The sequence below is a fragment of the Gordonia rhizosphera NBRC 16068 genome (assembly GCF_000298195.1).
GTDB classification, from domain to species: Bacteria; Actinomycetota; Actinomycetes; order Mycobacteriales; family Mycobacteriaceae; genus Gordonia; species Gordonia rhizosphera.
On sequence record NZ_BAHC01000233.1, the window covers coordinates 1 to 57,051 of the forward strand.

The window sequence follows — 57,051 nt, forward strand, 5'->3', positions numbered from 1 at the left end:
CCGTTGCGTTCGGTCAGGCTCCACACCGGCGAGTCCCACTCGTCCTCTCCCAGTGGGGGCTGCACGTCGTGGTGGAAGTACAGCAGCACCGTCGGCGCGTCGTCGGGGCCGTCGAGGTGTCCGGTCACGGCCTTGCTGCCGTCGGAGGTCTCGTTCGCCGCGACCTCGTCGAATCCGAGCGACGTGAACGCCTCGAGTAGCCAGTCGACCATCTTGTCGCACTCCTCGGGTGGCGACACCTCAGGATTGTGCACCGACTGGAAGGAGACCATCTCGGCCAGCTCCGACTGCGCCTGCGGCATCAGTCCGTGTACTCGTTCGCGTAGCACATCGTCGGTCATCGGCGACTCCTATCGGGTTGACTCCTCCCAAGCCTGTCACGACTTGGCCGGATCGTGTCGGGTCTGCGCGCAACCCGGTCGCCGACACCGGGGTTCATCCGGCGCGGATGATGTGCGCGACGACGATATCCGGCACCCTCGCATACATCGGCACCCATTGCGACGAGACGGCGTGAACCCAATGGATCGCTTCGAATACGAGTTCGTCATCGACGGAGAGCTCTCCGAGCGGGTGCTGTCCTGTTTCCCGGAGCTCGCCGTCAGCATCGACCGGCAGCACACCTCGACGCGGCTGTCCGGCGAGCTACCCGACGCCGCGGCCGCACGGGGGATCATCGCCCGTCTCGACGATCTCGGCCTGACGCTGCGCGAATTCCGTCGCCTGCCCTGACCGCCCAGACATCCTCAGGCTCAGATCAATCCGGCACTCCGAGCGGCCACGACGGCGTCCCGGCGGGTACCCACGCCGAGTTTGCGATAGATGGCACGCAGGTGGGTCTTGACCGTGTTGACCGAGACCGACAGGATCTCGGCCATCTCTTCCGCGGTGCGACCCGACGGCAGACAATGCAGCACACGCATCTCCGACGGCGTGAGATGCACCTCGTCGGGACCGCTTCGATCGTGGGACAACCGGCGGACATGGTCGGCGAAACCGTCGAGGTACCCTAAGGATCCGCTGTGCCGGGCCAGAGCGTCGGCGATTGCCCGGCCGCCCTCGAGAAACGGTGCGACCAGCCGCATCGGCTCGGCGATCGACAGCGCGGTCTCCAGACCCCGGTGGCAGGCGTGCTCGTCGTCGCGCGCCACCCCGATGTAGGCATCGAGCACACCGACGGACACCCCAGTCACCGGATGCATACGGCCTGTGTTGCCCAGCATGGGACCGAGAATCGTTCGGGCACTCTCGAACCGACCCTGCGCGCACCGCGCGATCACGGTCGCCAGCGTCGTTTCCCACTGCGGACCCGACGCGTGCTCGGCAGTCTCGACCAGTTCGAATATCCGGTCCGGATGTCCGACCGCCGCACACATGTGGGCAACACGCGGCAGCAGAACCGACGACCGTGCCGGCCCCAGATCCGGTCCCGCTTTCGCCAGCATTGTGGCCAGGACACGCCGGGCGCGATCGGCGACCATCGCGCGATGATCGGTCTCGCGGAACCGCGCGACCAGCATGAGGAGTTCCGTGCGCGCATCAGCGACATCGACCAGTCCACCCGGGCTCGGACCCGATGCGAGATCGCCGTCGTCGAGGGATGGATCGTATGGTTCGCCCGTCAGATACTGCGCGTAGGCGATTTTCGCCCGGCATCGGGCGACGATGTGGCGCGTGCTCGGCCCCGTCGTGCTCGGCTCCGTCGTGCCGGCCAGCGCGATCGCCGACCGCGAATACCTGAGCATCACCAGGTTGTCACCGCGCTGACCGGATGCGGCCGCCCTGCGCTCCAGGATCCGCGCCCGCAACAGGTCCTGCGCGGATGTCTCCGCGATCGCGATCGCCGAGGTCAGCACGGTCTCCGCCCGATCCAACTCGCCGAGACCGATGAATGTCGATCCGATGGTCATGAGGGCGAGCGCGCGCATGGCCGGTGTCGTGCCCGACGGCGGCGGCGACACCACCGAACGGATCAGCGCGTCGAGATCCCCGATCGGCCGGTACGCCGCCAGTTGAAGCAGCAGAATCCGATACAGCAAGCCGACATCGTCGGGTTGCGAAACGAGATCGGTCAGCTGCGGGGAAGCGATCCCGGCGTTTTCCAGATGAATTGCCGCACAATTGGTATCACCGATTTCTAGCGCGACAAGGGCACGCAGCAGCATCACGATGGCGGTGTCGGCCAGGACATGACAACAGTCGTCGAGCATCGGCTCGAAGGCGTCGATCTCACCGGCGAGCACCATGCCGGCGCCACTGGTCATCAGTGTCGCGGCGAGTACCTCCGGATCGCCGAACATCAACGCCTGTCGGAGTGCGTCTCCGTGACGCTGATGCCGCGATGACCATGCGATCGCTCGCAGATACGCGTCGTCGACCGCACCGGGGCCGGTGCGTCGCAACTCTGCGACGAGGTGGACACGGATCAGACCTGGATACGTGTACCCACCCCCGTCCTGCGCCGGGCTGCCCATGGATCCGGCAGGCACCACCGGGAATCCGGCACCGACGAGTTCGGTCACCGCGGCCGCGGCGTCCTGGCCACTCACGTGTGTGGCGAGGTCGACATCGAAGTCGGGTAGCACGGCGGTCGTGGCCGCGAACTCGCGAAGGTGAACCGGCAGTCTCGCGATCATCGCCCCGACCAGTAGGTCGGAAACGGGTTGTGTCGATGCCTCGAGTTCGGCGAGGGCCTGGGCGACATCGCGTCGACCCGCCAGATGATCGGCCGCGATGAGTACCAACGTGATCCACCCGCGGGTCAGCTCCCTGACGCGTGTCACCTGCCCGGACGTCACCTCCGTCCCGGTCGCCCGCAACACCGCCGTCGTCTCGTCGTCGGTCAACGACATCTCGGCCGTCCCGATCCGGGTGAAGCGACGCTCCGACGCGTAGCGGTGCCACGCGAGCGGGGGATCGTGACGCGCGATCAATACGACCGACACATGTTGGGGTATCGCGTCGAGGAACGTCTGCACGCTGTGCATGCTCAGAGGGTCCGAGAGTCCGTGCGCATCATCGATCACGATGACCACTTGTCGATCGATCGCGGCCAATTCGCGCTCGACCCAATCGGCGTCCTCGGGGAAGGACAGCTCGTCGCGACGCCGGGAGAGCGAGGGCCGAGCGATCGCCGCGCGTGTGCCCGCAGGATATGTCTGTGCCGCGATCTGTGTTCGCAGGCTGCGCCACATTCCCACGACACGCTCCGGTCGCGCCACCTGTGTGGTCGCCACGATCGTGTCGTCGAGGGTGGCGAGCCACCGTGCGATCTGAGTGGTCTTGCCGGTCCCGGCCGGCGCACTGACCAGGACCACGCTGCCGTTCGCGTGCCCCGTTCGGCCGCTGGCCACGTCGAGCAGTCCATTGACCCGGCTCTGGCTCGGGAGCGGTGCAGCAGCGCCCGAGCCGACGGCAGTCCCGGCGACCGCAGCGGGTTTCACCTCCCCCCGACCCCGACCTTCCACACTCTCCCCTCCCGACGATTCCCTGACAGCACGATTGTGCGCATACGTCGATGGCGGATGGACGAATTCGCATCCAACCGGGATGAAAGCATCATCGAATCGTTGTCAACCGAGGTCGTGGACCTCGATTCGGCCGGCGTCGATAGCCGCGAGCATGTTCGTGTGATCGGTATCGTTCAGGTCCGCATAGGCCATCGAGAAGTCGGCGATCGCGTTCTCGAATTCCTTTCCGGTGCCCAGGAAGTCGGCAATCTCGAACCGGCTCGCGGTCCGGGCGTGCGCCTGCGCGAGGGTTTGGCCGCACAGACGCGCATAGAGTCTCATCTCCTTGGGGTTGAGGATCTCGATGACGACCGACCCCTTGCCGTCCTTGAGCTGCCGGACATAGAGGTCGCGCCTCTCACCGTTCTCGTCATATCCCGTTGTCCACCCGAGGAAAACATCGCTCGCCGCCTGCAGCAGCCGCTGACCCTCGACAACGCGCTGCCCCTCGTTGGGGTACTCCGTGGCGGGTATGTGATCGGCAAGGACGGATCGTTGCGCCTCCTTGAGTTGCAGGAACAGCCGATCGTCGGCGCCCTTACCCTGCAGCAGCACAATCCAACAGCGTGTTCCGACGCTGCCCACCCCGACCACCTTGCGTGCGACATCGACGAGGGTGAACTGGTCGAACAACGCCTTGATGTAGTCCGGCAGCATCGCACGGTACTTGCTGATCCGCTCGGCGACCATCCCCTGGATCTCGTCGGCGAGGTCGTCGGAAGCCAACTCGGAGATGGGCACCAGCAGTGGCGGCTCGCTGCGAATGTGCGGATTGCCCTGCTCATCGAAGACGCACAGCTTGCTCACTTCCCGAATACTGTTGCGGTGGCTCGCCTTCTGCAGGCCTTTCACCGCGCGCTGCTCGGTGGAGCTGTCCAGCTTCGATCCGATTATCCCCAGCATCTCCTCGACAGCGACGCCTTCATACCAGCAGTCCATGGTCGACTGAGTCACGCTCTTCTGCATCCACTTCTGGTATGACCTCGCGGCCTCGCGGGCATTCTTGCGCGACGACTCGGCATCGAAGCCGTTGCCCCGACTCGCCACCACCAAGCTGGCAGCCAATCGCTTGACGTCCCATTCGAACGGGCCTGCGCTCGTCTCGTCGAAGTCGTTGACGTCGAAGACCATCCGACGCTCCGGCGTGTAGAAGACCCCGAAGTTGCTCAGGTGGGCGTCCCCGCAGATCTGGGTCTGCACCCCCGAGTTCGGAGTCGCGGCGAGGTCTGCGGCCATCACCGCCGCCGCGCCGCGGTAGAACGTGAAGGGCGTGGCAGCCATCCGAGCATGACGGACCGGGACCAGCTCCGGCACCCTGGACTTTGCCTGGTCGGCCAAGATGTCCAGCGGGTCGCGCCGCTTCCCCGGGTCCACACACTGTGCCAGATCGGTCATGGTTGCCGCGGCCATCGTCGCCTCCTGTGGGTACTGGGACGCACCCACAGCCTCGGTCCACCAACATGGCCTCGGCCGCAGGAAACGTCGGACGGTCCTTGATGGGAAATTCTCCCACCTCATCCGGCCATCCGGTAGCGAATCGGCCCGCAGGTATGTCGGATCGGCGAGCACGCCGGTTGCGCTCAGGCGCAGTCGCGCCGGCGCAGGTTCAGGACAACGAGTTCGTCATGGATCCGCTCACTGTCGGGCCCGAAGCCGAAGGGCACACGGTTGAGGTCGGTGGTACGTCGGTCTGCGCGGCACACCATCACCACGGCGGGCGCGACGATGGCGATCAACAGGGTTAGCAAGATGATGGTGTTCATGACTGAAACTATTCGCTCAATAAGATCCCGCCACCAGTGGCTTGAATGACATCCTTCGAAAATTTTCTGCCATACTGGGATGGTGCTTCGCACCGTGGCCGTGATTCTGTACCGAGAGGTGGCCCTGTTCGAGTTCGGCGTGGTCAACGAGGTCTTCGGCATCGACCGCACCGACGACGGGGTGCCGCCATTCGAATTCCTGATCTGCTCTCCTGAACCCGGAGTGCCGCTCAGCATCGGCAACGGGGCGTTCGTCATCCCGCCGCATTCGCTCGACGACGCGGTGCGCGCCGATCTCGTCGCCGTGCCGGGCGGGGACACCGACCCCGACGTCTTCCCGCCGGAGGTGCTCGACACGCTCCGGGCCGTCGTCGAGCGCGGCGGACGGGTGCTGACCGTGTGCACCGGGGCGTTCGCGGCGGGTGCCGCGGGGCTACTCGACGGCCGACGTTGTACGACGCATTGGCGCTACGGCGCCAAGATCGCCCGTCTGTTCCCGAAGGCGATCGTCAACACCGACGTGTTGTTCGTCGACGACGGCCCGATCACGACCAGCGCCGGCACCGCCGCGGGCATCGACGCGTCGCTTCATCTGGTCCGGCAGGAATACGGGCCCGACGTGGCCAATAGGATCGCCCGGCGCATGGTGGTGGCGCCCCACCGCGACGGCGGCCAGCGCCAGTTCGTCGAAGCGCCCGTGCCGGCCTGTGATTCCGACGGTTTCGCGACGATGCTCGGCTGGATGATCGAACACCTCGATCAGGACATTGCCGTCGACGACCTCGCCGCACGCATGCACATGTCGACGCGGACTTTCGCTCGGCGTTTCGTCGAGGAGGTCGGGGTCTCGCCGCACAAGTGGCTCACCGAACAGCGCGTGCTGCATGCCCGGCGCCTCCTGGAGTCGACCGCGTTGCCGGTGGACGAGGTCGCCGGCAAGGTCGGCTTCGCGTCCTCCACGCTGCTGCGCCATCACTTCAATGCCGCGGTGGGTGTCACCCCGACCGTCTATCGGCGACGCTTCGCCCGCTGACCCGGCGCCTCGCCGGGGTACGGCTCGTCAGGACGAGGCGTAGGACTCGGCGAACGATACCCGCGGGGTCGTCGCGGTGTGATAGATCGCCAACACCGCGTAGGTGAGCGTCGCGATTGCGAAGACGACGGCGACGATGATCGCGGCGATGGTCACGACGTCATAGAGCACGCCGTCGCCCGAGTCCGCCGCCAGGGCGGCGGTCACCGCGAGTGCGGTCCCCAGCAACGCCCACGCAGCACTGCGAATCCGCGGTGCGACCACCGACGCGTAGAACAGGCGTTGATAGATCGCCAACTCGAACTCGTCGACGGCGGCGAGCCGCACCTCGTCGTCGCCGGCCAGCTCCCGGAGCTCCCGCGCCAGGGCGACGTCGCCGCGCAACATGGCTGTCTCCCGCCCCCGATACCGCACGAAGGCGATGACCCCGATGGCCGCCGCGACCAACCCCAGCCCGACAACCGCTCCCCAACTGTCCACGCCCACACGGTACATGCGGCGAACAGACGACAGTGCGCCCGGTGTGACCGGGCGCACTGTCGTCTCGGGGGTCGGTCAGGCGACCTGCGCCTGCCACATCCAGTGCAGCTGTTCGAGCTTCGAGGTGATCTCGATCAGCAGATCCTGCGTCACCGGGTCGGCCGACTCGGTCGTGGCGATACGCTCCCGGAGGCCGGCGATGACCGCCTTGAGGTTGTCCACGACGGAGGCGACGACGGTCGTATCGTCGGTCCATCCGTCACCGAAGCCGGTGGTGCGGGCCGTCTTCGCCACGGTCTCGGCGCGCCCGTCGGGGCTCACACCGATGGCGGTGGCACGCTCGGCAGCGGCGTCGGTGAACTCGCGGGTCACCGTGACGAGTTCGTCGAGTTCGAGGTGGACCGAACGGAACTGCCGGCCGACGACGTTCCAGTGCGCCTGCTTGGCGATCAGGGACAGATCGATGAGATCGACCAGCGTCTCCTGCAGGGCGGCACCGGTGACCGACTTCTGGTCATCGGTCAGCGTGCTGGTGATGGGTGTTTTGGTCGTCATGTGAGACAACTCCTTTCATTGGGGCTGATGCTTCTGATGGTTCGCCGAGCCGGTGGGCTCGGTCACCGGGAACCAGGCAGTCCGGTGAAATTCAGTTGTTCGCAGTGGCATTCGCCGCTGCGCGGCAGGCCGGGCACAATCCCCAGAAGGTGACCTCGGCCTCGTCGATGACATACCGGTGGTCACGATCGGGGGCCAGACACGGCGCCGCACCGACCAGGCAGTCGATGTCGTGGATCTCGCCGCAGGACCGGCAGATCAGGTGGTGATGGTTGTCGGCCGTACGTGTTTCGTATCGCACCGGCGATCCGGCCGGCTCAATCCGCCGCAGCAGCCCGCGATCCGCGCAGGCCCGCAGCACGTCGTACACCGTCTGTGTCGATACTGCACCGAGCTGCTCGCGCACACCGGCGGCGACGAAATCCGCCGTCGAGTGCGGATGCGCGTCCAGGATCTCCAATACCGCGAGCCGCGGAGCGGTGACCCGCATCCCCGCCTCCCGGAGTCGGCGACTGAACTGCTGGCGATCTGACACGACTCCACTGTAGCGACTTTTCTGGAACTAGTCCAGAAACTGGATGTGCTCCAGTAATGGCACCCGGGCCGCTCAACGAGTAGGCACCTCAACCACCGCCGATCGCGTAGGCACCTCAACCACCGCCGATCGAGTAGGCACCGAGCTTGCGAGGGGCCGTATCGAGATCACCCGTCGCACTGAGCGTGTCGAGATCGAGATCACACACCCCGCCACATCCGCGTCGGCCGCATCCGGGTCGACGGCGGTAGCCACTGCTCGACGGTGCGTCGCAGAGTCAGCACCGCTGCGATGATCAGCAGCGCGAACTGCACCCACCCGATCACCGTCATCGCCGACCAGATCTCCGGGTAGGCGAACAACAGGTCGATACCGATCGGGATGCACAGCAGGTTCACCACGACCGTTGCGAGAAAGAAGTTGCGGGCGTTGCGACTGTGGCGGCTGGCCGCCGCGACCAGAAACGCGTACTCGACCGCCAGGAACACCACGATCATGATCAGCATGAACGGCGGGAAGAAACCGGCCATCTGATCGATGCCGCCCTCCGGACCCGCGTTGGCCGGGTCGGTGGCGACACCCTCGTGCAGCCGCGCCCGGAGCAGGTCGGCGATCAGGCCGAGGTGGGTGAATCCGTAGACCACACTGACCGATCCCGCGATCGCCGCACCCCACCAGGCGACGCGGGCATGGGAAGCCAACGAGGCCGGTGCGGGACCCGGGTCATCGGGCCGGGACGGGTAGAGGACCGCGTCGTCCCGATCTCGCGACGTCCGCGCGATCGCCGCCAGGTCCTCGGCGTCGAGTTCGGCCTGCGTCGGGATGCGATCCGGGTCGTCGGGGTCGGTCATGGACCCGATTGTCCCACCTGCCTATCGTCCGATCTTGAGCATCCGCCCCACGGTGGCCTGCCACATCGTCCCGTCACGGCCGATGGTTCCCGTCAGTTCCAGCGGTTCGTCGAGCGGGCCCTGACCCACCCCGAGTGTTCGCACCCGCTTTCCGGTGGCGAAATCGGTTGCCAGGTAATAGATCGGGCCCACCTGCTGGATCGAGCCGGGAATATACGGACCGTAACCCAGGGCGTGGATCAGACCGTCGGCTCGGGACAGATGCGGTAGCGAGGCGATCCGATCACCGTTCTCCCAGACCCGGCGGCATGCGTTGTCGGACACGTCGATGCGTGTCGAACCACCGAGGAACGGCGCATCCACCGGCACGCTGGGCCCGGTGACCGCCATCGGCGGGTACTGATAGCCGTAGGTGCTCGGGATGACGAGGGACCGTCCCCAGGCCATGATCGAGTTCTCGGTACCCTGCCCGGAGGTTCCGAAGGCCGGCATCCGGCAGACCGTCGAGCCGGTGTCACTGTCGTAGACGATCAGCTGCGGACGGGCCCCGTTGTCCACGATCGCCACCCAGCCGTCCCCGCCGGGTCCGAAATAGGTTGGGGTGGTTCCCGATCCCCAGGTCAGCTGGCCCGGCTTGCGGGCCGGTCCACGGTCGTAGGCCCGTCGCCACACCACCCGCGGCACGCCGTCGCCGCCGGCGTGCATCTCATACAGCGCATGCGTGGTGAGGATCGACGCCCCCGACGCCCGGATCGTCAGCCCGTTCCCGAGATCCTCGCCACGCGGAAGGTGCATCGACCGTATCCGCGAACCGTCGACCGTGCCGACAACCCCGTGGGTCGTCGCGAACCAGATCCGGCCGGAGAAGTCGGGGGCAAGTCCGGTGATCGCATCACCGGACGGGATGTGGCCGGAAACGTCGGTCCGCTCATCGATGTACAACCTCCACCCGGTGGGTGACTTACGATGCGCGACACGCAGAATTGCGCCCGATCCATCCGCGACGACGACCCGGTCACGGTCATCGAGATAGCCGTACACACCGCCGAGCAGTCCGCCCTTGGTCAGCTGCAGCCGGGAGACAGGTGCCGCGCTTGTCGGGTCGAACAGCGTCACCGTCGACACCGCGAAGGCAGGTGGCGAGATCCCAATGTACTGGGTGCACAACGACACCGGCATCGCATCGCCGCCCACGAAAGTCGCGGCGCAGGCACCTCCCGGAACCGACGAGGCCAGGAGTCGCGCGCTACGTCCGGGACCGGGGAACGGTGTCGAGTCGGTGGACCACAGGTCGGCGTGCATCAGCGACGTACCGGCCGGGCCGAGACCCGGGGTCGCCGGCACACCTGCCGGCACCGCCGCGCCGTTGCCCGCCGGCAACCCGACGGCGAACACCATCGCGACGATCACCGCCCAGATGCGCATCATCCCGACAGGATGGCAGGTGTGCGGCCGCGACGTCCCGGCGATGGCCGGTGCGGCGCTCATCGGTCGAAATGCGTGAGGATGAACTGCGTGCCGGGCAGCATCGTCGCCAGCATCGGCAGCGCGTGGTTGACCACCAGGCCCGGGAGAATCGGCGGGGTCGGATTGGTCACCATCGTCACGTCGGCCCCCTGGGCGCGCCAGTCACGGTAAAGCTCGGCGACACCGTCGTAGGGGATCACGTCGTCGTTGATCCCGCCCTCGAGCAGCACCGGCGCGTTCGGCCTGAGCGTCCCGATGCGCTGTTCCTCGACGATCTTGCGCACGTCGGGATGGCGGAGGATCACATCGGTCAGCGAGTCGCGTGTCCGCGTCCAGCTGCTGGTGCGCTGGAAGCCGAAGGACAGGATGGTGTCACCGATACACTGCTGCGACAGGCGCCCCAGCGCTGCGCGACCACTCCGGTTGGTCTCGGCTCCGACGACCCTCTCCAGCCGCGCATACCGGGCGCGCAGACCGTTGATGGCGTAGCCGATCGCGCCGGAGATCGCGCTGCCGTCGATCTGGCCGATGACCTTGAACAGGTCGGCCGGCGGGGCGCCGGCATAGGTGGCCTTCACGTTGAGCTCCGGGGCATAGGTTGCGGCCAGCTCGGCCGCCGACGCGGCGGCACCGCCACCCTGGGAGTAGCCCGAGAACCCGACCGGCGAATCGGCGGGCGCCTTGGCGAGACGCAGCGCCGCGCGAGCCGCGTCGAGCATCGCATGTCCCGATTCAAGCCGGTTCACGTACGTGTGGACACCCGGCGTCCCCATGCCGATGTAATCGGTCAACGCCACCCGCACGCCGTTGAGTAGTAGCAGATTCATCTCCAGAGCGGAGTAGTTGACCGCGATGCTCGGCTTCGTCGGATCGATCGCCAACGGCAAGCTCATCATCTTCGAGCCGGCGCACTGATCGCCCTGACCGACGGTTCCCGGCCCAAGCACCACCGTCGGCCGCGGCCCCTTTCCGCGCCACGGTGCGGTCGGTTCGACGACGGTCCCGGTGACCGCGGCCGGTGTCCCGTCCTGATAGCGCGACGTGTACATGATCCGTGTCGCGGTGCCGGGCCACTGGTTCGGCAGCCCCGGGATCTGCAACAGCAGCGGACTCGGCTCGGTGCGGATCACCGAACCCGGCTGGGTCGCGAACTGCGTGGGAGGTGTGTAGAAGTCCCGTGCCGCGGCAGCGGTCGACGTGCCCATCGTCAGCCCGGTCACGACGACGACACTCGCGGTGACGAGAGCGGCCAGCCGACGCGCACCGCGCGGGCGACAGGCCGAAGCCAATGAGATGTTCCCCCCGGTTTGTGTCATGACTACGTAAGCTACCGCACAGTAAGGTAGCGAGGTGACCGGAGCCATAGAAGTCTCGGCCACCGATGACCCCCGATCATGACGTCAGCGCGGCGGTATCACCCTGTGGAGGAACTGCACGGTGTAGTCGAGTCCACCCTTTGCGCCGACGTCGCGGTGGTCCGAGTCAATGGCATAAAACTCTGCCGGGTTTCCACCCGCCGCCAGTTGCCCCAGCAACGCGACGGTCAGCGGGATCGGAACCGTCGTGTCACGGGTACCGTGCACGATCATGATCGGGTCCCGGTAACCCGACGTGGGGACGGCCATGTAATCGTGAATCGCCGCGGTGAACGGTGGCTGTGAGAGCGGCTTGGCGAGCAGCGCACCCGGGGTCTGGCCGGCGACCACCGACGCCCACGACGACGAGCAGGATCTCGCCATCCGGTCGATGGTCATCCGGCCCGTGGGCGACAGATACGACGTGACGTCGACTCCGGTCCGCGTCGCGTCCATGCCGGTGAGCACGGCTGCGAAGTTGGTGACCGGAAACAGCGGCACGCTCGGCATACCCGGGAACGCGAGGGCGAGGAGGGTTTCGGCGTTGGAGGCGGGTGCGAGCGCCGCGGTGCCCCGGAAGTCGAGGCCCGGTGCGCGACGCGGCGCCAGGTGTCCGGTGGCGAGGGCCGCATGCCCACCCTGCGATACACCGGCCACCGCCCAGGTGGACGAGAGGCCGCCGACCCCCGACCGGGCCGCACGCACCGCGTCGATCGTCGCGGTCGCCTCCGTTCGGGTGTTCAGGTACGGATGCGGCCCGGGCGACTGCGCGCTCAGTCCGAGGTAGTCGGGGGCTACGACCGCGTATCCGGCGTCGTTGAGCCGGGCGACCGTCGGGCCGGTGCCGGCCTCGAGGTTCGCCGACCCGGTGAGGCCGCAGTTCTGCGCCAGGCCGGAGGTGCCGTGGTCCCATGCGACGATGCGCCAACCACCCGCCGGCGGGGTTCCCCGCGGCACCCGCACCAGCGCCGTCGCGGTGGTGGGCTCGCCCATCGCCCCGGTGGTGCGGTAGGTGATCTGCTCGACCCGATCGAGTCCGGCCCATCCGGGCACGGGTACCGCGGACACGACGTCTCCCGGAGCTGCCGAACCCGGCGCGGCCACACCCGCGGAAACGATCGCGCACACCATGATCGACGCTGCCAACCAGCCGCCGATCCGACACCATCGGGACTTCGCAGAACGCACCGGACAACCCCTTTCGGGCCGTCATCCAGGGTGACTCAGTCGCGGGTGCCCCGCAAGGTGCAGGCCTCAGACCAGCAGTTCGGCGATCTGAATGGTGTTGAGCGCGGCACCCTTGCGGAGGTTGTCGCCGGAGACGAACAGCGCCAGGCCGCGCCCGTCGGGCACCCCGGGGTCCTGCCGGATACGGCCGACGAGCGAGTTGTCCTTCCCGGCCGCGGCCAGCGGCGTCGGGACGTCGGTCAGCTCGACACCCGCTGCGCCGGCGAGGATCTCCTGCGCACGCGCCACCGAGATCGGATCGGCGAACTCGGCGTTGATCGACAGCGAGTGCCCGGTGAAGACCGGCACCCGCACACAGGTGCCGCTGACCAGCAGGTCGGGCAGACCCAGGATCTTGCGGGATTCGTTGCGCAGCTTCTGGTCCTCGTCGGTCTCGCCCGAGCCGTCGTCGACGAGCGCCCCGGCCAGGGCGACGACATTGAAGGCGATCGGCGCGACGTACTTGTTCGGTGCCGGGAAGTCGACCGAACTACCGTCGTAGACAAGCTTCTCGGCGTCGGCGACCACGGCACGCGCCTGCGACACGAGTTCCTCGACACCGGCCAGGCCACTACCCGAGACGGCCTGGTAGCTCGACACGATCAGGCGCTGCAGCCCGGCCTCGTCGTGCAGCGGCTTGAGCACCGGCATCGCGGCCATCGTCGTGCAGTTCGGATTGGCGATGATGCCCTTCGGCGGTTTCTGCGCGAGTTCGCCGTTGACCTCGGACACGATCAGCGGGACGTCGGGGTCCTTGCGCCAGGCCGACGAATTGTCGATGACGGTCACGCCGGCGGCGGCGAAGCGCGGCGCCTGCTCCCGCGACATCGTGGCACCGGCCGAGAACAGCGCGATGTCGAGGCCGGTGGGATCGGCCGTGGCCGCATCCTCGACGACGATCTCGCCGTCACCCCACGGCAGCTTCTTGCCGGCCGAGCGCGACGACGCGAAGAACCGGATCTCGTCGGCGGGAAACTTACGCTCCGCCAACAGGGCCCGCATCACACCGCCGACCTGGCCGGTCGCTCCGACAACTCCGAGAGATACGCCCATGTCAGCGCCCCGTTCCCGCGTAGACGACGGCCTCTTCGTCGCCGCCGAGATCGAAGGCCGCGTGCAGTGCGCGCACCGCATCGTCGAGTTCGGAGTCACGGCACAGCACCGAGATCCGGATCTCCGAGGTGGAGATCAACTCGATGTTGATGCCGGCCTCACTGAGCGCCTCACAGAAGGTGGCGGTCACCCCGGGATGGGATTTCATGCCGGCACCGACGAGCGACACCTTGCCGATGTGGTCGTCGTAGAGCAGATCGGTGAAGCCGATGTCGGCCTGCAGCTTCGAGAGCTTCTCCATGCCCAGCGGCCCGAGTTCGCGCGGCAGGGTGAAGGTGATGTCGGTCTTACCGGTCTCGACCTTCGAGATGTTCTGCAGCACCATGTCGATGTTGATTTCGGCGTCGGCGACGGCACGGAAGACCTTGGCCGCGTAGCCCGGCTGGTCGGAGAGCCCGACCACGGTGATCTTGGCCTCGCTGCGGTCGTGTGCGACGCCGGTGAGAATGGCTTCTTCCACGGGGATGTCCTCCATCGATCCGGTCACGAGTGTGCCGGGTTTGGTCGAGTACGACGAGCGCACGTGAACGGGAACGTTGTACCGACGCGCGTATTCCACGCAGCGCAGCATCAGGACCTTGGCGCCACACGCCGCCATCTCCAGCATCTCCTCGAAGGAGACGGTCTCGAGCCGGCGCGCGTTGGGCACGATGCGGGGGTCGGCGGTGTAGACGCCGTCGACGTCGGTGTAGATCTCGCAGACGTCGGCCTTCAGTGCGGCGGCCAGCGCCACAGCGGTGGTATCGGAACCACCGCGACCCAGGGTGGTGATGTCCTTGGTGTCCTGCGACACGCCCTGGAAGCCGGCGACCAGGACGATCTTGCCCTCGTCGAGTGCGCTGCGGACACGACCAGGCGTCACGTCGATGATCTTCGCCTTGCCGTGGCTGCTGGTCGTGATGACACCGGCCTGCGAGCCGGTGAATGACTGTGCTTGCGCACCCATCGAGCTGATGGCCATCGCGACGAGAGCGTTGGAGATCCGCTCACCCGAGGTGAGCAGCATGTCCATCTCGCGCGGCGGCGGCGTCGGATTGACCTGCTGGGCGAGGTCGAGGAGCTCGTCGGTGGTGTCACCCATCGCCGACACCACGACGACCACGTCATGGCCCTGCTTCTTCGTCTCGACGATGCGCTCGGCGACACGACGGATGCGCTCGGCCGTCGCGACCGAGGATCCGCCGTACTTCTGCACCACGAGTGCCACGTCGAACCACCTTCCGGCGTTGAGATGGACGCATTGTGCCTGTTCGGGCACCGTTCCGATGCGTCCGACGTCCAATTCCTGGGGCCCCACCTTACCGGCGGCCCATCCGCGGCCCGAATCGGCCGTCGCGCGTCGCGGAGAACTCGCCGATGCCGCGCCCCGGATCGGCCGACGGCGCCCGACGTAGGATCGCTGGGGTGGCCACCGGAACAGACCTCGGCGCGACCGCACATGGACCCCGCACCCCACGGCGCGGTGAGCACCCAGTGCCGAGGGGCGGCGGCCCGGCCCGCGACGGCGGCCCGTCGTGGTCGCCCACAGCCGGGTTCCGCGTTCGCGCATGGCTCGAGCCGATCCTGGTCTTCTTGGCCATCCGCGGTGTCGGCATTCTGGTTCTCGCACGGTTCACGCAACTGCGTGACACCACCCTGGGCGACTCGCTGTGGCTCTGGGACGGCAAGTGGATGCTCGCGATCGCCGAGTACGGATACGGCGACGTCCCGTTCTCCCAGACCGATGCCCGGGGCCTGCACACCCCCGATACCGCCTACGCCTTTTTTCCCGGCTATCCGCTGCTGGTCGGAGCGGTCGCGAAACTCCCGCTCGTCACTCCGTTCGGGGCGGCGCTGGCGGTGAACGTGGTCCTGGGCTGCCTGGCCGCTGTCGGCGCGGCGCGACTCGGTGCCATCTGCGCACGATTGATGGCCAACACGTCGCCGATCGGGGTGGCCAACCCACATCGGACCGGGCTGTTGTTGGTGGCGTTGTTCGCGGCGACGCCCATGTCGGTGGTCCTGAACATGGCCTACACCGAGGCTCTGTTCTGCGCGCTCGCCGTGTGGGCGCTCGTCGGTGTCCTCGAGCATCGGTGGCTGCTGGCCGGGATCTGTGCCCTTCTCGCGGGTCTGAGCCGACCGACCGCCGTCGTGCTGATCGGGGTGGTGGTGCTCGCGGCGCTGTTGGCGCGGCGCGACGGCCCGCGGGCCTGGATCGCCGTCGCGATCAGCCCGCTGGGCTACCTCGGGTATCTCGCCGTGGTCTGGGCCCACACCGGATCACCGACCGGCTGGTTCCGCATCCAGACGGAGGGATGGGGGACGGAGTTCGACTGGGGCCGCGCCACCTTCTCCTTCGTCAACGAGACGCTGGTGCACTCCGGGGAGGTCGCCCCGGTCGCGACCGCGTGGATCATCCTGGCGACGCTGGCCTTGCTGGTGGTGGCCGCGTGGTCGCGGCTGCCGTGGCCGGTACTGCTCTACGGAACGCTCGTGGTGGCCACCATCGTGTTGTCGAGCGGACTGATGATGAGTCGTGCGCGGCTGCTGTTGCCAGCGTTCGTGCTGCTGATCCCGGTCGCGATGATGCTGGCGCGCATTCGCCTGTCCGTGGCCGTGGCGGCGATGGTCCCGATCGTGATCGGCAGCGCGTGGTTCGGCGCGCACATGCTCACCGTGTATCCGCACGCGATGTGACGCTGCGATCCCGGCGCGCCTCGAATCCCCCACACAGATAGCCGATCCCGTCGTCGAGACGAGCGCGCGGATCGAGTAGCCGCGGCGCCGCGTCCAGGCCGGCGAGCCCGGACAGACGTGGTGCGACGACGTTGGGGTGACCGGCGATCAGCTCGGCGAGGCCGTCTGGGTGATCGGTAGGTTTCTCCGCCCGCAGCAGGTCGTCGCTCACCGCGATCAGCGCGACGCCGTGCACGTAGCTCCAGACCGTCAGGGCCATCTCGGTGGCCTCCACCAGGTCGACCCCGAGGTCGAGGAAGCCGCTCGCGAACCAGTCCAGGCACCGCAGCGACTGGTCACCGAAGCTGTGTCGCGGTGACGAGTACGCCAGCACGACCCAGGGATGGCGTCGGTAGAGCGCCCAGTCGATCTCGACGATGGCGTCCACGCGTTCGCGCCAGGTCCACGGACCCGAGTCGTCGACGGGGTACGGGAAGCGACGGCCGATCTCCTCGGACATCTCCTGCAGCAAGGTGTCCTTGTCCTCGACGTGCCGGTACAGCGACATGGCCCCCACCCCGAGCTCGTCGGCGATCCGGCGCATCGACAGCCCACCGATACCGTCCCGGTCGGCGACATCGATCGCGGCGTCGACGATGGTCGGCAGTGTCAGTTTGGTGTTGTCCGTGGACGCCACGGGCGCAATCCCCTCGTCGGTCTCGTCGGTCGCCGGTGATCTGCACAGCCAGCGGGAATAACTCGGTTGCGTACAGCGTACCCAATCTCGTACCGTCGAGCGTACGCCGTACGCGTCCTTTCGGAACTGCGACGATTACGAGAAACAGGAGAGTCTGTCATGTCCACCCTCACCCCAGCATCGGATCGGCGCCACGGAGAAGTCTCCGGCGCCGACCGTCGTATGTGGTGGGGCTTGGCGGTCCTGACCCTGCCGGTCCTGCTTGTCTCGATGGATTTCTCCGTCCTCTATCTCGCCATCCCGGCGATCACCGACTCGCTCGCCCCCTCGGCGACCGAGCAGTTGTGGATCCTCGACATCTACGGCTTCGGAATCGCCGGACTGCTCATCACGATGGGCAACGTCGGGGACCGCGTCGGGCGGCGGCGCATCCTGCTCGCGGGTGCCGCGCTGTTCGGTGCGGCGTCGGTCCTGGCGGCCTTCGCCCCGAGTGCGGCGGTGCTCATCGCCGCCCGCGCGCTGATGGGTGTCGGTGGCGCCACCCTGATGCCGTCGAGCCTGTCGTTGATCGCGAACATGTTCCCGAACGCGCGGGACCGGGCACGCGCCATCGGGGTGTGGACCGCGGCGTTTGCCGGCGGCAGCGCCCTCGGTCCGGTGATCGGCGGCATCCTGCTACATCACTACTGGTGGGGCGTGGTGTTCCTGATCAACGTGCCGGTGCTCGCGGTGCTCTTCCTCACCGCACCACGCCTGGTGCCGGAGTATCGGGCCGCGAGTTCCGAACCCTTCGACTTCGTCGGCGTCGGGTTGTCGATGCTCGGCATCCTGCCGCTGGTCTACGCGGTCAAGACGATGGCCGCCGAGGGCGTCGACGCGACAGTGCTGGCGATCGGCCTGTTCGGTGTACTCATGCTCGCGCTGTTCCTGGCGCAGCAGCGCCGCGCCCCGGCCCCCCTGCTCGACCTGAAACTGTTCGGCAACCCGATGTTCAGCGGGGCGGTGGCGGTCGCGCTGGTCGGCATGATGGCGCTGGGCGGCATGTCCTATCTGACCGGCGTGTACCTGCAGTCGGTCCGCGGCTTTGACGTCCTGACGGCCGCGCTGGCCGGACTGCCGATGGCGGTCGCGGTGGCGGTCTTCTCGATCGGCGCCTCCCGCGTCGTCGCCGTCGTCGGGCTGCGGACGGCGTTCGTCGGTTCGATCCTGCTCGCCGCCGCCGGCAACCTGGGCCTTCTGGCCCTGAGCATGTCGAGTCCGATGTGGGTCTACCTGGTGTTCACCTCGGTCGCCGGCATCGGCTACGGCGTGCAGTTCAGCCTGGTCTCCGATGTCGTCGTCGGGTCGGTGCCGGTCGAGCGGTCCGGGGCGGCGTCGGGTATCTCCGAGACCAGCTTCGAACTCGGTACCGCGCTGGGCCTGGCCCTACTCGGCTCACTGGCGACCCTGGTGTTCCGGGAGCACTCGCAAGGGTGGGGGTTCGGTGACACCCTCGGTGAGACACTGCACGTCGCCCACGGGAACGAGGATGCCGGGAGTGCGGTGGCGGCCGCGGCCCGGTCCGCCTTCGTCGACGGCATGCACACCGCATCGTTGGCGAGCGTGATCGCGCTCGGTGTGCTGGCGGTGGTGTTGAGCTTCGCGATGCGGACTCGCCGTGCTGTGATGCCTCGTTAGAGCGTGCCCTAGTGTCGGCGGCATGCACGAACTGATCGAAGGACGATGGAGCGCACGCGGCTACGACCCGGACGCGACGATCTCCACCGACGAGCTCGTCTCGATCCTCGATGCCGGACGGTGGGCGCCGACCTGGGGACGTATGCAGCCGGTTCGGTTCATCGTCGGAATGCGCGGCGACGCCACGTTCGCCAAACTCACCGCGGTCATGAAACGCGGCAACGTCACGTGGGCACCCGCGTCGGCGGCGCTGGTGCTGGTGTGTACGACCACCGAACCCGACGACGAGAAGGCCCGCACGTACGCCGCCGTGGACACCGGACTGGCCGTGTCGCAGATGATCCTGCAGGCCGGGTCGCTGGGCTTCAACGGCCACCCGATGGCGGGCTTCCACCCCGAGGACGCGCGCACCGAGTTCGGTATCCCCGACACCCATCGGGCGCTCGTGCTGCTCGCCGTCGGCAAGCTCGCGGATCCGCAGACCGTCACGCCCGAGATCAGGGAGCGCGACGAGCGTCCCCGCACCCGGCTCCCGCTGACCGAGGTCGCGTTCGCCGGGTCGTGGGGACACCCGTTCTGACGTGGATCAGAACCTGGCGCAGGTCATCTCGGCCCGCTTGACCGCGTCGTGGTCCTTGTTCGACCGCGTCCACCTCAGGTGATGGTCGCGGGCGAACTTCGCAATCGCCGCCATATTCGGATGCGTGTGCCGGAACTGGGCACGACGGGCCTGGCGCTGTTGCGGCGTGAGCATGATCGTCGTCTCGAAGTGATGCTTGGCCCGCGGATGGGTGTCGATGCGCATCCAGAGGGCCGGGTCCTGTTTCGCGAGCGCCCGCTCGACCTGGGCGAGCGAGCAGTGGGTGCCCGGAACATAGGTCGAATGCGGTGCGGGATGCTCCGGCGGCGCGGACGGTGCAGCGGTCGCGACACCGCCGACGGCGATCGCCGATGCGATGCCGGCACCGGCGACGGTATAGGCGGCCCCGCGCAAGAGTTTCTTTCCGGGAAGTCTGGTGTGGTTCATGAACACATCCTTTGTTGTCCGGCCGACGGCGACCCCGTCGCGACGATGCCCGCGGAAGGTCGGGCACGCGAGGAAAACTATGGCCGGCAGATGTGACCCGCCTGAGAAACGACCAACAGATTCGCCACTATTTTCGCAGCTCACGGGCTATTTTGCCGGAATTGTGTCACCATGTCTGGTTTGGCTATCGTGGACGGTGGTGCCAAACCCCTGAGCCGATAGAGCCGCAAAGACATGAGCGTTCCGCCCGATCCGGGTCCGCCCCCGCGGCCCGCCTTCGTCCGGCTGTTCTTCGCGGTCCCCGACATCCGTGGACGAACCGCACCCGCGATCCGCGCCGGTCTCGCCTTCGCACTGCCGGCTCTCGCCCTGTACCTGGCCGGTTTCGAGCGGGATGCGCTGCTCGCCGCACTCGGTGGTTTCGCTGTTCTCTACGGCGAGAAGCGCCCCTACCGGGTGCGCTGGCGCGTGATCACGATCACCGCGGTGGTGCTCGTGACCGTCGCCGCGCTCTACGGATACCTGGGCGCCTGGGTGGGCGCCGACGCCACCTTCGCTGAGGACCTCCTCGTGGTCGGCGTGCTCACCGTCGGCGCCGGCGTGGTGGTGTTCATCGTCAACGCGATGCGGCACGGACCGCCCGGCCCGTTCTTCTTCGTGCTCACCGCATGTGTCGCGTCGGTGGTCACCCGGCACGGTGTCGCACCGGACTCGTTGATCCTCGCCGCGGCCGCGGGCGCTATCGGCTCGTTGGTGGTCGGAATGGCGCCGGCGCTGTGGCACCCCCAGGGCCCGGAGATCGCCGCCACCGATGCCGCGATGGCGGCCGTCGAGGAGTACCTCGACGACAACCGGGCCGCCGATCCCGCCCGACGACACGGAGTCGCGCTCTCGACGCTGCACGCCTGGACGGTGCTGCACGATGCCGCGCAGACCGACACCGCACTCGCGCAGGAATTGTGGGTGTCCCAGCACCGGTTCCACGATGCGCGGCCGGGCCCGCTGGCGCCGCCGCTGCCTCGACCGTCCGTCGGCCACCGGCTGCGCAACGCCTGTCACCACGACTCGCACGCGACGGTGACGACGATCCGGGTCGTGATCACCGCGGCGCTCGCCGGAGCGCTGTCGGTGTGGTGGGGTCTGGGACGCCCGGACTGGGCGATCCTCGGCACGGTTCTGGTGTTGCAGCTGGGCCCGGATCGCATCCGCGGCAGCCTGCGCGGCGCGCACCGGCTGGCCGGAACCGTGCTCGGGCTCGCCGTGTTCGCGCTGCTGTTCCTTCTCGATCTGCCGGTACTGCCGCTGATCGTGGTGATCGCGGTCCTCAACGTGGCGATCGAGCTGACCATCGTCGGCAACTATGCCGTCGCCGTCACCTTCATCACGCCGCTGGCCATGCTGATGGGCACCCCGGAGGCAGGTATCGAAGGACCGATCCGCGATCGGTTCCTCGAGACCCTGCTCGGCGTCGCGCTGGCCGTCGCGGCGATGTGGGTGCTGGTACCGCGGGCCCATCGGCGCACGTTGCGGCACTCCGACGCAGAGGTGCTCGCCGCGTGCGACACGATCCTCGACGGTGAGAACACACGACCCGTCTCGGCACCGAAGGTGCTGTCACACCGGCGCGATCTGCAGTGGTCGCTGCTCGCCGCCGAGATGGCCGCGACCGACAGCGCCAGCGACGAACCCCATTGGGCGGCAAGGGAATGGCCGAAACACCTCGCGGTATGCCAGATCGGCTACGACACCCTGACCGCCTGCTGGCGCACCGACCCCACCGGCCCGCTCAAGGCGGGCACACGACACGAGTTGTCGGCGCGGGTGTCGGTCGCACAGACGAACCGGACGACACACATTTGATCCGCGATATCCCCGAGGAGTACAGTCCAGTGCATGCAGCGCGCGCTCCTTCTCGGTTGCCGCGGCGGGGTCTGATTCGACCGGCCCTCCGTCGCGGGGCCCAACATGCGCCGGTCAACTTCCTTCGATCACGGAGATTGACCACCAATGGCACCAGCAGACACCTTCACCTCGGGCGCGAGTCGTATCGTCGAGCCCGCCGGCCCCATCCCCGCCGACCAGCCCGTCTGGAATCCCCAGCGCAGCTCGGCGATGCCCGTTCACCGCTATCGCCAGTTCGCCGACGAGGTCGAGACGGTATCGGTACCCGACCGCTCCTGGCCCGACAAGACCATCACCACCGCGCCCCTGTGGTGCGCCGTCGATCTGCGTGACGGCAACCAGGCCCTGATCGACCCGATGAGCCCGGCACGCAAGCGCCGCATGTTCGACCTGCTGGTCCGCATGGGCTACAAGGAGATCGAGGTCGGTTTCCCGTCGGCGAGTCAGACCGACTTCGATTTCGTCCGCGAGATCATCGAGGACGAGGCGATCCCCGACGATGTCACCATCCAGGTGCTGACCCAGTGCCGTGACGAACTGATCGAGCGCACCTTCGAGGCCTGCCGCGGCGCCAACAAGGTCATCGTGCACTTCTACAACTCGACGTCGGTGCTGCAGCGGCGCGTCGTGTTCCGCGCCGACAAGGACGCCATCACCGACATCGCGGTTCACGCCGCACACAAGGTACTCGAGGAGCAGGCGAAGTACCCCGACACCCAGTGGCGCTACGAGTACTCACCGGAGTCCTACACCGGGACCGAGCTGAGCTACGCCAAACACGTCTGTGACGCGGTCACCGAGATCATCGCTCCGACTCCGGAGAACCCGATGATCATCAACCTGCCGGCGACCGTGGAGATGGCCACACCGAACGTGTACGCCGACTCGATCGAGTGGATGCACCGCAACCTGGCGCGTCGCGACTCGATCATCCTGAGCCTGCACCCGCACAACGATCGTGGCACCGCGGTCGCCGCCGCCGAACTCGGCTATCAGGCCGGCGCGGACCGCATCGAGGGCTGCCTGTTCGGCAACGGTGAGCGCACCGGCAACGTCTGCCTGGTGACCCTGGGCATGAACATGTTCAGCCGGGGCGTCGACCCGCAGATCTCCTTCTCCGACATCGACGAGATCCGTCGCACCGTCGAATACTGCAACCAGCTCAACGTTCCCGAGCGCCATCCCTACGGCGGCGATCTGGTCTACACCGCGTTCTCCGGCAGCCACCAGGACGCCATCAACAAGGGCCTCGACCAGATGAAGTTCGATGCCGACGACGCCGATTCCGACGTCGACGACATGGTCTGGCAGGTGCCCTACCTGCCGATCGACCCGAAGGACGTCGGCCGCAACTACGAGGCCGTCATCCGCGTGAACAGCCAGTCCGGCAAGGGCGGCGTCGCCTACATCATGAAGGCCGACCACGGGATGAACCTGCCGCGGCGCCTGCAGATCGAGTTCAGCCGCGAGATCCAGAAGCTCACCGACGGTGAGGGTGGCGAGGTGTCGCCCAAGGAGATGTGGGACGTCTTCGCCGACGAGTACCTCACGCCTGTCCGACCGCTGGAACGGATGCGCCAGCGCGTCGATGCCGCCGAGGTCGACGGCGGCGAGGACCACATCACCGCCGTGGTGAAGGTCGACGGCGTCGAGAGGGAGATCTCGGGCACCGGCAACGGACCGCTCGCCGCGTTCGTCGACGCCCTGTCGACGGTCGGCTTCGACGTCCGGGTACTCGACTACAGCGAGCACGCGCTGACCTCCGGCGGAGACGCCAGTGCGGCCGCCTACGTCGAGACCGAGGTCAACGGCGAAACCGTCTGGGGTGTCGGCGTCGCGTCGTCGATCACCACCGCCAGCCTGCGCGCGGTGGTTTCCGCGGTGAACCGCGCCCACCGGGTCGCCGGCGATGCCCCCGACGCGGACGCGGTCGCCGCACCGCGCACCTGGGCGCCGTAGACCAACCGCGCTGATCCCCGCCGCTCCGTGAGGAGTGCGCTCGCGAACCCTCCGCTCCGGTGAGGAGCGAGTTCGCGGGCGTCACGAAGGGCGGGAGCATCCGCGCATCCCCACAGACCCACGGTGGGCCGGGTGATCCTCGGCCGACACCGTGAACGGGCATGGGCCGGGACCGATCTCGACGGGTGACCCTCGTCGACGGTCCCGGCCCATCCTGCTGTTCGGAGTCGGTTCGGGTGGTGTGTCCCAGTCAGTGATCGGTCGCCACGTCCGACGACGATGATCCGCTGTCTGCGTCCGTCGGGATCGGCTCGGTCTTGGTCTCCCCCGAGATCGGCTCCGTATCGGCCTCCGACTCGCCCTGCGACGGCTCCCCCTCCGGCGGCCCGTCCACCGCGGGACGCGGTGAGCGCCGGGCCGGCGCGATCAGGAACTCGAAACCGACGAGCACCGCGCCCGCGATCACGACGGTCCAGATGACCACCATCGCGGTGGGATAGTCCCAGAACACCAGCATCAGGGCGGCGATCACGACGATCGCGATCCGCACCGGGATTCGCAGCTGCCAGGCCAACCGCTCGACCTCGTTGGGCGCGCGGTTCGAGCGGCGGGCGTCCACCGCTGCGAAACCACGCCCGATCCCGGATCGAACGGCGCTCGCCGACCGCGATCCGCCGGCGAAGAAGGCGATCGCGGCGATCACCAGTCCGAGCACCGCGACGGCACGGAGTGCGGTCCGCAACGGCGCGACCATGGTGTCGAAGATGGCGCGCGCCGCGGGCACCGACAGGACGTCGGTCGGTATCGCGTTGAGGTAGAAGAAACGTCCGATCAGCAGTCCCAATGCCAGCAGCAGCATCGCGATGACCATGGCGATGCCGACCGACACGGTGGTGCGCAACCGGCGCCCATGGCCCGCCGCCAGCACCGCCCCGAGGGCGGCCAGGATCGCCAGCCACGGCAGGATCGTCGCCACCTTGTCCAGCGCGCTCACCAGACCCTGCGCCCGGGCCAGCTCCGGTGACTCGAAGATGACGAATTTCTTGTTGATAGACGGGATCGCCGAGGCGAATCCGAAGCCGCGATCCTCGAGTTGCTGTTTGACCTGGTCGATGATCGGACCGAGTTCGATGGCGATCGTTCCGGTGTCGGAGACGTCCACGGCGGCATGCTTGGTGTCCCCGGTCACGACCGCGACGACGCTCTGATGCGCCGCGCGGTTGACGGTCACCCACAGGTCCTTGAACTGTTGGGATTTGACGAAGCTGGCGACGGTGCTGTGGACGAAGTTTGTGGCCTGACTCGCCAGCAACGGCGCGAGACCATCGACGGCCTGATCGATGCGCGGTCGATCAGGGGCAGCGGCCTCGGTGAGGCCCTGCAGGGAATCGGTGACGAGCTTGTTGATGTCGATGTGCTGATCGATCGCGTCGTTGATGGAGGTGGTGACCTGATCCTGCACCGCCGGATTCGAGGCCAGCGGGGTGACGGTGGCGACGTAGTGGTTGGTGTCGAGGATCTCGCTGCGGACGTAGTTGGTGGTCACCGACAACAGCGCCAGCAGGGCCGTGAGGAACACCAGGAACCAGACGCCGATCCGCCGGCCGAGGTGGCGTTCGCGTCGCGGTTCCGGGCGCAGCGTGGCGACTTCGGCGCGGAGCCGCTCGAGTTCGGCGCGTTCGTCCGAACTCAACGGACTGCTGTTGTCCTCAGCGGCGGACGACGATTCCATGGCCGGGGGGACCTCCTGCTTCGGTACGGTGGGACTCGAAAATCGTCGCACGGCGCGCCCGTATTCGCCGGGGGTTCGCGCCTGTCTGCCCTGAGGGCTCCACAAGATCCGGGATACCCAGCACAGGAGACACGACCGACGGATATTTCAGCGCTCTGACGTGACCTCATCGAGAAACTCGATCGCCTTCTTCACTCCGCCGCGTTCGCGGAGATCGCTGTGACCGGCGTTGATCGTAGCGAAATCGTAGTCCGTACCCGCCGATCGGAAGCCGGCCAACAGTGCCCAGGTCAACGGCAGCGGCACCGTCGTATCCCGCAAGCCCTGCACGATCATGATCGGTTGGGCGTAATCGCTGGTCGGGATGGTCATGTAATCGCGGATTGCCGAGCGGAACACATTGTCGCCGAGCGGTTTCGACAGCAGGTCGCCGGGTCGGGCGCCATCCAGGATGCCCTCCCACTCGGGTCCGCAGGCGGTGCTCACCTCTGCGATGACACGCTTGCCCAGCGGCGACAGGTAGGACTCGATGTCGACGTCGTGCTGATGCGACGACATTCCCGCGAGGATCGCGGCCAACGACCCGGCGGTCACCTTCGGCAGACGCATGCCGGGACGCAGCAACGGGACGACGTCCTCGAAGTTCGAGGCGGGCGCGAGCGCGACGGTGCCGCGGAAATCCAGGTCGGGTGCGTAGCGCTCGACGAGGTGACCGGCGCCGAGCGCCGCCTGCCCGCCCTGCGACGAGCCGCCCACCGCCCAGGTCTGCGAGAGGCCGACGAACAACGACCGTGCCGCGCGCACGATGTCGATGACGGCGGTCGCCTCCGACCGCGTCTGCAGATACGGGTGCGGTCCGGGTGATTTCGGGCTCAGGCCGATGTAGTCGGTGGCGACGACGGCATAGCCGGCGCGGTTGAGATCGTCGATGGTCGGTGCGGTGCCGCGGATCAGATCGGCCGAATCGGCGAGCCCGCAGTTCTGTCCGAGCCCGGAGGTGCCGTGCGCCCAGGAGACGACCGGCCATCCGCCGTCGGGACGGGGACCGGACGGCAACCGCACGATGCCCGATGCACGCACGACCGCGCCCTGTGCGTCGGTCGTCGTGTAGGCGATGCGGTAGACACCGTCGAGGCCACCCCACTTACCGAGCTGAGAGACCGCCGTCATCAGGCCGGGCCTGGTGGTCACGGCGGAGGCGGGAGCGCCGACCCACGACGACACCGCGAGCACGACGGCGGCGATCAGTCCGGCGGCGCCCGCTCGTAGCGCGGGGGCAAGCGTGATCCTCATCGGCTCACACTCGAGCGCCCGATGTGAGGCGCCCGACGAATACGCGCTGCTGACGTGCCACGGGACCCCTCCGTGCGGACAATGGAATGACATGGACACCTTACAGCTGACCACCATCATCGCCATGGTCCTCACCCTGACCATGGCCGCCGCCGGCATCGGCGTGCTGATCGGGCTCCTGGCACGGGCCGAGCCGCGTCCTCTGCGGGTCCGCACCGACGACGATCCTTCCGACGGCACACCGCTCGGCTGACGTCGGCCTTCACCGGCGCGCCCATAGACCTCGGTGGTCGGTGTTCATGGCGTGCCGGTCATCGGGGCTCCTGCCGCCTATCGCGCGCGGTGCCGACGAGGTGATCGACCACGGTGGCGACGGTACGCCGTGGCGATGGCCGCGTCAGCGCCTCGTAGACCCGTGCCGCACGCACCCCCTTGAGTTCCAGGCGTTTCACCCCCCGATGCCGGACCGCGAAGCGCGGGATCAGCGCGATCCCGTGATCGGCGGCGACGATGGCCTCGATGGTGGTGAAATCCAGCATGCGCTGGGTCACCCGCGGTGCCACCCCGGTCAGCGCCGAAATCGACAGCAGCACGTCGTCGACCGGGAATCCGCCCTCCACGCTGATCCAGTCGCAGTCGGCGAGCTCACGCACCTCGACCTCGTCACGCCTCGCGAGCGACGACTTCCGCGCCACCACGACGTCGACCGGCTCGCGCATCAGCTCGGTGACCTCGACCCGTGGCAGCCGCACCGATGCGGTGCGCTCGTCCCGGTGGGTCACCACGACGTCGAAATCCGCCAGGGCCGGCGGTGCATCCGGATACCCGACGTCGAGTCCCGCCGCGCGCACGTCGATACCCGAATCGGCGACCCGATCGAGCACACCCGGCAACAGCAGACTCGCACCCGACGGGAACATCGCCAAGCGCACCGACGTCTTCCCCGACCGGTAACCCGCCATCTCCTCCTGGGGCCGCTCCACCGCGGCGATGACGTCGTCGGCGCGCAACACCAGCGCGTGCCCGGCATCGGTCAGCCGGATCCGGCGTCCGTCCTGTTCGAGCAGGGCCACGCCGACCTCTTTCGCCAGCACTTTGAGCTGCTGGGACACCGCCGACGGCGTCATGTGCATCGCGTCGGCGACGGCGCCGACCGAGCCACGGTCGGCAAACTCCCGCAGCAATCGCAGGCGCTTCACCTCCATGTGAAGTAACGCTACCGGTGTTGGCCGCTACGGTTAAGGCCTGCTTCATCGCAGGCGCTGGGGAATCAACCGGACCGGAGTACCATTTAACCCACCATGAAGAAGATCGGATTCCTGTCCTTCGGCCATTGGTCGGACTCGTACGGCTCGCAGGTGCGCTCCGGCTCGGACGCCTTGCTGCAATCCATCGACCTGGCCGTGGCGGCCGAGGAGCTCGGCGCCGACGGTGCGTACTTCCGGGTGCACCACTTCGCCCGCCAGCTGGCCTCACCGTTCCCGTTGCTGTCGGCGATCGGCGCCAAGACCGACCGCATCGAGATCGGGACCGGGGTCATCGACATGCGGTACGAGAATCCCCTCTATATGGCCGAGGACGCCGGGGCGGCCGACCTGATCGCCGGCGGGCGTCTGCAGCTGGGCATCAGCCGGGGCTCGCCCGAGCAGGTGATCGAGGGCTACAAGTACTTCGGCTATGTGCCGCAAGGAGGTTCGACCGACGCCGAGATGGCCCGCCAGCACACCGACGTCTTCCTCCAGGTGATCTCCGGCGGCGGCTTCGCCCAACCGAATCCGCGGCCGATGTTCCCGAATCCCCCGGGCCTGCTGCCGATCGAGCCGCAGTCCCCCGGCCTTCGCGACCGCATCTGGTGGGGCGCCGGCACCCGGGCGACCGCGGAATGGACGGCACAGCAAGGGATGAACCTGATGAGCTCCACTCTGCTCACCGAGGACACCGGCGTGCCCTTCCACCAGCTGCAGGCCGAGCAGATCCAGCGGTTCCGCGATTCCTGGGACGCGGCCGGTCACGCTCGTGAACCGCGGGTCTCGGTGAGCCGCAGCATCTTCGCGATCGTCGACGACCGTGACCGCGCCTACTTCGGACGCCGCGGCGCCGAGGAGGATCAGGTCGGCGTCATCGACAACGCTGTCGCCCGGTTCGGACGCAGCTATGCCGACGAGCCGGACAAGCTCGTCGAACAACTCCGCGAGGACGAGGCGATCGCCGCCGCGGACACGCTGCTACTGACCGTCCCCAACCAGCTCGGCGTCGAGTACAACGCCCATGTCATCTCCTCGATCCTGACCCACGTGGCGCCCGAACTCGGTTGGCGCTGAAGGCCGTTGATCCGAGGGTGAGCGGTCAGATGCCGAGCGCGCCGGCCGAGGTGTTGCTCGCCCAGGTCGCCACGTCGTTGAACTGGTTGCGCGGCGCATACAGCCAGATCGTCGGACTCGTCACCCGCCCCAGACACCGGCGCCCGCGATCAGCACGGCCGCAAGTAATACCCCCGATTTACTCACCGTGTCATGGTGTCATGTCGCACGCAAAACCGTCCGTTATTGAACCACGCGGCGCCGGAGTTGGGCCGGCGCTGACGGCGCCGGCCCAACTCCGAACGGTCGGTCAGACCGAGGCGGCCACGACGGATTCGGTCTTCGCCGCGACGGCCGGCGTGTCCGTCCGACGCATGGCGAGCAGCGCTACCGCGGCGAGGACCACCACGCCGGCGACCCCGAAGTAGAGCTGACGCGGCGTCCACCCCGAGTCCAGGAGCGCGCCGGTCACGGACGGAGCGAGAATCGCTCCGGCGCGACCCACGCCGATCGCCCAGCCCACTCCGGTCGTCCTGATGTGCGAGCCGTACTGGGACGGTGCGAGCGTGTACAGCCCCGCGATACAGCCGTTGATCAGTCCGCCGATCAGCACGCCGAACACGAAGGCGACGGCCAGCATCGGGATCGAGACGATGAACGCGACCATGAACGCGGCCGAGAGCAGGGTGAATCCGATCAGCACGGTGCGTGGCGCCCAGCGGCTCGCGATCACGCCGAACATCACCGACCCCACGGTGCCGCCCAGGGTCAGCATCATTCCTGCGGTCGCGCTCTGGTCCCTGGTCAATCCGGCGCTCTCGAGCAGGGACGGCGTCCAGGAGTTGACGAAGTAGAAGCCGTACATGGTGGCGAAGAATGCCGCCCACAGCAGCACGGTCCCGCGTGCCCGGCCGGCGGTGAACAGATCTCCGATCCGCCCGGTCCGTGCAGCGGTGCGTCCCGTCACCGGCGTGAGCGTGTCCACCGGGTCCTGTCCGAGACGACGCGCGATCTGGTTGACACGGCCGAGGTCGCCGGGGCGGGCGCGCATCGCGAGGTAGTCGATCGATTCGGGCAACAACACGATCAGCGTCGCGAGGATGAGTCCGGTGAGCACCGCGCCCACGACGAACACCGAACGCCAACCGTATTCGGCCTGCAGACCGACGGCGGCCAGACCGCCCAGGGTGGCGCCCACGCCGTATCCCGCGGTGTAGACACTGATCGCCAACCCACGCCAGCGCGACGACGAGTACTCGCTGGCGATCACCGTCGTCGACGCCAGGATTCCACCGATGCCGAGTCCGGTCAGGATACGCCAGACACCCAGCTGCCAGGGCGATCCGGCGGTGGCCGACAGTGCCGTGCCCGCCGCCGCCAGAGCGACGGATGCGAGGATCAACGGCCGACGACCGATCCGGTCGGCGAGAGGGCCGAGTACCATCGCGCCGATGGCCATACCGACCAGGCCCGCGCTCAGCAGGACACCGATCGCGGCGCCGCTGAGCGCGAACTCCGACGAGATACTCTTGGCGGTGAATGCCATCGCCATCACATCGAATCCGTCGAGGATGTTGAGCACCACGCACAATGCGACGATCAACCACTGGTAGGGACGCATCGGCGACATGTCGATGCGAGAACGTAGATCCATTTCTTGTCCTTCGGGGGTGGGGAATCAGGCGAGGTTGAGGGTGAGGCCGGCCGGCTTCCGGGTTCTCGGGCAGTTCGGCGTTGCGGCAACGCGGGAGACGCAGGCACACAGTCTGTTCGAGGTCTTCTTCTGTTCCTCGCTGAAGAAGACGTCGCGGTGGTCGATGCTGCCGTCCACGGATTCGACGTCGACCTGACACAGGCCGCACTCACCCTTTCGGCAGTCGAACATCATGTCGACGCCCGCGCGTTCGAGTGCGTCGAGCAACGACTCCCCGGTTCCGACGGTCGTCTCGACGCCCATGCTCGGCACCCTCACGACGAACTCCTCGGGATCGAACCAGCCGCTGCTGCCGAAGGTCTCGTAACGCAGGTTGGCGGGCGGAAGCGACCGATCCAGCCACGCCCGGCGCACCGCGTCCATGAGCCGGATCGGGCCGCACATGTAAAGCTCTGTCTCCGAGTCGATTCCGCCGGTCAGCTCGGTCACATCGAGCACGCCGCCCTCGTCGTTGGCGTAGACCTCGAGACGCTCACCGTGCAGCTCGGTGAGCTCGTCGAGGAAGGCCATCGCCGATCGGGTGCGCCCGACATACACGAAGCGGTAGTCGGCGCCGAGCCTGCGGAGGACCTCGCCCATCGCGACCATCGCGGTGACCCCGACGCCTCCGGCCACCAACAGATAGCTTGCCGCACCTACGCGTAGCGGGAAGTTCTGCATCGGGACCGTCACGTCGACGGTGTCACCGGGTTGCAGCGAATGCATGTACTCCGAGCCACCCCGCGATGTCGGCGACCGGCGCACTCCGAGTGTCACCCCGCGACCGTCCGGCGCTCCGGCCACCACGGAGTAGGAGCGGATGTCTCCGCCGGGCAGACGCACATCGACGTGACATCCCGGCTCGGTGCGCGTCGGCACGTCGGTGGCGATCGCGATCCGGGCGATGGAGTCGGCCGCCATCTCGATCGAGACGACCTGTCCACGCAGCCATTCGGGCTGATTCATCGCTGCCATGTCAACGTCCCGCCCCGACGATGTGGCCGCGGGTGGCGATCGCACGCTCCGCCTCGACCATCCGCTGGATGATGCGACGTACCCACATGCCGCCGGCATCGATGTTGAGGTTGTAGAACTCGTGATCGGGGTTTGCCTCGATCGCTTTCTGCTGTGCGGTCAGCATGGCCTCGTCCTCCCCGAAGACGCCGTGCACGCCCTCGCGGAGCTGGGTGGTGATGAGCTGACTGTCGAGGCGGTAGTCGCGCATGAACGCCCAGAAGTAGAGTGCCGTGCGCTCGTCGATCGGCGTGATGGTGTTCATCACGAACCCGTTCACACCCTGACTTCGGTCGCCGTCGGGCGCACCGGTTCCGGCCCGGGCGACGCCCACGTCGATCCGGATGGTCGACGGCGCCTGGAACTCGATGATCTGCCAGCGGTCGACCCTGCCGGAGAACCCGGGGAATTTGTCATTCATGTTCTTGCGCCAGAACGGGGGTGCCTCGATGTCGAGCATCCAGCGGGACACCGTCACCGTGCGTTCGTCGTGCGTCACGACGAAGTCGGATTCGCTCAGCTCGTCCTGCCCGATCGACGACGAATGCACGAACTCCTCGTGCGTCAGATCCATCAAATTGTCCAGCACGAGTTGATAATTCGCCTGCACATCGATGGTGCGGCCATCGCCCGCCCAGTCCGGCGAGTCCATCTGGAACATGTCCGGGATCGTCGACGGATCGGCCTGCGTCGGATCGCCCGGCCACACCCAGATGAACCTGTGCCGCTCCACGACGGGATAGGACGCGACCATCGCCGATGGATTGATCGTCTCCTGCGCCGGCATCTTCGTGCATCGGCCGGCCGAGTTGAACTGCAGACCGTGATACGGGCACTGGACTCCATCCGAACCGACCAAGGTTCCCATCGACAACGGCGCGAGACGGTGCCAGCACGCGTCGGCGAGTGCAACCGGCCGCCCGTCCGTCGTCCGATAGAGCGCCATCGGCTTGCCGGCGATGGTTCGCGCCACGATCTCCGAGCGGCCCACCTCGTGATCCCAGGCCGCCACGTACCAGGCGTTGAGCGGAAAGGCCATGTTCTTCGCCGTTGCCCCGGACGGGCTCAGATCGGTCATTCGGGTCTTCCTTCGGTAGGTCGTGAGTGCCACTCACTACATCGATAGATAGTTGGTGATATGGCACACAGACTAACTATCTCCATAGTCTTTGGCAAGAGTGAGTCGCCTGGCGTTGAATAGAGCCATGAGCCTGCGCCACGCCCTGCTCGCGATGTTGACGGCCGAGCCGATCACCGGATACGACGCCGCCAAGCGGTTCGAAGCCTCGGTCGGGCACGTCTGGCACGCGCCCGATTCGCAGATCTATCCGGAGTTACGCCGGATGGAGAAGGACGGACTGGTGGTCGGCGAACAGGTCCGGTGGGGACCTCGGAGCACCAAGACGCAGTACTCGATCACCGACGAAGGGCTGCACGCGCTACGCGAATGGATGAACAGCTCGCTCGACTATCAGCCGATCCGGGATCCGGTTCACATGCAGGCCGCCTACTACGAATGGGCCGACCCCGAACGGGCCCGCGACCATCTCCGGCGTCATATCGCGCACTATCAGGAGCAGGTCGACCGGTGGACGGTGATGCGTGAGTCGATCATCGACGCGACACATCCGAGCATCGCGAAACGCCTGGAGAAGTTCCCCGCCGAAGACCACGAACGGATCATCGCCTACAAGGCCTTCGCGTACGAGGGGCTCATCGACCGCGGGCTGTCCGAGATAGCTTGGGCGGAAAAGGGTTTGGACCTCATCGACAAGCTGTCACCCGACGGCGGGTGACATCCACGACGTGGCACGTGCGGCGCGATACCGAGGTTTCACATCCCGACTTGGTTAAGAGTTTCTACATCAATGCTTCGATTTAATTCGCTTGTTCTGTACGAAGATCGTCGCCACGATGGTGCTCATGACCAACCGCGATCGGCTCCTCGGGCTCGGCGTGGTCGCGATGTGGGGATTCAACTTCATCGCGATCCGACTCGGGCTCGACCATTTCCCACCGTTCTTCTTCGCCGCACTGCGGTTCGCGGTGATGGCGGTTCCGGTGGTGCTGTTCGTGCGGTTCCCGCAGGTGCGGATGCGTTGGTTCCTGCTCTACGCCGTCGGCTTCGGCATGGTCCAGTTCGCGTTCCTCTTCCTGGCCATGCACCTCGGCATGCCGACCGGTCTGGCATCGCTGGTGCTGCAATCCTCCGCGCCGTTCACCGTCCTCCTCGGTGTGCTGTTCCTCCGGGAACGGATGAGCCCGCTACAAGTGGTCGGCATCGCCGCCGCGGTCGCGGGCATGGTGATCATCGGCGTCGACCGCGCCACCCACAGCACACTGGGCCTCGGTGCCGTCGTCCCGATGATCCTGACCGTGCTTGCCGGCCTGAGCTGGGCGGTCGGCAACATCGGCTCGCGTCTCGCGGTGCAGAAAGGGCCCGCTCGCTCCGCTCCCGGCGCCCGTCAGTCCGGGCCCGCCGGCTCCGCTCCCGGCGCCCGCCTCGACGATCCGCTGCGCATGACCCTCTGGATGTCGGTCGTGCCGCCGATCCCGATGTTCGCGATGAGTCTCGTCCTCGACGGCCCGACCGCGGGGACCGACTCGTTGACAACGTTGGGCTCGCGCAGCGGCGTGCTCGCACTCGTCGGCCTGGCCTACGTCGTCCTGCTCGGTACCATCGCCGGTTCCGGCCTGTGGACGATGCTGATGTCGCGCTATGAGGCGAGCCGGGTCGCCCCGTTGTCGTTGCTGGTACCCGTCATCGGGATCACCGCGGCGTGGCTGCTGCTCGGCGAGACACCCACCGCGGTGGAGGTCGGCGGCGCGGTGATCGTCATCGTCGGATGTGCCGCCGGTGTGCTGGCCGCACCGGTCAATCGCCCGCAGCTGCCTCCGCTCCGCTCAGCGGAACGCGTCGACGAGCGCCGCGCTGATCCGATCCACCGCGGCGCGGGCGTCGGGGCTGATCAAGGTCATGTTCGCGAACCCGTGGATGAGGCTGCCGGCGCGGTCGAGGATCACCGGCACGCCCGCCGCCTCCAGTCGGTCGGCGTAGGCGATGCCCTCGTCGCGGAGCGGGTCGAACCCCGCGACGATCACGTAGGCCGGCGCGAGGCCTGTCAGGTCCTCGGCCAGCAGCGGTGACGCCCGCGGGTCGGTGCGCTGGTCGACGTCGGGCACATAGTGGTCGATGAACCAGGTCATGTCCTCGTCGGTGAGGTAGAAGCCGGTGGCGAACTCATGGCGTGAGGCGCGGATCGCCGAGATGTCCGTCGCCGGGTAGATGAGCATCTGCAGACACGGCTCGACCTCCTCGCCCCGGACCTGCTGGGCGACCACGGCACTCAGGTTGCCGCCGGCGCTGTCGCCGGCCACCGCGATGTGCTCGGCCCTCACCCCCCATGTCGGCGCCATCGCCACGGCGAACCGCCACGCCGCCACGGCGTCGTCGGCGGCCGCGGGGAACGGGTGCTCGGGCGCCAGGCGGTAGTCCACCGACAGGATGTCGGCGCCCGTCGACACCGCGAGGCGTCGTACCAGGTTGTCGTGGGTGGCGCGGTCACCGATGACCCAGCCGCCGCCGTGGAAGAACACGACCAGGCCGATGGATTCCACGTTGGCGCGGTAGCGCGTGGCATGGATCGGGCCGTCGCGACCGTCGATGACGAGGTCCTCCTCCACGGCCATCGGGGGGTGGTTCTCGGCCAGTGTCGGCGCACTCTCGCGCAGGTCGGCCCGCGCCTGATCGACCGGCTTGCCGGTGATCCGCATCGCGGGCACCTTGTCGGCGATCGAGCCGACCAGGGCTGCTTCGGGGGCGAGACGGTCACCGTGGGAGTTGACCTGCCCGTTCTTCACCAGTCGGTGCAGCAGGGCCGGCGGGAGATGTCCGACTCCCCTCATGACCGCGTGCTGGATACGGGCAGGGAACGTCAGTGTCGTCGCTGTGGCCTGGCTCACGGCCGCGAGCCTACCCGAAGCGCACCGTCGCGCTGCCGAAGACGGCTTGTGTCAGACTCTCTGCATGTCCGACCGCGTGAGAACACCGATGCGCACGAAAGCCGCGCTGACGGCCGCCTCCGCGGCGCGCTGGGCATCACGCGCGACCGGCCGTGGCAAGGGGTCGATGATCGGCGGGCTGATCGCCGCGAAGATCGACCCGGACATCATGAGCCGCCTCGCCGCCGGGAAACGTACCGCCCTGGTGACCGGAACCAATGGGAAGTCGACGACGACCCGCATGACCGCCGCGGCCCTCACCGAACTCGGGGCGGTCGCGACGCAGGCCGATGGCGCCAACATGGATGCCGGCATCATCGCCACGCTCAGCATGGAGCGGTCGGCGCCGATCTGCGCGCTCGAGGTCGACGAACTGCACGTTCCGCACGTCAGCGACGCCGTCGGCCCCGAGGTGATCGTGCTGCTGAATCTGTCGCGAGATCAGCTCGACCGCGTCGGCGAGATCAACATGATCGAACGACGGCTCCGCGAGGGCATCGCGCGTCATCCGTCGGCGACGATCGTCGCCAATTGCGACGACGTACTGGTCGCATCGGCCGCGTTCGACGCGCCGACCGTGATCTGGGTGGCCGCCGGCGGCGGCTGGGTCGGCGACTCGGTGAGCTGCCCACGCACCGGGGAACCGATCATCCGGTCCGGTGAGGACTGGTTCTCCAGCGGTGACGAGACCTTCCGCCGTCCCACTCCGGACTGGTGGTTCGACGACGAGAACCTTCACGGTCCCGACGGATTCTGTGCGCCGATGACCCTCTCGGTCCCGGGTCGCGCCAACCGCGGGAACGCCGCTCAGGCGGTCGCCGCGGCCGTCGCGATGGGTGCCGATCCGGCCAAGGCGGTGGCCGCGGTGGGCACCGTCGGCGAGGTCGCCGGACGCTACGGCATCCACCAGGTCGGCAACCACTCGGTGCGCACCCTGCTGGCCAAGAATCCGGCCGGGTGGCAGGAAGCACTGTCGATGATCGACCAGGACGCGGACGGCCTGGTCATCGCGGTCAACGGGCAGGTCCCCGACGGCGAGGACCTCTCCTGGCTGTGGGATGTGCGGTTCGAGGCGTTCGAGACCATGCAGGTGGTCGCCGCGGGTGAGCGCGCCGCCGATCTGTCGGTGCGGCTGCTCTATGCCGGTGCCGAACACACCACCATCCCGGATCCGATGAAGGCGATCGCGTCGTGCCCGCCGGGACGAGTCGAGGTGCTCGCCAACTACACCGCGTTCCGCGATCTCGGGATCGCGCTGGAGCGGGCCGAGCAGGCGCGGCGATGAGCGAGTCCACCCTGCGGATCGGGTTGGTGCTCCCCGACGTGATGGGCACCTACGGCGACGGCGGCAACGCCCTGATCCTGCGGCAACGGGCCCGCATGCGGGGCATCGACGCCGAGATCATGCAGATCACCCTCGACGACGAGGTGCCTGATTCCCTCGACGTCTACACACTCGGCGGCGCCGAGGACTACGCACAGCGACTCGCCACCCGCCACCTCACCCGGTATCCGGGCCTGCAGCGAGCGGCGGCCGCCGGACGTCCGGTGCTTGCCATCTGCGCGGCCATTCAGGTGCTCGGACACTGGTACGAGACGTCGGCGGGTGAACGGGTGGACGGGATCTCGCTGTTCGACCTGACCACCTCCCCGCAGGAGAAGCGGGCCATCGGCGAACTGGTCACCGACCCGGTGCTACCCGGACTCACCCAGCCGCTGAGCGGGTTCGAAAACCACCGCGGCGGAAGCAAACTCGGCCCGGATGCGTCGCCACTGGGCCGCGTACGGCACGGCGTCGGCAACGGCGTCGGCGACGGCACCGAGGGCGTCGTCGCGGGATCGGTCATCGGAACCTACATGCACGGACCGGCACTGGCCCGCAACCCGGAACTCGCCGACTACCTGCTCGCCCGGGCGATGGGTTCCGATTCGCTTGCCCCTCTGGACCTTCCGGAGGTCGACCGGCTGCGTAAGGAGCGGCTCGCCGCCGGACGTCGGGGTTGATCATGCCCGGGTGAAGATCGCGGCGTGGAACCGGGGACACTTCTCCGACCCGCAGATCGAGCACTCGGTACCGGGCCCGGAATGCAGATGGGCGTCCCGACGATGGCCGCATCGGCACCGCCTCTCCGGGCCCTGGCCGAGCCAGCGCACGAACACATTCAGATTCATCTCGCCAATCCCGCATTCTCGGCCGCAGCCGTCAGTACCTCGACGAGCATGTCCGGGGTGAGCCGACCGGTGAACGTATTGTGTTGGCTCACATGATAACTAGCGAAGACGGTGAGTTCGCGGTGATCCCGGCGGATCACCGTTCGCGCGCCGTGGGCGAATTTCGGCCGTGGCCGTCCGACTTCCCAGCCCAAGTCGGCGAAGGCCCGCAGCCCGGCCTGCCAGCCGAACGCACCGAGCACCACCACCGACCGCAGCGTGGGCATCAGCAACTCGAGCTCGGCGTCGAGCCACCGTGCGCAGCGATCCCGCTCGGCGACGGTCGGCTTGTTCTGTGGCGGCGCGCAATGTACCGGCGCGGTCATCCGTACCCCATACAGTTCGGTGCCGTCGTCGGCCGACACGACGGTCGGCTGACTCGCCAGACCCGTGTCGTACAGAGCACGGAATAAGACGTCGCCGCTCTGGTCCCCGGTGAACATGCGACCGGTGCGATTTCCACCATGGGCGGCGGGGGCCAGTCCCAGGATCACCACCCGCGCATCGTCGGGGCCGAAACCCGGCACCGGGCGTCCCCAGTAGGTCTGGTCGGCGAAGGCGGCGCGCTTCTCGTGAGCCACCTGCTCGCGCCACGCCACCAGTCGGGGGCACGCCCGACAGTCGACGAGGTCGGCGTCGAGAGCTGCGATGGTGCGGTAGGACACAACCCACGGTAGCGCCGGGAATCGCTCGATCAGTCCAACACGCGACACCGGTCACGGGTACGGTCCACCGCGAACCAGCCACGTTCGAACCGCTGCCACCGCTCGAGCATCGGGCGGGACTCCTCGCCGTCGCGGGCAACCGACCGTTCAAGTCGTTCCGCGGCGGTTCCGCCATCGAGCCACAGCGAATGGCTGAGCCGCGGCGCGATCCGCCGGCGCGCCGACGACACACCCTCGATGATCAGCAACGGCTCCCATCGCAGCCACACCGGGCGGCCCGGCTCGGGCACACCGTCGCGCCAGACCATCGGCCGGTAGCGGTAGTCGTGGCGTCGGATGAAGGCCTGCAGCACATCGGTTTCCAGCTCCGGCCACCAGGCGACGGGGTTGTCCCAGGTGGCGAAGTCGTCGGTGCGGATCAACTGCACGCCGATGCCCCGCTCCCGCAGCCGGTCCACCAGCGCATCGGCGACGGTGGACTTGCCGGCACCGGAAGGCCCATCGATGGCGACGATGCCGGTCTCCATCTCGGCCGCCAGCCGGTCCAACCGGGCGTCCACGGTGGAGTCGATCATCGACCCAATCCGATACCGGTCCGTGGTGGCGGTGTGGTGAGCGAGGCGGTGATCGGTGCCTGGGGAACCGATCGCACCGCCGTCCGGCCCGTACGTAGGTACTCGACGATCGCGCGGTCCAGCGGAGCATTGTGCCGACCCAGTTGCGCGTGGTCACCCCCACCCACGGTGATGAGCCGACTGCGCATCACCCGCTGCATCGCGAGGCCGCCGCGGTACGGGGTCTGCGGATCTCCGAGACTCTGGATCTGCAACGGCTGCACGGCAAGTCCCCGATTCGACAGCGTCACCGGCCGAACCACCGGTGGCGCACCCGCGCACGCCAGCCCCGACGCGTAGTAGAGCCCGGGGGCGTCGAACACATCACCGACGACGAAGTCCGCGTAGACCGCCGCGGGGATCTGCGCAGGTTGCGCCGGGACCTGATTCTCGTTGCACATGATCAGGTTCTGCATCTGCTGCAGGTTGGTCAGGATCTTGATCAGCTGTGGCGATATCTTGGCGGGCGGTGTGGCGCGGCCGTTGGTCCGCATCGCGACCAGGGGCCAGGCGTTGCGGTCCGGCGCGGCCAGGCGGGTCAGGCCCAGCAACGACGACGTCGCTTGGTTGCCACCGGGAACCAGCAATGTCGCGATCAGGTTCTCCACCCCGGCACGGGCTTCGGCGGTGAGATTCGCACCGGCGATGTACTGCTGCGCAACTGCTCGCAGTCCGGGCGGTACGTCGGCCACCTGTGCGGGCGGCGCCGCGAGTGACGGCGGCACACCGGACTCCTCGGTGACCTTCGCACTCCACGCCCGGTAGACCGCAAGCGGGGTGGTGCCGAGATGATAGATGTTGTCGTGCTGCGCAATCCACGCCATCATCTCGTGGACACGGCGCTTGTAGCCATCGGTCTGTGACGCCAGCACGTCGTTCCAGATCCATGACGGGTCGACACCGGAGTCGAGCACGAGGCGGTCGGTGTGGCGCGGAAAAAGTGTCGCGTACGTGGACATCAGCAGCGTGCCGTAGGAGATCCCATACAAGCTGACCTTGTCGACACCGAGCAGCCGGCGGACCCATTCGATGTCGCGGGCGGTGTTTTCGGTCGTGATGGTGCGGACGTAGCCGGGCCGGGACTTGTCGCACCGCTCGCGGTTCAGCGCACCGGCGGCGGTGATCGCGGCGAGCGTGTCGGATTCCTGGACGGGGGCGCATTCGACCGGGGTGGAGGACAGCAATCCCCGCGGCTGTACGGCGACGAGATCCCACTCGTCGCGCATCGCGTCCGGCAGCGGCAGCGCCGAGAACATGGCGATGGCGTCACCCCCGGGCCCACCCGGGTTGCCGATGAGCACGCCCCGCCGACGACCGGGATCGCGCGCTGGGAGGCGACTGACCAGGATGTCGATCGACGGCCCGGTGGGATCGGCATAGTCGCGGGGAACCCGCACGGTCGCACATCGAACGTCGGGACCGGCACCGTGGATCGGTGGGCAGGCGCCCCAGCGCAGCGTCTGGGCGGGTGAGGCATCGGCGGCCGACGGCGCCGTCAGCACACCGAGAACCGCTCCGATCGTCACCACGGCCGCGAGCAGCCGACGGATGCGTGTGCGTCCCGGACTCGTCACGGGTCTTTCTGTCGCAGTCATCGCGGTACGAGGGTGATGCGCTAAGCCAGAATCCGACGCCCCGAGAGCGCACGTCCCAGGGTGAGTTCGTCCGCGAACTCGAGGTCGCCGCCCATCGGCAACCCGGAAGCGAGTCGGGTCACCGACAGGCCGGGGAAATCCTTGAGCATGCGTAACAGATACGTCGCGGTGGCCTCGCCCTCGGTATTCGGGTCGGTGGCCACGATCACCTCGGTGACATCGACGCCGTCGGTTTGGTTGGCGAGCCGCCGAAGGAGTTCCCGGATGCGCAGCTGGTCGGGCCCGATCCCCGACAACGGGTCCAGCGCTCCCCCGAGCACGTGGTAGCGGCCGTCGAACTCCTTGGTCCGTTCGATCGCGTGCACGTCCTTCGGTTCCTCGACGACGCAGATCTTCGTCGCGTCCCGGCGGGCGTCCGAGCAGATCCGGCACAGCCGGTTCGCCGACACGTTGCCGCATTCGGCGCAGAAGGTGACGTCGTCGCGCACCCGTCCCAGCGCCGCGATCAGCCGATCGATCTCGCTGTTCTCGACCGAGAGCAGATGAAAGGCGATCCGCTGTGCACCCTTGGGGCCGAGCCCCGGCTGTTTGGCCAGCTCGTCGATCAGATCCTGGATGGGTCCCTCGTACATCGCGGCCTACTGGCCGAGGCCGGGGATGCCGCCGCCGAGCCCTCCGGCGAGCGGCCCCATCTTCTCCTGTGCCAGCGCCTCACGTTTGCTCGACAGATCGTTCAGTGCGCCGAGGACCAGGTCCTGTAGCGTCTCGACGTCGTCGGGGTCGACGACCTTCGGGTCGATGGTCACGGCGGTCACCTCGCCGGTGCCGTTGCCGGTCACCGTCACCAGGCCGTTCCCAGCCGAGCCGGTCACCTCGGCCGCCGCGATCTCGTTCTGTGCGGACAGCAGCTTCTCCTGCATCTGCTGCGCCTGCGCGAGCAGCCCGGCCATCGGGTTGTCGCCTCCGGCGCCGCCGCCGAACAATGCGCTGGGGTCGAATGGTTGAGTCACGGGTTCCAGGGTAATCGTCGTGTCACCGCAGCAACCGGTCGACATGCTCGGCAAGTTCGTCGACCGTCTCGTCGCCGGCCGGGATCACCACGAACGAGAGCACCTCGTCGCCGAACAGCCTGCTCGCCCGACGGGTGAGCGCGAATTCGAATCGGTCGTCGCGGTGTCGCCACTGCTCGATACCGCCATAGATCGGAGCGCTGGACCCGGTGGTCACGCAGTACTGGTCCGCGTGCGGTCCCCCGACCAGATCACGCTGGATCTGGAAACACGCGTCCGACTCGTCGTCGATGAACACGACGGCCTCACATCCCAGGTCCGGGTGACGTTCATAGGACGCCTGAATGGCCATGGCGCCAGCGTAGCCGCACGCCCGCCCCGCTGATCGAGCAGCGACCCAGGCGCCAGCCGAGGACGCGTGTCGAGATCACCCGTCCGGATCGACCACACTGCGACGACTCTCGAACCGCCGCGCCTCCCCGGTCAGCGGATCGTCGAACCCCAGCGCATACGCGACCAACCGCAGCGGCTGTGAGAAGTCGCCGTGATCGGGCCGTTCGGCCAGGTCGGGCCGGATGTCGGGATAGAGCGGGTCCCCGACGATGCCGACGCCCAGACTCGCCATGTGTAGCCGGAGCTGATGGGTGCGCCCGGTGTGCGGGCGGAGACGATAGATCCCGCCGGCCCCGCTTCGGTCGATGAGGGTGATCTCGCTGATCGCGTTGACCTCGCCGTCGACGACCCGCGCCCGCAGGTCACCGGCGGTCTTCTCGATCCGGTCGGTCACCGTGACCGGGGTGGTCAGGTCGTCACGCATCGGGGCCAGCGCCCGGTACTCCTTGACCACCTGCCGGGTGGCGAACAACTCCTGATAGGCCGAACGCACCTCGGGGCGCAGGGTGAACAGCAGCACTCCCGCGGTGAGCCGGTCCAGCCGGTGCGCAGGGGACACCAGGTCGGTGCCGAGTTGTCGGCGCAGTCGGACGAGCGCGGTCTGGGCGACGTGTCGTCCTCGGGGCATGGTGGCCAGGAAATGCGGTTTGTCGACGACGACGATGGACTCGTCGGCGTAGAGAATCGGCAGGTCGAACGGGATGTGCGGTTCGTCGGGCAGGTCGCGGTAGAGGAAGACCGACGTGTTGAGCCGGGCCGGATCGTCGAGGTCCACCGGATGTCCGTGCGTGTCGACGACCTCCCCGCGTACGGCTCGTGCGCGCAGATCGTCGAGGGTCAGTCCGGCCAAAGACGGCGTCGAGAGCAAACACTCCCCGACGGTGCGTTCCGGCCCCGACCGCAACACCACGCGCGTGGCGTCGACGCCGTCACGCGGCGGCAGCGGCGCGGCGAGACCCCCGCGAGGGCGGCGTCGGCTCAGCTCTCGAGACGCTTCTTGAGGTTGCCCAGCAACGCCGCCTGGATGCGGTTGAGGCCCTTGGGCGCGAAGGTCTTCTCGAAGAACCCGCCGATGCCGCCGGCGCCGTTCCAGGTTGTGGTGGTGGTCACCCGACTACCGGAACCGGAGCCGGCGACAGTGTATTTCGTCACCATCGACGAGTTCTCGTCGGTCTCGGTGACGGTCGAGCCGGCCACTGAGACGGCTGCCTTGACGTCACGCTGCCGCTTGGAGGTGGCCTGCAGAATCCAGTGCACGAGCGTGCCGTCGCCGTTTCCACCGCTGATCACCTGGTAATCGCGGTACTGTTCGGGCAGGATCGCGGGCCGCACCTCGGAGTAGTCGGCGAGCGCGGCGACCACCGCATCGGGGGCGGCGGCGATCTCGATCGACTGGGTTGCGGAAACCTGACCCACGGCTAACTCCTTTTGAACTGATTGGCGGGGGACAAACTCACGTCTTAGGCTAGCCAAGTGAGCTCCGACCAGTTGGAGATGGGGGCGTCGGCATTCGAGAAGGGTGTCGCGACACTCCTGGCGAGTCACCGGGCCATACCGCCCGGGGCGACGGTGAGGTTGGCGAAGAAGACGTCCAACCTCTTCCGTAAGCGTGCCGAGAATCCGAACCCAGGCCTGGACGTGTCCGGCCTGGACCGGGTGATCTCGGTCGATCCGGATGCCAAGACCGCCGACGTCGCGGGCATGTGCACCTACGAGAACCTCGTCGCCGCCACGCTGCCCTATGGTTTGGCGCCGAAGGTCGTGCCGCAGCTCAAGACGATCACGCTGGGCGGTGCGGTGACCGGCCTCGGCATCGAGAGCACCTCTTTCCGCAACGGTCTCCCGCACGAATCGGTGTTGGAGATCGACATCCTCACCGGCGACGGCGAGATCATCACCGCAACACCGACGAACGAACATGCCGACCTGTTCTTCGGTTTCCCCAATTCGTATGGAACTCTTGGCTATTCGGTACGGCTCAAGATCGAGTTGGAATCGGTGCCGCCGTTCGTCGAGCTGCGGCATGTGCGCTTCCACCGGCTCGCCGAGCTGCAGGAGACGATGACGACCATCGTCTCCGACGGCACCTACGACGGCGAGCGTGTCGACTACCTGGACGGGGTGGTCTTCACCGCGGATGAGTCGTATCTCACACTCGGGCGACAGACAGATGAGGCCGGGCTGGGCGAGCGCAGCGACGGGAAAAATGTCACTGTCAGCGATTACACCGGGATGGACATCTTCTACCGGTCGATCCAGCATCCCGACGGTGTGAAGCGCGATCGTCTCACCATCGGTGACTATCTGTGGCGCTGGGACACCGACTGGTTCTGGTGTTCGCGCGCGTTCGGTGCGCAGAATCCCCGCATCCGCCGGTTCTGGCCGAAGAAATTGTTGCGCAGCAGTTTCTACTGGAAGCTCATCGGCTACGACCACCGCTGGAACATCGCCGACAGGATCAACGCCCGTAAGGGTCTGCCGGCCAACGAGCGCGTCGTCCAGGACATCGAGGTGCCGATCGAGAACACCACCGCGTATCTCAACTGGTTCCTGGACAACGTCCCGATCGAGCCGATCTGGCTGTGCCCTCTGCGTCTTAGGGAGCCGGCGCTGCCCGGCGCCGACGCGGCCCGACCGTGGCCGCTGTATCCGCTCGAACCACATCGCACCTATGTCAATATCGGGTTCTGGTCGGCGGTGCCGGTCACCCCCGGCGACCCCGGCCACACCAACAAGCTGATCGAACGCACCGTGGCCGAGCTCGACGGCCACAAGTCGCTCTACTCAGAATCCTTCTATGCACCCGACGAGTTCGACGAACTCTACGGGGGAGAGAACTATCGGCTGCTCAAGAAGCGGTACGACCCGAACGGTCGTCTGCTGGACCTGTATTCGAAAGCGGTGAAACGACAATGACGACCTTCAAGGACAGCTCGACCTCCACCACGCACGAATCACGTTCCGCCCATGACTCGTCGCGGAAGATGACGCTTGCCGAGATCTTCGAGTCGCTGGTCGGGGGGAATCTCTCCATCCGGATCACCGCCTACGACGGCAGTTCTGCCGGCCCGGCCGACGCCGAGTACGGCCTGAATCTGAAGACCTCTCGCGGCACCACCTACCTGGTGACCGCACCGGGCGACCTCGGGCTCGCCCGTGCCTACGTCTCCGGTGATCTCGAGCTCATCGGCGCCCATCCCGGCGACCCGTACCACGCGCTGCGGGCGCTGGCCGCCGACCTCGAATTCAAACGGCCCTCACCGCTCACCCTCGCCCAGATCGCCCGGTCGCTGGGCATCGAGCACTTCAAGCCGATCGCACCGCCACCGCAGGAGGCGCTGCCACGCTGGCGCCGCTTCGCGGAGGGACTGCGCCACAGCAGGTCCCGTGACGCCGAGGTCATCCACTACCACTACGACGTCTCGAACACCTTCTACGAGTGGGTCCTCGGGCCGTCGATGACCTACACCTGCGCCCTATACCCCGACCTCGAGGCCTCACTGGAGACCGCGCAGGAGAACAAGTACCGGCTCATCTTCGAGAAGCTGCGACTCAAGCCGGGCGACCGCCTGCTCGACATCGGTTGCGGCTGGGGCGGAATGGTCCGCTATGCCGCGCGGCGCGGAGTGAAGGTGATCGGCGCCACGCTCTCCAAGGAACAGGCCGAGTGGGCACAGCAGGCCATCATCGACGAAGGTCTGTCCGACCTCGCCGAGGTGCGCCACAGCGACTACCGCGACATCACCGAGACCGGCTTCGACGCGGTGTCCTCGATCGGCCTCACCGAGCACATCGGGGTGAGCAACTACCCCGCGTACTTCACCTTCATGCGCGACCGGCTGCGCGTCGGCGGCATGCTGCTCAACCATTGCATCACGCGGCCCGACAACGGGAAGTCCGGCCGCGCCGGATCGTTCATCGACCGCTACGTGTTCCCCGACGGCGAGCTCACCGGCTCCGGCAAGATCATCTCGAAGCTGCAGGACATCGGCGGCATGGAAGTCATCCACGAGGAGAACATCCGCGACCACTACGCGATGACCCTGCGCGACTGGAACCGCAACCTGGTCGAACACTGGGACGAGGCGGTCGCCGAGGTCGGCGACGGCACCGCCCGCCTGTGGGGTCTGTACATGGCCGGCTGCCGCATCGGTTTCGAACGCGACATCGTGCAGTTGCACCATGTACTCGCCACCAAGCTCGACGACAAGGGCCGCAACGACCTTCCGCTGCGCCCCTGGTGGCAGCCCTAACACAGTCCCCGGCCCCGGCCCGGCCGACAGCACCCAACTTCATGCCGACAGCACCCGGATTCCTGCCGACAGCACCCGGTTCCGCGCCGACGGCGACCGGTATTGCGTCGACGGCACCCGAAGAATCGCCGACAGCAACCGGGTATTGCGTCGACGGCACCCGAAATATCGCCGACAGCAACCCGTTTTGCGTCGACGGCACCCGAAATATCGCCGACAGCAACCCGTTTTGCGCCGATGGCACCCGAAATATCGCCGACAGCAACCGACTTAGCGACGAGAGCACCCGGATTCCGATCGACAGCAACCGGTTCCGCACTGCTGGCACCCGGGATCGGAGTCGAGTACCGCGCGTCGCCAGAGGTCTGGCGACGTCGGGTACGCGATACCATCTGGCGTCGTACGGTTGCCACGCTGTTCAGTTGCCAAAGGACGATGAGTGGCCAGACGGTGGTCGTCGGCGGATGCCAGGCTGCCGGATGGTCAGGCTCGTCGGGCGATCGGTCGGTTCACAGCAGGAACCCGATATCCAGGGACGTGTCCCCATCATCGGCCCCACGAAGCGATCCCGAGCGCGCCCTCAATGAAACGCACAGCGACAACGCTGTCGGCAAGAACTAGGTGCCGTCGGCGCGAAACCGGTTGCCGTCAGCGATATTCCGGGTGCCGTCGGCGCGGAACCGGGTGCCGTCAGCGATATTCCGGGTGCCGTCGGCGCAAAACGGGTTGCTGTCGGCGATATTTCGGGTGCCGTCGACGCAAAACCGGGTGCCGTCAGCGATATTTCGGGTGCCGTCGGCGCAAAACCGGGTGCCGTCGGCGATATTCCGGGTGCGGTGGCGCGGACGATCACTCCAACGGACGAGCGCCCAGTTCCGACTTGAGCAGATCGAGCGCGACCTGATCGGGGTCGAGCCGCCGCTCCGGCGGACCCGAATGTGCCTCGGCGACCATCTCGTCGCGCTCGGCGTCGGTGATCTCGTCGTCGGAGCGCGGTTGTTGCGGTTCGGGGTCCTCGGGTTCGGGCGGTGTCTCGGAAACCGAAGGGGTGGAATCGTCCCGCCGCTGCTCACTCGGTTCGGCCGCTCGACTCGGCCGGGAGAACTGCTGGCGTCGTTGCGGCGGTTGCTGCGCCGTCGTGGATTTCGCCGGGGTCGCCGGCGCCGCACCGGCGGCCGCCAGATGCACGGTTCGCACGTCGAGGTCGGCGGCGAAGACGTCGCGCAGGGCGTCGCGGAGGATTGCGGTCGCGTGAGCGGCCGACAGCCGTCCCACCAGGACCTCGGCGGGGTGAGACAGGACGACGGTCCCGTCCTGCAGATCGTGGATCGCCGCCGCGGACAGCATCGGTTCCAGGCTCTTCGACCGTTCGCGGACGGCGGCCCGCACATCCTGGAACCGCTTACGCACCGTCTCGACGTCGAGGCCGTTCGATGATTCCGGTTCCGGTTCCGGCTCGACGACCCGCGGTGGCGCCTTGGCGGTCTCGGGCTCGGGCGGCAAGTCGTACTCGGGTGGCTCCTCGGGCAACGGGACGTCGTCATACGAGGATGAGATCGCCTCCGGCACAACCGGTTCGGCCTCCGGAGAGGGGCGATCCGCCGGCACGCGTGCCGGTGGCTGCGGGGCCGTCGGGGTGCCACCACCACGGGGTCCCGCCACCCGCGGCGCGACGGGCGTCGTGGCCGACGGGATTTCGGCCGACAGAGGTTTCGCCGGCGCCTCGGGCACGCGGGGCGGGGTCGGGGTCTCGATGACAGGAGGCGCGGTGGGCGCCTCGGGGGCAGGTCGCGTCGGCGCCTCGGCAACGGGACGCGCTGCCGGCGTTTCGACAACAGGGGCCGCAACCGGCCTATCGGCAGGCGCAGCCGTATCGGCAGCAGGCGCCGGAGTCTCGTGGGCCTGCTCCGCCGGCACCGCCTCGGCGGCCTTGCGCTGCGACCGCCGCACATACTTCGGTGGCGGTTCGGAACTCGCCGGCGCCTGCGGTCGGGCCGCCGGAGCTGCGCCCGCCATCTCCGGCGACGCTGTACGCGTGGGCCCGGCCGGAGCCACCGCCCCTGACTCGAGCCGTTCGAGGCGCTGCAGCAGCGCTGCGTCGTCGGCGGAGACCGCGGGCAGCAACATCCGCGCGCACATCACCTCCAGCAGCAGCCGCGGCGAGGTGGTGCCACGCATCTCACCGAGTGCGGCGTGCACGGTCTCGGCGAAACGGGTCAGCGTCGCGGGTCCGAGCCTCTCGATCTGGGCCTGCATCCGCGCCAACTGGTCACCCGGGGCCTCGACCAGCCCGCGGTCGGCGGCGTCCGGGACGGCCTGCAGCAGGATCAGGTCGCGCAGCCGCTCCAGCAGGTCGACGGCGAATCGCCGCGGGTCGTGTCCGGCGTCGATCACATTCTCGACAGTGCCGAAGAGTCGGGAACCGTCCGCGGCCGCGAGCGCGTCAATCGCCTCGTCGATGAGCGCCACATCGGTGACCCCGAGCAGCGCCAGTGCGCGATCGTAGGTGACGCCCTGCTCGCCCGCCCCGGCGAGGAGCTGGTCGAGGATGCTCAGCGAGTCACGCGGGGAGCCGCCACCGGCCCGGATCACCAGCGGGTACACGTCGGGAGCGACGGTCACGTGCTCGCTGGCGCAGATCTTCTCCAGCAGCCCGCGCATCACCGGCGGTGCGAGCAGACGGAACGGATAGTGGTGGGTACGCGAACGGATCGTCGGGAGCACCTTTTCGGGTTCGGTCGTCGCGAACACGAAGATCAGGTGCTCGGGCGGCTCCTCGACGATCTTGAGCAACGCGTTGAAACCCGCGGTGGTCACCATGTGCGCTTCGTCGACGATGAACACGCGATAGCGCGATTCCGACGGCGCATAGAACGCCCGGTCGCGCAGCTCACGCGTATCGTCGACACCTCCGTGGCTGGCCGCGTCGAGTTCGATCACGTCGAGATTCCCGGCCCCGCCGGGCGCGAGCGCCGTGCAGGAATCGCATTCACCGCACGGTGTGGAGGTCGGTCCGTGCACGCAGTTCAGCGACCGGGCCAGGATCCGCGCCGACGACGTCTTGCCGCAGCCACGTGGCCCGGAGAACAGGTAGGCGTGATTGATCCGGCCGGAGTCCAGCGCCCTGCTCAACGGCTCGGTGACGTGCTCCTGGCCCACGACGTCGGCGAAGGTTGCCGGGCGATAGGTGCGATACAGAGCCACGTGACGAGACTACCGGCGCCCACCGACGACCGGTGTGCTCCCTCCCCAACGCCGTCCGCGGGTGTGGATGACCTCAGCCGAAGTCGTTGCGCAGCTGGAATTTGAGCACCTTGCCCGACGGGTTGCGCGGCAGTGCATCGACGAACTCCAGCCGCAGTGGCAGCTTGTAGGCCGCGAGCTGATCGGCAGCGAACTCCCGCAACTCCTCGAGGGTCACCTTCTCGTCGGGGGCGAGCGCGACCACTGCGGTGACCGCCTCACCCCACTTCTCGTCGGGGAGCCCGACGATGGCGACCTCGGCGACCGCCGAGTGGCTGTAGAGCACGCTCTCGACCTCGGCCGGGTAGACGTTCTCGCCGCCGGTGATCACCATGTCCTTGACCCGGTCGACGACGAAGATGTACCCGTCCTCGTCCTCACGCCCTATGTCGCCGGTGTGGAACCAGCCGTCGTCGTCGATGGCGGACGCGGTCGCGTCCGGATTGCGCCAGTACCCGACCATCACCTGCGGCCCTCGCACGCAGATCTCGCCCGGCTCCCCCACCGGCACGACAGTGTTGGAGGCATCGACGAGGCGTACATCCGACAGCGGCAGTACCTTGTTGCCGGCAGCGCCGATCTTGCGTTCCGACTCGTCGAGCCCCATCACCAGTGCCAGCGGCGCGGTCTCGGTGAGACCGTATCCCTGCGCGAACTTCAGGCCGCGCTCGGCGTAGCGACGCATCAGCGGCTCCGGCACGGGTGCACCACCGCACACCAGATAACGCAGGCTCGACAGGTCCGCGGTGTCGAACTCGGGGACCTGGCTCATGAACAGGAACATCGCGGGGACGCCGAACATCGTCGTCACCCGATGGCTCGCGATGTCGGCGAGCGCCTGCTGCGGGTCGAAGGCATGAGCCAAGACGACGTGGCCGCCCTTCTGCAGGGTGATCAGCGTCGTCACGTTGAGGCCACCGATATGGAACAGCGGCGCCGCGGTGTAGGTCACGTCGTCGGTCACCGTGTCGAAGCTGAGCAGGGCGTTGACGTTGTTCCAGAACAGGTTGCCGTGGGAGAGCACCGCACCCTTCGGCCGGCCGGTGGTCCCGGAGGTGTACATGATCACCGCGGGTTCGGACGACGCCGGATGATACGGCTCGCGGAGCGGCTCATGCTGCATGATCAGGTCCTCGGCCGTTTCCCAGCCGGGTGCGGTGGTGACCGCGACCCGACGTCGCACGGGCAGGTCGGTGTCGATGGAGTCGACCCGTTCGGCGAGGTCGGTGTCCGCGAACAGCGTGTGCACGCCGGCGTCGCCGAGGATGTAGGCGAGTTCGGGGCCGGTCAGCCGGAAGTTCAGCGGTACGAAGGTCGCGCCGGCACGCGCGGTGGCGAACATGGCGGTCAGGAACATCGGATGGTTGAGCCCGAGATAGCCGACCCGATCGCCCGGGCTGATCCCGCCCGCGGCCAGGGCCGCGGCCATCCGGTCGACGCGGTCGGAGAACTCGGCGTACGTCTGGGTCCGCCCTTCATACGTGATCGCCGGCCGGTCGGGTCCTATCGCGCTGCGTCGCGCGATCCACGATCCGAGATCCATCTCCGGTGCATCCACTCGTGACATGCAACAGCCCCTTCCGCCATCGGTGGCGCCCAGGGTAGACGCGCGACACTGCCGGGTGTCGCGAGTTCGAGAAGTCAGATCTGTCCGGCGCGGACGGGGTGGTGTTCGCGCGCCCGGAGCACGACGATGGTCGCGAGAACCGTCCCCAGGAACACGAAGTTGTAGGGGTAGTAGGTGAACCACTTCAGCCACACGATGCCGTTCTTGAAGAACAGCCCGATCAGGTAGGCGTCCGGGACGGTCTTGTTGACGAACCAGATGGGATGCGCCAGATAGGTGCGCCACGAGAATGCGACGAGGATCAGCGCCGACAGTCCGAGGGCGACTGCGGCGTACTCGATCGACGCGCGACCCGGCGTGAGCAGCAAATGCACCGCGATCACCACCAGCGGAACCATCCACACCCAGTGATGTCCCCACGACATCGGCGACACCGCGCACGACGTCATCCCGACGATGCTGATCGACAGCAGTTCCTGGCCGTGACGGTGCGCGAGTACCGCCGCGTACATGCCCAGCGCCAGCGCGGCGAGCGCCAGCACCAGCCACAACAGCGTGTTCGGATTGTCGGTGCGCATCAGGTTCGCGAGCAGACCGCGGATCGACTGGTTGCCCACCGTCTGCGGTGCGCCGACCCGGTCGGAGTCGAACAGCTTGGCGGTCCAGTACGACCACGACTCGCTCGGCAGCACGGCGAAGCCGATGACGACGGTGCCCGCGAACCCGGCGAGCACCCCGATCATCGTCCGCCACTGCCGCAGCAACGCCAGATAGAGCACGAAGATCAGGGGCGTGAGCTTGATACCGGCGGCGATCCCGGTACCGACTCCGCGGAGTCGACTGCCATCTGGGCGCGTGAGGTCGGCGACGATGAGCAGCAGCAGGAACACGTTGATCTGGCCGTACCAGATGGTCGTCCGCACCGGCTCGAGCAGGATCACCACCGCGACCAGTGACATCGCGATCACCCGGAGCGGCCATGACGCGCAACGACCCAGCGACTTGAAGCCGAGCATGATCACCAGATACAACGCGACGAAGATCCCGAGGGTCCAGATGATGCGGGCCACGTCGAAGGACACCCAGGTGAACGGCGCGAACAGGATGGCCGAAATCGGCGCGTAGGTGTAGTCCATCTGACCGAGCAGCTTCGCGTCGTACAGGCTCCCACCGTCGATCACGGTCTGCGCACCGGCCCGGTAGACATCGAGGTCGAGCTGGTTGTCGAACAGACCCCAGAACGGCGTCGTGAACGGGACCACGACGTTCTGCAGCCAGATCGCGACGAGTCCGACGATGACGAATCCGACCGCGACCAGGGCTGGCCGGCCGGGTTTCACGCTCGCAACCCTGCCACGGTCGCTACTCCTGAGGATCAAGAATCGCGGGACGCGAGCAGGCTCTCCGACGCCGCCAACAGCACGCAGGTGGCGACTCCGTCCATGGCGACGCGGAGGTCCTCGATCGACGGGAGGGTCGGCGCCAATCGAATGTTGCGGTCGAACGGGTCCTCCCGGTAGGGGAATGCCGAACCGGCGGTGGTCAGCGCGATACCCGCCTCCTTCGCCAGTTCGATGACCCGGCGGGCGGTGCCGTCAATGACGTCGAGGCTGACGAAGTAGCCGCCTTCAGGGTGCGACCACGCGGCCACCTTGGACGCGGCGAGTCGGTCGTCGAGGATGTCGAGGACGAGTTTGAACTTCGGGGCCAGGATCTCGCGGTGACGAGCCATGTGGGCGCGCACACCGTCCGCGTCGCCGAAGAACATGGCGTGCCGCAGCTGGTTCACCTTGTCCGGGCCGATGGTCTTGAACGAGAGGTGCTTGGTGAACCAGTCGACGTTCTCCTTCGACGATCCGAAGAACGCGACGCCGGCACCGGCGAAGGTGATCTTCGACGTCGAGCCGAGGACATAGACCCGGTTCGGGTTGCCGGCCTCTGCGGCCATGTCCAGCACCGGCAGCGGCGGCGGCGGGGCGTCGACCAGGGTGTGCACGGCGTAGGCGTTGTCCCAGATGATGCGGAAGTCGTCGGCGGCGGGCATCGAGAGCAGTCCGCGGGTGACCTCTTCGGTGAAGGTGACACCCGTCGGGTTGGAGTAGGTGGGCACGGCCCACATGCCCTTGATGCTCGGGTCGTTGGCCGTCAGCGCCGCGCAGGCGTCGACGTCGGGGCCGTTGGGCAGCATCGGCACCGTGATCATCTCGATGCCGTAGGTCTCGGTGATCGCGAAATGACGGTCGTAGCCCGGCGACGGACACAGGAACTTGATCGGTTCGCTACTCCAGGGCTTCGCCGAGTCGGGGTTGCCCGACAGCAATGAGAACACCACGAGGTCGTGCATCACCTCGAGACTGGCGTTGCCGAGCGCGAGCAGATTCTTCGGGTCGACAGCGAGCAGCTCGCCGAAGATCTCCCGCAGCTCGGGCAGACCAGTCTGACCGCCGTAGTTTCGGCAGTCGGTACCGGCGGCGTCGCGGTACTTGTCGCCCGGCAGCGAGAGCAGTTCGTTGGAGAGGTCGAGCTGCTCGGGCGCGGGCTTGCCCCGCGTCAGGTCGAGTTTCAGACCGGCCGCGCACAGCACGTCGTAGAGCTTCTGCAGTTCGGAGCCGGTTTCGCGGAGCTGGTCGGCACTCATCGAGTGATAGTTCAACGCGGGACCTCTCGCAGCATGTCCGTCGCAGGGAGACGGTGACGCTCTCGCGGGTGATGGTGTGGATTAGGGGACCCCGCGCACCCGAGAGAGCCCGTTGACCCTTGCTGCCTTCCGGCCCTGGGGGAGTTCACAGGATGCACGCCGCGCGGGATCCGTCGTCAAGTGTAGCGGTGTCCCTCCACGTCCTGACAAATCCGCTCGTCGTCGGGCTTTCCGCCGCCGTTTTGGGTCCGAGGGCCTCGGCCAGCTATCATGCCCAGGTTGGAGGATTCGCCTAGTGGCCTATGGCGCTCGCCTGGAACGCGGGTTGGGTTAACAGCCCTCGGGGGTTCGAATCCCCCATCCTCCGCAGAAGAGATCCGCAGCTGTTCTTACCGTTCACCGGCGAGAACGCTGCGGATTTCTCGTTTGCTGGCACGATTGAGACGGATCAGTCAGTCGTCACCCTTACCCCGGGAGAGCCATGACCACACAGTCCCACCCCTCTGCCACCTCCTCCTCGGCAACCACCCCTGACGGCGAACCCGCCGGCGGCATCAACCGCCGACGTGTGCTCGGCGGCGCGGCGGTCGCCGTCGCCGGGGCCGCAGCGCTCGCGGCCTGCGGTTCGGACGACAACTCGTCGTCGTCAGAAGGCACCACGGACGCGTCGATGACCAACACGGCCTCCGGTGCGCTCACCGACACGGCGTCGGTGCCGGTCGGCGGTGGCGTCATCATCGAGGCCGAGAAGGTCGTCGTCACCCAGCCGACCGCCGGGAACTTCAAGGCGTTCTCCGCGATCTGCACCCACAAGGGATGCACGGTCAGCGACGTCACGGACGGGGAGATCATCTGCCCGTGCCACGGCAGCAAGTTCTCGGTGACCGACGGGTCCGTCATCAACGGACCGGCGACCAAGCCGCTGCCCGAGGAGCAGATCATGGTTCACGACGGTCAGGTCATGCCGGCCTGACCCGCAGCTCTCACGAAAACCTCACCGACGCACGGTATCCGCAGGTCGGAATTGCCGAGCGTGAGAGGTCCGTGAGGCCATCGCCAGAACCGTTGTCTCCCGCCGCTTACCAGCGGACCGTTGGTGTCACCAGCGCGAATCGCGTTGGGACACCAACGAAAAGGAGATCTCGACATGGCTCGCTTCCGTTCCACCAACCTGCGCCGCACCCTCGCGGGGGTGGCCGCCGCCGGAGTGATGGCAACGCTCCCGTTGATGGCCGGTGCGGGTACCGCGTCCGCGGTCGATCCCGGCCCCGGCATCGGCAAACCCGGCCCCGGCATCATCGACTGGGGTTGCCCCGGACCCCCGCACCGCAAGCTCCACCACGACCCTGGGCCCGGAATCGGCAAGCCGGGACCGGGCATCCACGACTGGGGTTGCCCGGGACCGTTGCACTGAGCGGCTGCTGCGCTCGGCTGCCCCAGCGCACCGACGCTCAGGGGCCGCCGGGTGTCAGCATCGTTCGGTGCGTTGACAGAAGCGCGTCAGAATCGGGCGTTCACGCTCCGGCAGCGGTCGACGCGCCGTGGCCTGGGCGTTGTTCGTCCGAGGATCGTCGGCCTGCGGTGTCGGCGGGGTTGGCTGGACGGAGGCCGACGAGGCGCCCGCGGTCGATGCGGCTGCCCGGGCCGCGGCGGCATCGAGGTCGGCTTGACGTCGGACGCAGGGACCGATCGCGCCGCGCCCGGCCGACCACGCCTCGGTCTCGGCGTTCACCAGCCGCGGGTAGAGCGTCCGGTCCGGTTGACTCATCGCATTGGCCGCCCGGGCAGCCTGTGCAGCGACGTCGGCCCCCGCCGCACGGTCGACTTCGGGCTCGGCACGGGCGTCGCCGGCGCGCACGATCTGCTCGTTGTAGCTCGGTCCGCTCGGATCGGTGCTGCCCGCATCTCGGCCGAACACATATCCGACGATGACATCGACCGGTTCGCCGGAGGTCTCGACCCGCGCCACCACGACCAGCGCGCCGACATGCGTCACCCGGTGCAGCGCCTCGGCCAAGGCCGAGTCACCGTCGTCGTCGTCGCAAGCGGCGGCACCGATCCCGGCGAACCGCACCGACACCGGGCGCGCCAGCCCCGCGTCGACGGCGACGTCGGCGGTCCCGACGGCCGAGACCTCCCCCACCAGCGCCGGCCCGGCGGGCACCACCAACGATGTCTCCGGCGCGGTGTACTGCTCGTCGGACCCGCAGCCCGCGACGAAGACACCGAGCACAGCGACGACCGCCACCACCCCCAGTCGTGAGTGCCCCCTCATGGATTCACACGGTAGCGATGCGGAGTCCGTGCCGACCAGGCGAACCCTCACCGCGCCCCGGACTCTCACCGATCTCTCATGACATGACCCGATCAGCCGACGTAGCGTGGAACGCCACACGGCCCGACACAGCGGCCACCCCGCACCGCGTCCCGCACACCGGAGGTCCGATGTTCGCCGAGACCGACGCACACCACGACACCCCACCGCCCCGGCCCGAACCGCGTGCCCGCGTCCTGATCGTCGACGACGACGAAGCGGTGCGGATCTCGCTCGAGCGTGGCCTGCGCCTGTTCGGATTCGACGTCGAGGTCGCCACCGGTGGTGTCCACGCACTCGAGGTCTTCGACGACGATCGGATCGAGGCGGTCGTGCTGGACATGACGATGCCGGATCGATCCGGGATGAGCGTCATCAGCGAGCTGCGTGATCGCGGCAGCACCGTCCCGATCTGCGTCCTCAGTGCGCGCAGTTCTCCCGAGTCCCGGATCGCCGGCCTCGAGGCCGGCGCCGACGACTATCTGGTCAAACCGTTCGTTCTCGCCGAGCTCACCGCGCGACTGGGCGCGCTGCTGCGCCGGCGACGCGGCGAACCGCTCGGACAACGCCTTCGCCCGCGCGACATCGTCGTCGACACGCTGCGCATCGATCTGCCGGCACGCCGCGCGTTTCGCGGCGACACCGAAATCACGCTCACCCGACGCGAGTTCGACTTGCTGGCCACCTTCGCCGAGAACCCGGATCG

General features: G+C 67.6%; 51 protein-coding genes, 1 tRNA gene, 1 other RNA gene and 2 pseudogenes (1 of these 55 only partly in view). 19 read left to right on the forward strand and 36 right to left on the reverse strand.

Features of this window, described 5'->3' with window-relative positions:
• A pseudogene (locus GORHZ_RS27305) lies at window positions 1–341 on the reverse strand (dipeptidase); the annotation flags it as partial.
• A gap of 181 nt (window positions 342–522) precedes the next feature.
• Here GORHZ_RS27305 and GORHZ_RS27310 point away from each other — a divergent pair.
• The gene (locus GORHZ_RS27310) at window positions 523–732 is read left to right on the forward strand and encodes a DUF8691 family protein (RefSeq protein ID WP_006338968.1); all 210 of its coding nucleotides are present in this window, start codon (window positions 523–525) and stop codon (window positions 730–732) included.
• 20 nt (window positions 733–752) lie between these two features.
• Here GORHZ_RS27310 and GORHZ_RS27315 read toward each other — a convergent pair whose 3' ends face one another.
• The 3 genes from GORHZ_RS27315 to GORHZ_RS27325 form a co-directional block, all read right to left on the reverse strand.
• Complete coding sequence (locus GORHZ_RS27315; protein ID WP_157205379.1) at window positions 753–3,443, reverse strand: LuxR C-terminal-related transcriptional regulator; 2,691 nt, start codon at window positions 3,441–3,443, stop codon at window positions 753–755.
• A 129-nt stretch (window positions 3,444–3,572) separates the two neighbouring features.
• Complete coding sequence (locus GORHZ_RS27320) at window positions 3,573–4,919, reverse strand: DUF2252 domain-containing protein (protein WP_006338970.1); 1,347 nt, start codon at window positions 4,917–4,919, stop codon at window positions 3,573–3,575.
• 170 nt (window positions 4,920–5,089) lie between these two features.
• Window positions 5,090–5,272, reverse strand: a complete 183-nt coding sequence (locus GORHZ_RS27325; protein WP_006338971.1) for a hypothetical protein — start codon at window positions 5,270–5,272, stop codon at window positions 5,090–5,092.
• Between the two features lie 82 nt (window positions 5,273–5,354).
• Here GORHZ_RS27325 and GORHZ_RS27330 point away from each other — a divergent pair, with 82 nt between their 5' ends.
• The gene (locus GORHZ_RS27330; protein WP_040533843.1) at window positions 5,355–6,305 is read left to right on the forward strand and encodes a GlxA family transcriptional regulator; all 951 of its coding nucleotides are present in this window, start codon (window positions 5,355–5,357) and stop codon (window positions 6,303–6,305) included.
• 27 nt (window positions 6,306–6,332) lie between these two features.
• Here GORHZ_RS27330 and GORHZ_RS27335 read toward each other — a convergent pair whose 3' ends face one another.
• The 9 genes from GORHZ_RS27335 to GORHZ_RS27375 all read right to left on the reverse strand — a co-directional run bounded on the left by GORHZ_RS27335 (window position 6,333) and on the right by GORHZ_RS27375 (window position 15,095).
• Window positions 6,333–6,785 carry a hypothetical protein gene (locus GORHZ_RS27335; protein WP_040533846.1) on the reverse strand — a complete coding sequence of 151 codons (453 nt, stop codon included), beginning with the start codon at window positions 6,783–6,785 and terminating at the stop codon, window positions 6,333–6,335.
• Between the two features lie 75 nt (window positions 6,786–6,860).
• Window positions 6,861–7,340: a Dps family protein gene (locus GORHZ_RS27340; RefSeq protein ID WP_006338975.1), complete on the reverse strand. Its 480-nt coding sequence runs from the start codon at window positions 7,338–7,340 to the stop codon at window positions 6,861–6,863.
• 91 nt (window positions 7,341–7,431) lie between these two features.
• Window positions 7,432–7,875: a Fur family transcriptional regulator gene (locus tag GORHZ_RS27345; RefSeq protein ID WP_006338976.1), complete on the reverse strand. Its 444-nt coding sequence runs from the start codon at window positions 7,873–7,875 to the stop codon at window positions 7,432–7,434.
• 200 nt (window positions 7,876–8,075) lie between these two features.
• Window positions 8,076–8,726 carry a hypothetical protein gene (locus tag GORHZ_RS27350; protein WP_006338977.1) on the reverse strand — a complete coding sequence of 217 codons (651 nt, stop codon included), beginning with the start codon at window positions 8,724–8,726 and terminating at the stop codon, window positions 8,076–8,078.
• Window positions 8,727–8,747: 21 nt separating this feature from the next.
• On the reverse strand, window positions 8,748–10,154 hold the full coding sequence (locus GORHZ_RS27355) for a hypothetical protein (protein ID WP_040533849.1): 1,407 nt from the start codon (window positions 10,152–10,154) through the stop codon (window positions 8,748–8,750).
• Between the two features lie 56 nt (window positions 10,155–10,210).
• The gene (locus tag GORHZ_RS27360; protein ID WP_174347284.1) at window positions 10,211–11,509 is read right to left on the reverse strand and encodes a lipase family protein; all 1,299 of its coding nucleotides are present in this window, start codon (window positions 11,507–11,509) and stop codon (window positions 10,211–10,213) included.
• Window positions 11,510–11,593: 84 nt separating this feature from the next.
• On the reverse strand, window positions 11,594–12,736 hold the full coding sequence (locus GORHZ_RS27365) for a lipase family protein (protein WP_245551533.1): 1,143 nt from the start codon (window positions 12,734–12,736) through the stop codon (window positions 11,594–11,596).
• 66 nt (window positions 12,737–12,802) lie between these two features.
• Window positions 12,803–13,828, reverse strand: a complete 1,026-nt coding sequence (locus GORHZ_RS27370) for an aspartate-semialdehyde dehydrogenase (protein ID WP_006338990.1) — start codon at window positions 13,826–13,828, stop codon at window positions 12,803–12,805.
• Window position 13,829: 1 nt separating this feature from the next.
• The gene (locus GORHZ_RS27375) at window positions 13,830–15,095 is read right to left on the reverse strand and encodes an aspartate kinase (RefSeq protein ID WP_040533855.1); all 1,266 of its coding nucleotides are present in this window, start codon (window positions 15,093–15,095) and stop codon (window positions 13,830–13,832) included.
• A 197-nt stretch (window positions 15,096–15,292) separates the two neighbouring features.
• Here GORHZ_RS27375 and GORHZ_RS27380 point away from each other — a divergent pair, with 197 nt between their 5' ends.
• The gene (locus GORHZ_RS27380) at window positions 15,293–16,567 is read left to right on the forward strand and encodes a putative hexosyltransferase (RefSeq protein ID WP_373279639.1); all 1,275 of its coding nucleotides are present in this window, start codon (window positions 15,293–15,295) and stop codon (window positions 16,565–16,567) included.
• Here GORHZ_RS27380 and GORHZ_RS27385 read toward each other — a convergent pair.
• Window positions 16,542–17,243, reverse strand: a complete 702-nt coding sequence (locus GORHZ_RS27385) for a TetR/AcrR family transcriptional regulator (protein ID WP_006338993.1) — start codon at window positions 17,241–17,243, stop codon at window positions 16,542–16,544. The two genes, GORHZ_RS27380 and GORHZ_RS27385, sit on opposite strands and share 26 nt — an antisense overlap.
• Window positions 17,244–17,402: 159 nt before the next feature.
• On the opposite strand from GORHZ_RS27385, the gene GORHZ_RS27390 reads away from it, so the two are divergent.
• Both GORHZ_RS27390 and GORHZ_RS27395 read left to right on the forward strand, forming a co-directional pair.
• A complete protein-coding gene (locus GORHZ_RS27390) occupies window positions 17,403–18,920 on the forward strand; it encodes an MFS transporter (RefSeq protein ID WP_006338994.1) in 1,518 nt (505 codons plus the stop codon).
• 22 nt (window positions 18,921–18,942) lie between these two features.
• A complete protein-coding gene (locus GORHZ_RS27395; protein WP_006338995.1) occupies window positions 18,943–19,500 on the forward strand; it encodes a nitroreductase family protein in 558 nt (185 codons plus the stop codon).
• A gap of 6 nt (window positions 19,501–19,506) precedes the next feature.
• Here the strand turns inward: GORHZ_RS27395 and GORHZ_RS27400 are convergent, their stop codons facing one another.
• Window positions 19,507–19,947, reverse strand: a complete 441-nt coding sequence (locus tag GORHZ_RS27400) for a hemophore-related protein (protein WP_006339001.1) — start codon at window positions 19,945–19,947, stop codon at window positions 19,507–19,509.
• A gap of 234 nt (window positions 19,948–20,181) precedes the next feature.
• Here GORHZ_RS27400 and GORHZ_RS27405 point away from each other — a divergent pair, with 234 nt between their 5' ends.
• Together GORHZ_RS27405 and leuA are read left to right on the forward strand one after the other, a co-directional pair.
• Complete coding sequence (locus GORHZ_RS27405; protein ID WP_006339003.1) at window positions 20,182–21,807, forward strand: FUSC family protein; 1,626 nt, start codon at window positions 20,182–20,184, stop codon at window positions 21,805–21,807.
• Between the two features lie 147 nt (window positions 21,808–21,954).
• A complete protein-coding gene (leuA, locus tag GORHZ_RS27410; protein ID WP_006339012.1) occupies window positions 21,955–23,808 on the forward strand; it encodes a 2-isopropylmalate synthase in 1,854 nt (617 codons plus the stop codon).
• A 250-nt stretch (window positions 23,809–24,058) separates the two neighbouring features.
• Here the strand turns inward: leuA and GORHZ_RS27415 are convergent, their stop codons facing one another.
• Complete coding sequence (locus GORHZ_RS27415) at window positions 24,059–25,540, reverse strand: hypothetical protein (RefSeq protein ID WP_006339014.1); 1,482 nt, start codon at window positions 25,538–25,540, stop codon at window positions 24,059–24,061.
• 147 nt (window positions 25,541–25,687) lie between these two features.
• The gene (locus GORHZ_RS27420; RefSeq protein ID WP_006339016.1) at window positions 25,688–26,833 is read right to left on the reverse strand and encodes a lipase family protein; all 1,146 of its coding nucleotides are present in this window, start codon (window positions 26,831–26,833) and stop codon (window positions 25,688–25,690) included.
• A gap of 91 nt (window positions 26,834–26,924) precedes the next feature.
• On the opposite strand from GORHZ_RS27420, the gene GORHZ_RS31150 reads away from it, so the two are divergent.
• Window positions 26,925–27,086: a hypothetical protein gene (locus tag GORHZ_RS31150; protein ID WP_006339018.1), complete on the forward strand. Its 162-nt coding sequence runs from the start codon at window positions 26,925–26,927 to the stop codon at window positions 27,084–27,086.
• A 58-nt stretch (window positions 27,087–27,144) separates the two neighbouring features.
• On the opposite strand, the gene GORHZ_RS27425 is transcribed toward GORHZ_RS31150, so the two are convergent.
• Window positions 27,145–28,038, reverse strand: a complete 894-nt coding sequence (locus GORHZ_RS27425) for a LysR family transcriptional regulator (protein WP_006339020.1) — start codon at window positions 28,036–28,038, stop codon at window positions 27,145–27,147.
• A 96-nt stretch (window positions 28,039–28,134) separates the two neighbouring features.
• Between GORHZ_RS27425 and GORHZ_RS27430 the strand changes: the two genes are divergently transcribed.
• A complete protein-coding gene (locus GORHZ_RS27430; protein WP_006339021.1) occupies window positions 28,135–29,154 on the forward strand; it encodes an LLM class flavin-dependent oxidoreductase in 1,020 nt (339 codons plus the stop codon).
• Between the two features lie 289 nt (window positions 29,155–29,443).
• Here GORHZ_RS27430 and GORHZ_RS27435 read toward each other — a convergent pair whose 3' ends face one another.
• From GORHZ_RS27435 to GORHZ_RS27445, 3 genes are read right to left on the reverse strand one after another with little or no spacing between them, the layout of a single operon-like run.
• Window positions 29,444–30,787: an MFS transporter gene (locus GORHZ_RS27435; protein ID WP_006339022.1), complete on the reverse strand. Its 1,344-nt coding sequence runs from the start codon at window positions 30,785–30,787 to the stop codon at window positions 29,444–29,446.
• Window positions 30,788–30,811: 24 nt separating this feature from the next.
• On the reverse strand, window positions 30,812–31,801 hold the full coding sequence (locus tag GORHZ_RS27440; RefSeq protein ID WP_006339023.1) for a PDR/VanB family oxidoreductase: 990 nt from the start codon (window positions 31,799–31,801) through the stop codon (window positions 30,812–30,814).
• Between the two features lies 1 nt (window position 31,802).
• A complete protein-coding gene (locus tag GORHZ_RS27445; RefSeq protein ID WP_006339024.1) occupies window positions 31,803–32,918 on the reverse strand; it encodes an aromatic ring-hydroxylating dioxygenase subunit alpha in 1,116 nt (371 codons plus the stop codon).
• Window positions 32,919–33,045: 127 nt separating this feature from the next.
• Between GORHZ_RS27445 and GORHZ_RS27450 the strand changes: the two genes are divergently transcribed.
• Together GORHZ_RS27450 and GORHZ_RS30445 are read left to right on the forward strand one after the other, a co-directional pair.
• Window positions 33,046–33,636, forward strand: coding sequence for a PadR family transcriptional regulator (locus GORHZ_RS27450; RefSeq protein WP_006339025.1), 591 nt, complete (start codon window positions 33,046–33,048; stop codon window positions 33,634–33,636).
• A gap of 127 nt (window positions 33,637–33,763) precedes the next feature.
• Entirely contained in the window at window positions 33,764–34,987 is a 1,224-nt protein-coding gene (locus GORHZ_RS30445; RefSeq protein ID WP_083877461.1) for an EamA family transporter, read from the forward strand.
• Here GORHZ_RS30445 and GORHZ_RS31880 read toward each other — a convergent pair.
• Window positions 34,883–35,746 (reverse strand): annotated as a pseudogene (locus GORHZ_RS31880) (alpha/beta hydrolase); the annotation flags it as partial. The gene GORHZ_RS30445 and the pseudogene GORHZ_RS31880 overlap by 105 nt on opposite strands.
• A 121-nt stretch (window positions 35,747–35,867) precedes the next feature.
• On the opposite strand from GORHZ_RS31880, the gene GORHZ_RS27460 reads away from it, so the two are divergent.
• On the forward strand, window positions 35,868–37,127 hold the full coding sequence (locus GORHZ_RS27460; protein ID WP_006339033.1) for a MurT ligase domain-containing protein: 1,260 nt from the start codon (window positions 35,868–35,870) through the stop codon (window positions 37,125–37,127).
• A complete protein-coding gene (locus GORHZ_RS27465) occupies window positions 37,124–37,846 on the forward strand; it encodes a type 1 glutamine amidotransferase (RefSeq protein WP_006339036.1) in 723 nt (240 codons plus the stop codon). Before GORHZ_RS27460 ends, GORHZ_RS27465 begins: the two co-directional genes overlap by 4 nt.
• 164 nt (window positions 37,847–38,010) lie before the next feature.
• Here the strand turns inward: GORHZ_RS27465 and GORHZ_RS27470 are convergent, their stop codons facing one another.
• The 8 genes from GORHZ_RS27470 to GORHZ_RS27505 all read right to left on the reverse strand — a co-directional run bounded on the left by GORHZ_RS27470 (window position 38,011) and on the right by GORHZ_RS27505 (window position 43,746).
• The gene (locus GORHZ_RS27470; RefSeq protein WP_040533832.1) at window positions 38,011–38,718 is read right to left on the reverse strand and encodes a uracil-DNA glycosylase; all 708 of its coding nucleotides are present in this window, start codon (window positions 38,716–38,718) and stop codon (window positions 38,011–38,013) included.
• A gap of 29 nt (window positions 38,719–38,747) precedes the next feature.
• The gene (locus GORHZ_RS27475; RefSeq protein ID WP_006339047.1) at window positions 38,748–39,293 is read right to left on the reverse strand and encodes a uridine kinase family protein; all 546 of its coding nucleotides are present in this window, start codon (window positions 39,291–39,293) and stop codon (window positions 38,748–38,750) included.
• A complete protein-coding gene (locus GORHZ_RS27480) occupies window positions 39,290–40,906 on the reverse strand; it encodes an alpha/beta fold hydrolase (RefSeq protein WP_006339049.1) in 1,617 nt (538 codons plus the stop codon). The genes GORHZ_RS27475 and GORHZ_RS27480 overlap by 4 nt, the downstream gene beginning before the upstream one ends.
• 41 nt (window positions 40,907–40,947) lie before the next feature.
• On the reverse strand, window positions 40,948–41,559 hold the full coding sequence (gene recR / locus GORHZ_RS27485; protein ID WP_006339051.1) for a recombination mediator RecR: 612 nt from the start codon (window positions 41,557–41,559) through the stop codon (window positions 40,948–40,950).
• 6 nt (window positions 41,560–41,565) lie between these two features.
• Window positions 41,566–41,982 carry a YbaB/EbfC family nucleoid-associated protein gene (locus GORHZ_RS27490; RefSeq protein ID WP_006339054.1) on the reverse strand — a complete coding sequence of 139 codons (417 nt, stop codon included), beginning with the start codon at window positions 41,980–41,982 and terminating at the stop codon, window positions 41,566–41,568.
• The gene (locus GORHZ_RS27495) at window positions 41,960–42,289 is read right to left on the reverse strand and encodes an Imm10 family immunity protein (RefSeq protein WP_006339058.1); all 330 of its coding nucleotides are present in this window, start codon (window positions 42,287–42,289) and stop codon (window positions 41,960–41,962) included. Before GORHZ_RS27495 ends, GORHZ_RS27490 begins: the two co-directional genes overlap by 23 nt.
• Before the next feature lie 75 nt (window positions 42,290–42,364).
• Complete coding sequence (locus GORHZ_RS27500; RefSeq protein WP_373279640.1) at window positions 42,365–43,273, reverse strand: pseudouridine synthase; 909 nt, start codon at window positions 43,271–43,273, stop codon at window positions 42,365–42,367.
• 35 nt (window positions 43,274–43,308) lie between these two features.
• The gene (locus tag GORHZ_RS27505; RefSeq protein ID WP_006339060.1) at window positions 43,309–43,746 is read right to left on the reverse strand and encodes an SRPBCC family protein; all 438 of its coding nucleotides are present in this window, start codon (window positions 43,744–43,746) and stop codon (window positions 43,309–43,311) included.
• A 78-nt stretch (window positions 43,747–43,824) separates the two neighbouring features.
• Between GORHZ_RS27505 and GORHZ_RS27510 the strand changes: the two genes are divergently transcribed.
• Entirely contained in the window at window positions 43,825–45,246 is a 1,422-nt protein-coding gene (locus tag GORHZ_RS27510; protein ID WP_040533834.1) for an FAD-binding oxidoreductase, read from the forward strand.
• Complete coding sequence (locus GORHZ_RS27515; protein ID WP_006339063.1) at window positions 45,243–46,583, forward strand: class I SAM-dependent methyltransferase; 1,341 nt, start codon at window positions 45,243–45,245, stop codon at window positions 46,581–46,583. Before GORHZ_RS27510 ends, GORHZ_RS27515 begins: the two co-directional genes overlap by 4 nt.
• An 849-nt stretch (window positions 46,584–47,432) precedes the next feature.
• Here GORHZ_RS27515 and GORHZ_RS27520 read toward each other — a convergent pair.
• The 5 genes from GORHZ_RS27520 to ffs all read right to left on the reverse strand — a co-directional run bounded on the left by GORHZ_RS27520 (window position 47,433) and on the right by ffs (window position 54,206).
• Window positions 47,433–49,787, reverse strand: coding sequence for a DNA polymerase III subunit gamma and tau (locus tag GORHZ_RS27520; RefSeq protein WP_006339065.1), 2,355 nt, complete (start codon window positions 49,785–49,787; stop codon window positions 47,433–47,435).
• A gap of 73 nt (window positions 49,788–49,860) precedes the next feature.
• Entirely contained in the window at window positions 49,861–51,369 is a 1,509-nt protein-coding gene (locus GORHZ_RS27525; RefSeq protein WP_006339071.1) for an acyl-CoA synthetase, read from the reverse strand.
• Between the two features lie 98 nt (window positions 51,370–51,467).
• Window positions 51,468–52,733: a glycosyltransferase 87 family protein gene (locus tag GORHZ_RS27530; protein ID WP_006339073.1), complete on the reverse strand. Its 1,266-nt coding sequence runs from the start codon at window positions 52,731–52,733 to the stop codon at window positions 51,468–51,470.
• 35 nt (window positions 52,734–52,768) lie between these two features.
• A complete protein-coding gene (locus tag GORHZ_RS27535) occupies window positions 52,769–54,046 on the reverse strand; it encodes an aspartate aminotransferase type Ic (RefSeq protein WP_006339075.1) in 1,278 nt (425 codons plus the stop codon).
• A gap of 65 nt (window positions 54,047–54,111) precedes the next feature.
• An RNA gene (ffs, locus tag GORHZ_RS30450) (signal recognition particle sRNA small type) lies at window positions 54,112–54,206 on the reverse strand.
• 106 nt (window positions 54,207–54,312) lie between these two features.
• On the opposite strand from ffs, the gene GORHZ_RS27540 reads away from it, so the two are divergent.
• The 3 genes from GORHZ_RS27540 (at window position 54,313) to GORHZ_RS27550 (ending at window position 55,445) form a co-directional block, all read left to right on the forward strand.
• Window positions 54,313–54,398 (forward strand) — tRNA-Ser (locus GORHZ_RS27540).
• Window positions 54,399–54,512: 114 nt separating this feature from the next.
• The gene (locus tag GORHZ_RS27545) at window positions 54,513–55,004 is read left to right on the forward strand and encodes a Rieske (2Fe-2S) protein (RefSeq protein ID WP_006339076.1); all 492 of its coding nucleotides are present in this window, start codon (window positions 54,513–54,515) and stop codon (window positions 55,002–55,004) included.
• A gap of 174 nt (window positions 55,005–55,178) precedes the next feature.
• Window positions 55,179–55,445, forward strand: a complete 267-nt coding sequence (locus GORHZ_RS27550) for a hypothetical protein (protein WP_006339078.1) — start codon at window positions 55,179–55,181, stop codon at window positions 55,443–55,445.
• A 54-nt stretch (window positions 55,446–55,499) separates the two neighbouring features.
• Here the strand turns inward: GORHZ_RS27550 and GORHZ_RS27555 are convergent, their stop codons facing one another.
• Window positions 55,500–56,306, reverse strand: a complete 807-nt coding sequence (locus GORHZ_RS27555) for a hypothetical protein (protein WP_157205380.1) — start codon at window positions 56,304–56,306, stop codon at window positions 55,500–55,502.
• Between the two features lie 170 nt (window positions 56,307–56,476).
• On the opposite strand from GORHZ_RS27555, the gene GORHZ_RS27560 reads away from it, so the two are divergent.
• Window positions 56,477–57,051 carry the 5' portion of a response regulator transcription factor gene (locus GORHZ_RS27560; RefSeq protein WP_006339082.1) on the forward strand. It continues 178 nt past the right edge of the window, so only the first 575 of its 753 coding nucleotides appear in the window; it begins with the start codon at window positions 56,477–56,479; its stop codon lies off the right edge, out of view.

What these genes read in the sequence shown, in the direction of transcription:
- GORHZ_RS30445 (WP_083877461.1), top strand. Translation starts at nt 33,764, where the DNA reads ATGACCAACCGCGATCGGCTCCTCGGGCTCGGCGTGGTCGCGATGTGG.
- GORHZ_RS27370 (WP_006338990.1), bottom strand. Translation starts at nt 13,828, where the DNA reads ATGGGCGTATCTCTCGGAGTTGTCGGAGCGACCGGCCAGGTCGGCGGT.
- GORHZ_RS27450 (WP_006339025.1), top strand. Translation starts at nt 33,046, where the DNA reads ATGAGCCTGCGCCACGCCCTGCTCGCGATGTTGACGGCCGAGCCGATC.
- GORHZ_RS27310 (WP_006338968.1), top strand. Translation starts at nt 523, where the DNA reads ATGGATCGCTTCGAATACGAGTTCGTCATCGACGGAGAGCTCTCCGAG.
- GORHZ_RS27400 (WP_006339001.1), bottom strand. Translation starts at nt 19,947, where the DNA reads ATGAACCACACCAGACTTCCCGGAAAGAAACTCTTGCGCGGGGCCGCC.
- GORHZ_RS27340 (WP_006338975.1), bottom strand. Translation starts at nt 7,340, where the DNA reads ATGACGACCAAAACACCCATCACCAGCACGCTGACCGATGACCAGAAG.
- recR (WP_006339051.1), bottom strand. Translation starts at nt 41,559, where the DNA reads ATGTACGAGGGACCCATCCAGGATCTGATCGACGAGCTGGCCAAACAG.
- leuA (WP_006339012.1), top strand. Translation starts at nt 21,955, where the DNA reads ATGGCACCAGCAGACACCTTCACCTCGGGCGCGAGTCGTATCGTCGAG.
- GORHZ_RS27405 (WP_006339003.1), top strand. Translation starts at nt 20,182, where the DNA reads ATGAGCGTTCCGCCCGATCCGGGTCCGCCCCCGCGGCCCGCCTTCGTC.
- GORHZ_RS27465 (WP_006339036.1), top strand. Translation starts at nt 37,124, where the DNA reads ATGAGCGAGTCCACCCTGCGGATCGGGTTGGTGCTCCCCGACGTGATG.
- GORHZ_RS27445 (WP_006339024.1), bottom strand. Translation starts at nt 32,918, where the DNA reads ATGACCGATCTGAGCCCGTCCGGGGCAACGGCGAAGAACATGGCCTTT.
- GORHZ_RS27415 (WP_006339014.1), bottom strand. Translation starts at nt 25,540, where the DNA reads ATGGAATCGTCGTCCGCCGCTGAGGACAACAGCAGTCCGTTGAGTTCG.
- GORHZ_RS27545 (WP_006339076.1), top strand. Translation starts at nt 54,513, where the DNA reads ATGACCACACAGTCCCACCCCTCTGCCACCTCCTCCTCGGCAACCACC.
- GORHZ_RS27360 (WP_174347284.1), bottom strand. Translation starts at nt 11,509, where the DNA reads ATGACACAAACCGGGGGGAACATCTCATTGGCTTCGGCCTGTCGCCCG.
- GORHZ_RS27475 (WP_006339047.1), bottom strand. Translation starts at nt 39,293, where the DNA reads ATGATCGACTCCACCGTGGACGCCCGGTTGGACCGGCTGGCGGCCGAG.
- GORHZ_RS27525 (WP_006339071.1), bottom strand. Translation starts at nt 51,369, where the DNA reads ATGGATCTCGGATCGTGGATCGCGCGACGCAGCGCGATAGGACCCGAC.
- GORHZ_RS27515 (WP_006339063.1), top strand. Translation starts at nt 45,243, where the DNA reads ATGACGACCTTCAAGGACAGCTCGACCTCCACCACGCACGAATCACGT.
- GORHZ_RS27320 (WP_006338970.1), bottom strand. Translation starts at nt 4,919, where the DNA reads ATGGCCGCGGCAACCATGACCGATCTGGCACAGTGTGTGGACCCGGGG.
- GORHZ_RS27510 (WP_040533834.1), top strand. Translation starts at nt 43,825, where the DNA reads ATGGGGGCGTCGGCATTCGAGAAGGGTGTCGCGACACTCCTGGCGAGT.
- GORHZ_RS27420 (WP_006339016.1), bottom strand. Translation starts at nt 26,833, where the DNA reads ATGAGGATCACGCTTGCCCCCGCGCTACGAGCGGGCGCCGCCGGACTG.
- GORHZ_RS27490 (WP_006339054.1), bottom strand. Translation starts at nt 41,982, where the DNA reads ATGTCGACCGGTTGCTGCGGTGACACGACGATTACCCTGGAACCCGTG.
- GORHZ_RS27460 (WP_006339033.1), top strand. Translation starts at nt 35,868, where the DNA reads ATGTCCGACCGCGTGAGAACACCGATGCGCACGAAAGCCGCGCTGACG.
- GORHZ_RS27435 (WP_006339022.1), bottom strand. Translation starts at nt 30,787, where the DNA reads ATGGATCTACGTTCTCGCATCGACATGTCGCCGATGCGTCCCTACCAG.
- GORHZ_RS27395 (WP_006338995.1), top strand. Translation starts at nt 18,943, where the DNA reads ATGCACGAACTGATCGAAGGACGATGGAGCGCACGCGGCTACGACCCG.
- GORHZ_RS27355 (WP_040533849.1), bottom strand. Translation starts at nt 10,154, where the DNA reads ATGATGCGCATCTGGGCGGTGATCGTCGCGATGGTGTTCGCCGTCGGG.
- GORHZ_RS27555 (WP_157205380.1), bottom strand. Translation starts at nt 56,306, where the DNA reads ATGAGGGGGCACTCACGACTGGGGGTGGTGGCGGTCGTCGCTGTGCTC.
- GORHZ_RS27440 (WP_006339023.1), bottom strand. Translation starts at nt 31,801, where the DNA reads ATGGCAGCGATGAATCAGCCCGAATGGCTGCGTGGACAGGTCGTCTCG.
- GORHZ_RS27325 (WP_006338971.1), bottom strand. Translation starts at nt 5,272, where the DNA reads ATGAACACCATCATCTTGCTAACCCTGTTGATCGCCATCGTCGCGCCC.
- GORHZ_RS27390 (WP_006338994.1), top strand. Translation starts at nt 17,403, where the DNA reads ATGTCCACCCTCACCCCAGCATCGGATCGGCGCCACGGAGAAGTCTCC.
- GORHZ_RS27425 (WP_006339020.1), bottom strand. Translation starts at nt 28,038, where the DNA reads ATGGAGGTGAAGCGCCTGCGATTGCTGCGGGAGTTTGCCGACCGTGGC.
- GORHZ_RS27350 (WP_006338977.1), bottom strand. Translation starts at nt 8,726, where the DNA reads ATGACCGACCCCGACGACCCGGATCGCATCCCGACGCAGGCCGAACTC.
- GORHZ_RS27430 (WP_006339021.1), top strand. Translation starts at nt 28,135, where the DNA reads ATGAAGAAGATCGGATTCCTGTCCTTCGGCCATTGGTCGGACTCGTAC.
- GORHZ_RS27495 (WP_006339058.1), bottom strand. Translation starts at nt 42,289, where the DNA reads ATGGCCATTCAGGCGTCCTATGAACGTCACCCGGACCTGGGATGTGAG.
- GORHZ_RS31150 (WP_006339018.1), top strand. Translation starts at nt 26,925, where the DNA reads ATGGACACCTTACAGCTGACCACCATCATCGCCATGGTCCTCACCCTG.
- GORHZ_RS27550 (WP_006339078.1), top strand. Translation starts at nt 55,179, where the DNA reads ATGGCTCGCTTCCGTTCCACCAACCTGCGCCGCACCCTCGCGGGGGTG.